This window comes from Pseudomonas sp. AG1028, assembly GCF_007993955.1.
Taxonomy (GTDB): Bacteria; Pseudomonadota; Gammaproteobacteria; order Pseudomonadales; family Pseudomonadaceae; genus Aquipseudomonas; species Aquipseudomonas straminea.
The window spans coordinates 1-55667 of sequence record NZ_VIVP01000015.1 but is presented as its reverse complement, the minus strand read 5'-3'; the positions used below and the strand labels follow the sequence as shown (position 1 = coordinate 55667).

58 protein-coding genes (1 of these 58 running past the window's edge) are annotated in these 55667 nt (G+C 64.3%); 38 read left to right on the top strand and 20 right to left on the bottom strand.

The genetic code is table 11. The features are described from left to right. The 3 genes from FB481_RS22175 to FB481_RS22165 form a co-directional block, all read right to left on the bottom strand. On the bottom strand, nt 1–324 hold the 5' portion of the coding sequence (locus FB481_RS22175; protein WP_013789313.1) for a thiazole synthase. Its footprint begins 471 nt before the window's first position; only the first 324 of its 795 coding nucleotides appear in the window; its start codon is at nt 322–324; its stop codon lies off the left edge, out of view. A 42-nt stretch (nt 325–366) separates the two neighbouring features. After that, nucleotides 367–567: a sulfur carrier protein ThiS gene (gene thiS / locus FB481_RS22170; protein WP_093506726.1), complete on the bottom strand. Its 201-nt coding sequence runs from the start codon at nt 565–567 to the stop codon at nt 367–369. A gap of 82 nt (nt 568–649) precedes the next feature. Continuing rightward, on the bottom strand, nt 650–1021 hold the full coding sequence (locus FB481_RS22165; protein WP_147177876.1) for a DUF423 domain-containing protein: 372 nt from the start codon (nt 1019–1021) through the stop codon (nt 650–652). A 151-nt stretch (nt 1022–1172) separates the two neighbouring features. On the opposite strand from FB481_RS22165, the gene mtgA reads away from it, so the two are divergent. Further along, complete coding sequence (mtgA, locus tag FB481_RS22160; protein ID WP_147177875.1) at nt 1173–1895, top strand: monofunctional biosynthetic peptidoglycan transglycosylase; 723 nt, start codon at nt 1173–1175, stop codon at nt 1893–1895. A 217-nt stretch (nt 1896–2112) separates the two neighbouring features. Here the strand turns inward: mtgA and rpoH are convergent, their stop codons facing one another. The 4 genes from rpoH to ftsY all read right to left on the bottom strand — a co-directional run bounded on the left by rpoH (nt 2113) and on the right by ftsY (nt 6220). Further along, nucleotides 2113–2967 (bottom strand): RNA polymerase sigma factor RpoH, encoded by an 855-nt coding sequence (gene rpoH, locus FB481_RS22155; protein ID WP_093506721.1) that lies wholly within the window; start codon nt 2965–2967, stop codon nt 2113–2115. Nucleotides 2968–3099: 132 nt separating this feature from the next. Further along, nucleotides 3100–4116 (bottom strand): permease-like cell division protein FtsX, encoded by a 1017-nt coding sequence (gene ftsX / locus FB481_RS22150; RefSeq protein WP_147177873.1) that lies wholly within the window; start codon nt 4114–4116, stop codon nt 3100–3102. Beyond that, nucleotides 4113–4784, bottom strand: coding sequence for a cell division ATP-binding protein FtsE (gene ftsE, locus FB481_RS22145; protein WP_093506717.1), 672 nt, complete (start codon nt 4782–4784; stop codon nt 4113–4115). Before ftsE ends, ftsX begins: the two co-directional genes overlap by 4 nt. Beyond that, the gene (gene ftsY, locus FB481_RS22140) at nt 4784–6220 is read right to left on the bottom strand and encodes a signal recognition particle-docking protein FtsY (protein ID WP_147177871.1); all 1437 of its coding nucleotides are present in this window, start codon (nt 6218–6220) and stop codon (nt 4784–4786) included. The genes ftsE and ftsY overlap by 1 nt, the downstream gene beginning before the upstream one ends. Nucleotides 6221–6478: 258 nt before the next feature. Between ftsY and FB481_RS22135 the strand changes: the two genes are divergently transcribed. The 9 genes from FB481_RS22135 to ggt all read left to right on the top strand — a co-directional run bounded on the left by FB481_RS22135 (nt 6479) and on the right by ggt (nt 15744). Continuing rightward, entirely contained in the window at nt 6479–7837 is a 1359-nt protein-coding gene (locus FB481_RS22135; protein WP_147177869.1) for a pitrilysin family protein, read from the top strand. Next, nucleotides 7830–9338: a pitrilysin family protein gene (locus FB481_RS22130; RefSeq protein WP_147177867.1), complete on the top strand. Its 1509-nt coding sequence runs from the start codon at nt 7830–7832 to the stop codon at nt 9336–9338. The genes FB481_RS22135 and FB481_RS22130 overlap by 8 nt, the downstream gene beginning before the upstream one ends. Next, complete coding sequence (gene rsmD, locus FB481_RS22125) at nt 9338–9943, top strand: 16S rRNA (guanine(966)-N(2))-methyltransferase RsmD (RefSeq protein WP_093506709.1); 606 nt, start codon at nt 9338–9340, stop codon at nt 9941–9943. Before FB481_RS22130 ends, rsmD begins: the two co-directional genes overlap by 1 nt. Nucleotides 9944–9981: 38 nt before the next feature. Continuing rightward, nucleotides 9982–10968, top strand: a complete 987-nt coding sequence (locus tag FB481_RS22120; RefSeq protein WP_093506782.1) for a hydrolase — start codon at nt 9982–9984, stop codon at nt 10966–10968. 197 nt (nt 10969–11165) lie between these two features. Continuing rightward, on the top strand, nt 11166–11549 hold the full coding sequence (locus tag FB481_RS22115; RefSeq protein ID WP_147177866.1) for a phosphopantetheine adenylyltransferase: 384 nt from the start codon (nt 11166–11168) through the stop codon (nt 11547–11549). A 113-nt stretch (nt 11550–11662) separates the two neighbouring features. Beyond that, the gene (locus tag FB481_RS22110; protein WP_147177864.1) at nt 11663–13084 is read left to right on the top strand and encodes a coniferyl aldehyde dehydrogenase; all 1422 of its coding nucleotides are present in this window, start codon (nt 11663–11665) and stop codon (nt 13082–13084) included. Nucleotides 13085–13197: 113 nt separating this feature from the next. Next, the gene (coaD, locus tag FB481_RS22105) at nt 13198–13680 is read left to right on the top strand and encodes a pantetheine-phosphate adenylyltransferase (RefSeq protein ID WP_147177862.1); all 483 of its coding nucleotides are present in this window, start codon (nt 13198–13200) and stop codon (nt 13678–13680) included. A 115-nt stretch (nt 13681–13795) separates the two neighbouring features. Then, on the top strand, nt 13796–14047 hold the full coding sequence (locus tag FB481_RS22100; protein WP_013789298.1) for a YfhL family 4Fe-4S dicluster ferredoxin: 252 nt from the start codon (nt 13796–13798) through the stop codon (nt 14045–14047). Nucleotides 14048–14049: 2 nt separating this feature from the next. Next, the gene (gene ggt / locus FB481_RS22095) at nt 14050–15744 is read left to right on the top strand and encodes a gamma-glutamyltransferase (protein ID WP_147177860.1); all 1695 of its coding nucleotides are present in this window, start codon (nt 14050–14052) and stop codon (nt 15742–15744) included. Nucleotides 15745–15804: 60 nt separating this feature from the next. On the opposite strand, the gene FB481_RS22090 is transcribed toward ggt, so the two are convergent. The 3 genes from FB481_RS22090 to FB481_RS22080 form a co-directional block, all read right to left on the bottom strand. After that, complete coding sequence (locus FB481_RS22090; RefSeq protein ID WP_013789296.1) at nt 15805–16146, bottom strand: hypothetical protein; 342 nt, start codon at nt 16144–16146, stop codon at nt 15805–15807. Between the two features lie 117 nt (nt 16147–16263). After that, complete coding sequence (gene mutM, locus FB481_RS22085) at nt 16264–17076, bottom strand: bifunctional DNA-formamidopyrimidine glycosylase/DNA-(apurinic or apyrimidinic site) lyase (protein ID WP_147177858.1); 813 nt, start codon at nt 17074–17076, stop codon at nt 16264–16266. Between the two features lie 32 nt (nt 17077–17108). Next, the gene (locus FB481_RS22080) at nt 17109–17921 is read right to left on the bottom strand and encodes an HDOD domain-containing protein (RefSeq protein WP_167363179.1); all 813 of its coding nucleotides are present in this window, start codon (nt 17919–17921) and stop codon (nt 17109–17111) included. Nucleotides 17922–18142: 221 nt separating this feature from the next. Here FB481_RS22080 and FB481_RS22075 point away from each other — a divergent pair, with 221 nt between their 5' ends. The 18 genes from FB481_RS22075 to gloA all read left to right on the top strand — a co-directional run bounded on the left by FB481_RS22075 (nt 18143) and on the right by gloA (nt 36096). Beyond that, entirely contained in the window at nt 18143–18682 is a 540-nt protein-coding gene (locus tag FB481_RS22075) for a type 1 glutamine amidotransferase domain-containing protein (protein WP_093506695.1), read from the top strand. A gap of 113 nt (nt 18683–18795) precedes the next feature. Beyond that, nucleotides 18796–19992 carry a class I SAM-dependent rRNA methyltransferase gene (locus tag FB481_RS22070; RefSeq protein ID WP_093506693.1) on the top strand — a complete coding sequence of 399 codons (1197 nt, stop codon included), beginning with the start codon at nt 18796–18798 and terminating at the stop codon, nt 19990–19992. Between the two features lie 357 nt (nt 19993–20349). After that, nucleotides 20350–20715 carry a hypothetical protein gene (locus FB481_RS22065; protein WP_143103628.1) on the top strand — a complete coding sequence of 122 codons (366 nt, stop codon included), beginning with the start codon at nt 20350–20352 and terminating at the stop codon, nt 20713–20715. Nucleotides 20716–20725: 10 nt separating this feature from the next. Further along, nucleotides 20726–21364, top strand: a complete 639-nt coding sequence (locus tag FB481_RS22060) for a response regulator transcription factor (protein ID WP_147177855.1) — start codon at nt 20726–20728, stop codon at nt 21362–21364. An 81-nt stretch (nt 21365–21445) separates the two neighbouring features. Continuing rightward, a complete protein-coding gene (locus FB481_RS22055; protein WP_372239584.1) occupies nt 21446–22702 on the top strand; it encodes a methyl-accepting chemotaxis protein in 1257 nt (418 codons plus the stop codon). 8 nt (nt 22703–22710) lie between these two features. After that, nucleotides 22711–23079 carry a response regulator gene (locus FB481_RS22050; protein WP_093506688.1) on the top strand — a complete coding sequence of 123 codons (369 nt, stop codon included), beginning with the start codon at nt 22711–22713 and terminating at the stop codon, nt 23077–23079. Further along, complete coding sequence (locus FB481_RS22045; protein WP_027903167.1) at nt 23076–23396, top strand: STAS domain-containing protein; 321 nt, start codon at nt 23076–23078, stop codon at nt 23394–23396. Before FB481_RS22050 ends, FB481_RS22045 begins: the two co-directional genes overlap by 4 nt. 5 nt (nt 23397–23401) lie before the next feature. After that, nucleotides 23402–25573, top strand: coding sequence for a chemotaxis protein CheA (locus tag FB481_RS22040; RefSeq protein ID WP_147177850.1), 2172 nt, complete (start codon nt 23402–23404; stop codon nt 25571–25573). Next, on the top strand, nt 25570–26067 hold the full coding sequence (locus FB481_RS22035) for a chemotaxis protein CheW (protein ID WP_147177848.1): 498 nt from the start codon (nt 25570–25572) through the stop codon (nt 26065–26067). Before FB481_RS22040 ends, FB481_RS22035 begins: the two co-directional genes overlap by 4 nt. Nucleotides 26068–26117: 50 nt before the next feature. After that, entirely contained in the window at nt 26118–27767 is a 1650-nt protein-coding gene (locus tag FB481_RS22030; protein WP_147177847.1) for a methyl-accepting chemotaxis protein, read from the top strand. A 3-nt stretch (nt 27768–27770) separates the two neighbouring features. Next, on the top strand, nt 27771–28289 hold the full coding sequence (locus tag FB481_RS22025; protein ID WP_027903163.1) for a chemotaxis protein CheW: 519 nt from the start codon (nt 27771–27773) through the stop codon (nt 28287–28289). Further along, nucleotides 28289–29110 carry a protein-glutamate O-methyltransferase CheR gene (locus FB481_RS22020; protein WP_147177845.1) on the top strand — a complete coding sequence of 274 codons (822 nt, stop codon included), beginning with the start codon at nt 28289–28291 and terminating at the stop codon, nt 29108–29110. The genes FB481_RS22025 and FB481_RS22020 overlap by 1 nt, the downstream gene beginning before the upstream one ends. Continuing rightward, nucleotides 29103–29621 carry a chemotaxis protein CheD gene (locus FB481_RS22015; RefSeq protein WP_147177843.1) on the top strand — a complete coding sequence of 173 codons (519 nt, stop codon included), beginning with the start codon at nt 29103–29105 and terminating at the stop codon, nt 29619–29621. Before FB481_RS22020 ends, FB481_RS22015 begins: the two co-directional genes overlap by 8 nt. After that, entirely contained in the window at nt 29618–30679 is a 1062-nt protein-coding gene (locus FB481_RS22010; protein WP_147177842.1) for a chemotaxis response regulator protein-glutamate methylesterase, read from the top strand. Before FB481_RS22015 ends, FB481_RS22010 begins: the two co-directional genes overlap by 4 nt. A 112-nt stretch (nt 30680–30791) precedes the next feature. Then, nucleotides 30792–32711 carry a rhomboid family intramembrane serine protease gene (locus tag FB481_RS22005; RefSeq protein WP_147177840.1) on the top strand — a complete coding sequence of 640 codons (1920 nt, stop codon included), beginning with the start codon at nt 30792–30794 and terminating at the stop codon, nt 32709–32711. A gap of 237 nt (nt 32712–32948) precedes the next feature. Continuing rightward, nucleotides 32949–34787 (top strand): dihydroxy-acid dehydratase, encoded by a 1839-nt coding sequence (gene ilvD, locus FB481_RS22000; RefSeq protein ID WP_147177838.1) that lies wholly within the window; start codon nt 32949–32951, stop codon nt 34785–34787. Nucleotides 34788–34937: 150 nt separating this feature from the next. Continuing rightward, nucleotides 34938–35396 (top strand): metallophosphoesterase family protein, encoded by a 459-nt coding sequence (locus FB481_RS21995; RefSeq protein ID WP_147177836.1) that lies wholly within the window; start codon nt 34938–34940, stop codon nt 35394–35396. A gap of 172 nt (nt 35397–35568) precedes the next feature. Beyond that, nucleotides 35569–36096, top strand: a complete 528-nt coding sequence (gene gloA, locus FB481_RS21990) for a lactoylglutathione lyase (protein WP_147177834.1) — start codon at nt 35569–35571, stop codon at nt 36094–36096. 33 nt (nt 36097–36129) lie between these two features. Here the strand turns inward: gloA and FB481_RS21985 are convergent, their stop codons facing one another. The 3 genes from FB481_RS21985 to FB481_RS21975 all read right to left on the bottom strand — a co-directional run bounded on the left by FB481_RS21985 (nt 36130) and on the right by FB481_RS21975 (nt 38288). Continuing rightward, nucleotides 36130–36630: a DUF3060 domain-containing protein gene (locus FB481_RS21985; protein WP_147177832.1), complete on the bottom strand. Its 501-nt coding sequence runs from the start codon at nt 36628–36630 to the stop codon at nt 36130–36132. Nucleotides 36631–36724: 94 nt separating this feature from the next. Continuing rightward, nucleotides 36725–37618 (bottom strand): LysR family transcriptional regulator, encoded by an 894-nt coding sequence (locus tag FB481_RS21980; RefSeq protein ID WP_093506665.1) that lies wholly within the window; start codon nt 37616–37618, stop codon nt 36725–36727. 1 nt (nt 37619) lies between these two features. Next, nucleotides 37620–38288 carry a DUF3592 domain-containing protein gene (locus tag FB481_RS21975; protein ID WP_147177830.1) on the bottom strand — a complete coding sequence of 223 codons (669 nt, stop codon included), beginning with the start codon at nt 38286–38288 and terminating at the stop codon, nt 37620–37622. Nucleotides 38289–38562: 274 nt separating this feature from the next. On the opposite strand from FB481_RS21975, the gene trpB reads away from it, so the two are divergent. The 3 genes from trpB (at nt 38563) to FB481_RS21960 (ending at nt 41221) form a co-directional block, all read left to right on the top strand. After that, a complete protein-coding gene (gene trpB, locus FB481_RS21970; RefSeq protein WP_147177828.1) occupies nt 38563–39774 on the top strand; it encodes a tryptophan synthase subunit beta in 1212 nt (403 codons plus the stop codon). Then, nucleotides 39771–40583 (top strand): tryptophan synthase subunit alpha, encoded by an 813-nt coding sequence (gene trpA, locus FB481_RS21965; RefSeq protein WP_093506659.1) that lies wholly within the window; start codon nt 39771–39773, stop codon nt 40581–40583. The genes trpB and trpA overlap by 4 nt, the downstream gene beginning before the upstream one ends. A gap of 182 nt (nt 40584–40765) precedes the next feature. Then, on the top strand, nt 40766–41221 hold the full coding sequence (locus FB481_RS21960; RefSeq protein WP_093506657.1) for a GNAT family N-acetyltransferase: 456 nt from the start codon (nt 40766–40768) through the stop codon (nt 41219–41221). 48 nt (nt 41222–41269) lie between these two features. On the opposite strand, the gene FB481_RS21955 is transcribed toward FB481_RS21960, so the two are convergent. Then, complete coding sequence (locus FB481_RS21955) at nt 41270–41881, bottom strand: NAD(P)-dependent oxidoreductase (protein WP_093506655.1); 612 nt, start codon at nt 41879–41881, stop codon at nt 41270–41272. A 139-nt stretch (nt 41882–42020) separates the two neighbouring features. Here FB481_RS21955 and FB481_RS21950 point away from each other — a divergent pair, with 139 nt between their 5' ends. Continuing rightward, nucleotides 42021–42923, top strand: coding sequence for a LysR family transcriptional regulator (locus FB481_RS21950; RefSeq protein WP_147177826.1), 903 nt, complete (start codon nt 42021–42023; stop codon nt 42921–42923). Between the two features lie 3 nt (nt 42924–42926). On the opposite strand, the gene pbpG is transcribed toward FB481_RS21950, so the two are convergent. From pbpG to FB481_RS21930, 4 genes are all read right to left on the bottom strand, one after another. Then, on the bottom strand, nt 42927–43835 hold the full coding sequence (gene pbpG / locus FB481_RS21945; protein WP_147177824.1) for a D-alanyl-D-alanine endopeptidase: 909 nt from the start codon (nt 43833–43835) through the stop codon (nt 42927–42929). A 221-nt stretch (nt 43836–44056) separates the two neighbouring features. Beyond that, on the bottom strand, nt 44057–44920 hold the full coding sequence (locus FB481_RS21940) for a carboxylate/amino acid/amine transporter (protein WP_147177822.1): 864 nt from the start codon (nt 44918–44920) through the stop codon (nt 44057–44059). A 54-nt stretch (nt 44921–44974) separates the two neighbouring features. Continuing rightward, nucleotides 44975–45334 carry a DOPA 4,5-dioxygenase family protein gene (locus FB481_RS21935; protein ID WP_093506649.1) on the bottom strand — a complete coding sequence of 120 codons (360 nt, stop codon included), beginning with the start codon at nt 45332–45334 and terminating at the stop codon, nt 44975–44977. Continuing rightward, a complete protein-coding gene (locus FB481_RS21930; RefSeq protein WP_147177820.1) occupies nt 45331–46284 on the bottom strand; it encodes a LysR substrate-binding domain-containing protein in 954 nt (317 codons plus the stop codon). Before FB481_RS21930 ends, FB481_RS21935 begins: the two co-directional genes overlap by 4 nt. A gap of 110 nt (nt 46285–46394) precedes the next feature. Between FB481_RS21930 and betC the strand changes: the two genes are divergently transcribed. The 3 genes from betC (at nt 46395) to FB481_RS21915 (ending at nt 50857) form a co-directional block, all read left to right on the top strand. Beyond that, the gene (betC, locus tag FB481_RS21925; protein ID WP_147177818.1) at nt 46395–47903 is read left to right on the top strand and encodes a choline-sulfatase; all 1509 of its coding nucleotides are present in this window, start codon (nt 46395–46397) and stop codon (nt 47901–47903) included. A gap of 97 nt (nt 47904–48000) precedes the next feature. Beyond that, nucleotides 48001–48930 carry a choline ABC transporter substrate-binding protein gene (choX, locus tag FB481_RS21920; RefSeq protein ID WP_178109920.1) on the top strand — a complete coding sequence of 310 codons (930 nt, stop codon included), beginning with the start codon at nt 48001–48003 and terminating at the stop codon, nt 48928–48930. Nucleotides 48931–49291: 361 nt separating this feature from the next. Continuing rightward, complete coding sequence (locus tag FB481_RS21915) at nt 49292–50857, top strand: SulP family inorganic anion transporter (protein WP_147177816.1); 1566 nt, start codon at nt 49292–49294, stop codon at nt 50855–50857. An 85-nt stretch (nt 50858–50942) separates the two neighbouring features. Here the strand turns inward: FB481_RS21915 and FB481_RS21910 are convergent, their stop codons facing one another. Continuing rightward, a complete protein-coding gene (locus FB481_RS21910) occupies nt 50943–52193 on the bottom strand; it encodes an MFS transporter (protein WP_147177814.1) in 1251 nt (416 codons plus the stop codon). 207 nt (nt 52194–52400) lie between these two features. On the opposite strand from FB481_RS21910, the gene FB481_RS21905 reads away from it, so the two are divergent. Next, nucleotides 52401–53303: an alpha/beta hydrolase gene (locus FB481_RS21905; protein ID WP_093506639.1), complete on the top strand. Its 903-nt coding sequence runs from the start codon at nt 52401–52403 to the stop codon at nt 53301–53303. A gap of 6 nt (nt 53304–53309) precedes the next feature. Beyond that, a complete protein-coding gene (locus tag FB481_RS21900) occupies nt 53310–53609 on the top strand; it encodes a hypothetical protein (RefSeq protein WP_093506638.1) in 300 nt (99 codons plus the stop codon). Here the strand turns inward: FB481_RS21900 and FB481_RS21895 are convergent. Next, nucleotides 53606–54148, bottom strand: a complete 543-nt coding sequence (locus FB481_RS21895; protein WP_093506636.1) for a YcxB family protein — start codon at nt 54146–54148, stop codon at nt 53606–53608. The two genes, FB481_RS21900 and FB481_RS21895, sit on opposite strands and share 4 nt — an antisense overlap. A 248-nt stretch (nt 54149–54396) precedes the next feature. On the opposite strand from FB481_RS21895, the gene FB481_RS21890 reads away from it, so the two are divergent. After that, a complete protein-coding gene (locus FB481_RS21890) occupies nt 54397–55545 on the top strand; it encodes an aldose epimerase family protein (protein WP_093506634.1) in 1149 nt (382 codons plus the stop codon). Nucleotides 55546–55667 lie beyond the last annotated feature (122 nt).

Below are 55667 nucleotides of genomic sequence, written 5' to 3'. Positions count from 1 at the left end.
TTCCAGCTTGACCAGCTTGTGGCCGTCGAGCAGCTCACGGGCCAGGCGGCAGGTACGCACGGCCTCGACGGCGTCGTAGCAGCCAGCGGTGTTCGGCAGGATGGTGTAGCGATCCGGCGAAATCACATCGAGCAGATTCGGCTCGCCCGGGTTCTGACCGATGTTGGTACGGCGCACCGCCACGGTCACGATCTCCGCGCCCGAGGCCTCGATGGCGTCGCGGGTCTCGTCGAGATCCTTGTATTTACCGGTGCCGACCAGCAGGCGCGACTGATAGGTGCGGCCAGCCAGGGTAAAAGGCTTGTCGTTGACTGCGTGGCTCATGGTGATTCCTCTGCAGAAAGTTGGAAGGGCGCGGCGCCGAGTTCAACCGCCGCCGATTGCATGGACCACTTCGAGGCGGTCGCCGTCGGCCAGCGCTGTGCTGGCGTACTGGCTGCGCGGGACGATATCGAGGTTAAGTTCGACCGCCACACGGCGCCCGGTCAGTTCCAGACGTTCGATCAGATCGGCAACGCTGGCGCCCTCGGGCAGCTCGAGGGTTTCACCGTTCAACTGGATATGCATGGCGACCCGTCATGACAGGAGAAAAGCTCGGCATTCTAGCCCGATCCCCGGCGATGACCAAGGCGCAGGCCCGCCATTGGTCTCAGGCCATACGCCAGGCAAGCAGCCCCAGGCAGGCCCAGCCGGCCAGAAAGGCCAAGCCGCCGAACGGCGTGATGATGCCCAGCTTGGCGATGCCGCTGAGGGTCAGCGCGTACAGGCTACCCGAAAACAGCAGGATGCCGATGGCGAAGCAGGCACCGGTCAGGTTGACCAGACGCCCCGGCGCGACCAGCGCCAGAATGGCCACGCCCAGCAGGGCCAATGCGTGGATCAGCTGGTAATGGGTGCCGGTCTGAAACACGGCCAGGTACTCGGCGCTCAACCTGCTCTTCAAACCATGGGCCGCGAACGCGCCCAACGCGACCCCGGAAAAGCCGGAGAAAGCCGACAGCAACAACCACAAGCGAACCATAGCGCTCTCACCGATTGCCAATACAAAGACGCAGTTTACGCCGCCACACGCCTCGGCGCGCCTCCCCAATTGCCGCAGCGGGCCGCTGCATTGCCCGCAACGGCGCCAGGCACCTTATACTAAGCGGCCAATCAAGCCCGGCTCCCTGCCCATGCTCCGATCCCTTCGCCGCCTCCTGCTGAAGTCGCTGCTCTGGTTCATCGCCGGCTCCTTCCTGCTGGTGCTCGCCCTGCGCTGGGTGCCACCACCGGGCACGGCGCTGATGGTCGAGCGCAAGATCGAGTCCTGGGTCGACGGCAAGCCTATCGACCTGCAGCGCACCTGGCGCTCTTGGGACCAGTTACCGGATGACCTGAAGATCGCGGTCATCGCCAGCGAAGACCAGAAATTCGCCTATCACTGGGGCTTCGATGTGGAGGCGATCAAGGCGGCGCTGTCGCACAACCAACAGGGCGGCTCGGTGCGCGGCGCCAGCACGTTGAGCCAGCAGGTAGCCAAGAACCTGTTCCTGTGGTCCGGCCGCAGCTGGCTGCGCAAGGGCATCGAAGTGTGGTTTACCGGACTGATCGAACTGCTGTGGCCCAAGGAGCGCATCCTTGAGGTTTACCTCAACAGCGCGGAATGGGCAGACGGCGTGTTCGGCGCGGAAGCAGCCGCCCGGCACCACTTCAATATCGGTGCGCCCTACCTGTCGGCCCGACAGGCGAGCCTGCTCGCCGCAGTGCTGCCCAACCCGCGACAGTTCGATGCCGGCCGCCCGAGCGGCTACGTCAATCAGCGCGCCAACTGGATTCGTCGCCAGATGCGTCAGCTGGGCGGCAGCCATTACCTGAGCCAGCTGCAAGCGCCACGGCCGGCTTGGTGGGCGAAATAAGCAGCTTGAAAAGCTAAAGAAGCCAGCGCTCTGCCGTCTGTGGGTGCGGAACATGCCCGCGAACTTCACCTGCTGGCAAACCCTTTTCGCGGGCATGAACTAGGCGCCCCCGCCCACTCCCACGATCCTCACAATAGTTAAAGTCCGCAGTAGATCTGAATCGCCCAAACAAAAACGCCCCGAACAAGTCGGGGCGTTTTGGGTGTTGCTGACCGGATCAGGCGGCGATGGAGCCCTTGAGCTTGTTCATCGCATTCTTCTCCAGCTGACGGATACGCTCCGCGGAGACGTTGTACTTGGCTGCCAGCTCATGCAGCGTGGCCTTCTCTTCGGCCAACCAGCGCTGCTGCAGAATATCGCGGCTACGCTCGTCGAGCGCCTCGAGGGCTTCGTGCAGGTTGGCGCTGGAGGTATCGCTCCAGTCCTCGTCTTCCATCTGCCGGGCCGGATCGTAGCGATGATCTTCCAGGTACTGAGCGGGCGACTGGAACGCGCTGTCGTCATCAGCATCGGCGGCCGGGTCGAAGGCCATGTCCTGACCGGTCAGACGGCTTTCCATCTCGCGCACTTCGCGGGCTTCGACACCCAGGCTTTCGGCCACGGCGTTGACTTCATCGTTGCTCAGCCAAGCCAGACGCTTCTTCTGGCTGCGCAGGTTGAAGAACAGCTTGCGCTGGGCCTTGGTGGTCGCGACCTTGACGATGCGCCAGTTCTTGAGAATGAACTCGTGGATTTCGGCACGAATCCAATGCACGGCGAACGACACCAGACGCACACCCATCTCCGGGTTGAAACGCTTGACCGCCTTCATCAGGCCGACGTTGCCTTCCTGGATCAGATCGGCCTGAGCCAGACCGTAGCCGGAATAACTGCGCGCGATGTGCACGACGAAACGCAGGTGGGCAAGAACCATCTGGCGGGCCGCTTCGAGGTCTTGCTTGTAGAAGAGATTACCAGCCAGTTCACGCTCCTGCTCGGGCGTCAGCAGCGGGATGCTGTTGACGGCATGCACGTAAGCTTCCAGGTTGGCGCCTGGAACCAGAGCATGAACAGGTTGCAAAGAAGTGGACATTTGAATCCTCCGATTCACGAAACGTACGCAGTGTAGCACTGCGCAATATGACCGGAAGCCACCATCCTGGTTCCCCGGTCAATAGTCAATATCAACCAAATCAATGTGTTAGCGAAGCGTCAAACTAGCGCCTTAGCGGGGAGCAAGTTCTCTCAGATGTCGCGCCACCGCCAGCCACGCACCGATATACCCCAACAGCACCGCTCCCAGCAATAGGGAGAAGCCGTCGCCAGCGGGTACGCCGGCCAGGGCGAAATCACTGCCATACAATCCCGACAGGCGCACCACGGCATCGTTCAACCAGTTCAACCCAAAGGCCAGCACCAGCCAGGACAGCACACCTGCGCCCAACCCATACAGCGCACCCATATAAAGGAACGGGCGGCGCACATAGCTATCGGTACCGCCGACCAGCTTAATTACCTCGATCTCGGTGCGGCGGTTCTCAATATGCAGGCGAATGGTATTGCCGATCACCAGCAGCAGCGCCATGACCAACAGCACGGTCAGGCCGAACACGAAGCGATCGCCCAGCGATAGGATCGCGCTCAGGCGCTCGACCCACAGCAGATCGAGTTGGGCCTGCTCCACGTGAGGCAGATCGGCCAGACGCTGGCGCAGCGCCTCCAGCGTGGCCTTGTCGACTTCCTTGGGCGTGACCAGCACCGCACCGGGCAGCGGGTTATTCGGCAGCTCCTTGAGCGCCTGACCAAGGCCGGACTGCTGCTGGAACTCGTCCAGCGCCTGCTCGCGGCTGACCCATTCGGCCTCGGCCACATCGTCCATGCCGGCGATCTCTTCGCGCAGGGCCTGGCCCTGGCTATCGCTGGCGTCGATCTTGAGAAACACCGAGATCTGCGCAGCACGCTCCCAGGTGCCGCCAAGACGCTCGACGTTACCCAGCAGCAGCGAAAGGCCCATGGGCAGGCTCAGGGCCACGGCCATCACCAGGCAGGTGAAGAAGCTGCCGATCGGCTGCTTGCCCAGACGGCGCAGGCTGTCGACCAGGCTGGCGCGGTGGCTTTCCAGCCAGGCGCGGGTCAGGGTGCGAAAATCCGGTTCGTTGTCCGGGCCCTGAGGCTCGGCGTTTTTGGGTGCTGCGCCGACGCGTTGGGACGGCTGCGGTGGCGGGATGCGGGAAGCGCTCATTCGCCCGCCTCCCCGTCGCCGATCAGGCGGCCACGTTGCAGGGTGAGCATGCGGTGGCGCATGCGCGCGATCAACGCCAGGTCGTGACTGGCGATCAGCACGCTAGTGCCGAGGCGGTTGATGTCTTCGAATACGCCCATGATTTCCGCCGCCAGACGCGGGTCGAGGTTACCGGTGGGTTCATCGGCCAGCAGCAGGGCCGGACGATGGACGATGGCGCGGGCGATGCCGACGCGCTGTTGCTGGCCGGTGGACAGGTCCCCGGGGTACAGCTCGGCCTTGTCGCTCAGGGAAACCCGTTCCAGCGCCGAACCGACGCGGCGGCCGATATCGCTCTTGGACAGACCGAGGATCTGCAGCGGCAGGGCCACGTTGTCATACACGCTACGGTCGAACAGCAGTTGGTGGTTCTGGAACACCACGCCGATCTGCCGGCGCAGGAAGGGAATCTGCGCGTTGCTGATCTGCCCCAGGTCCTGCCCGGCCAGCAGCAGCTTGCCCGAGGTCGGGCGCTCCATGGCCAGTAGCAGGCGCAGCAGGGTGCTCTTGCCGGCGCCGGAGTGGCCGGTGACGAACAGGAACTCGCCGCGCCGCACGCGGAAACTCAACTCATGCAACCCGACATGACCGTTGGGGTAACGCTTGCCGACCTGCTCGAATCGGATCATCACTGCTCCCGCTGCTGGAAAAGCGCCTGAACGAAGGGTTCGGCCTCGAAGGTGCGCAGATCATCGATCCCCTCACCCACGCCGATATAGCGAATCGGCAGGCCGAACTGCTTGGCCAGGGCGAAGATCACGCCGCCCTTGGCCGTACCATCCAGCTTGGTCAGGGCCAGGCCGGTCAAGTTCACCGTCTGGTTGAATTGTTTGGCCTGGTTGATGGCGTTCTGGCCGGTGCCGGCATCCAGCACCAGCAGCACTTCGTGAGGCGCGCTGTCGTCGAGCTTGCCGATCACCCGGCGAACCTTCTTGAGCTCCTCCATCAGGTTGTCCTTGGTGTGCAGGCGGCCGGCGGTATCGGCGATCAGTACGTCCATGCCACGGGCCTTGGCGGCCTGCACGGCATCAAAGATCACCGAGGCCGAATCGGCGCCGGTGTGCTGGGCGATCACCGGGATCTTGTTGCGCTCACCCCACACCTGCAGCTGTTCAACGGCGGCGGCGCGGAAGGTGTCGCCAGCGGCGAGCATGACCTTCTTGCCCTCGCCCTGCAGCTTCTTGGCCAGCTTGCCGATGGTGGTGGTCTTGCCGGCACCATTCACGCCGACCACCAGAATCACGTAGGGGCGCTTGGCGCTGTCGATCTTCAGCGGCTGCTCGACCGGGCGCAGCATGGCGGCCAGCTCTTCCTGCAGCGCCTTGAACAGCGCGTCGCTGTCGGTCAGCTGCTTGCGCGCGACCTTCTGGGTCAGGCTGCCGATGATCGCCGTGGTGGCTTCAACGCCCACGTCGGCAGTGAGCAGACGGGTCTCGATCTCGTCGAGCAGGTCGTCGTCGATGGTCTTCTTGCCAAGGAACAGGCTGGCCATGCCTTCGCCGATACTGGCGCTGGTCTTGGACAGGCCCTGGCGTAGGCGGGCGAACCAGCCACCCTTGTTGTCAGACGGTTTGTTCTGCTCGACCACTGGCTCGGCGACCACTTCGGCCGGGGTGGTCAGCACCGCGGCTGGCGTGGCAGGCACGGCATGCTGCACGTCGCTGCCGGAGGCCAGCTCAGGCGAATGCTCAGGCTGCGCCGCCGGCTGTTCGGCAACCGGCTCAGGCATGGTTTCAGGGCCATGACGGGTGGCGTCGTCCACCACGGGCTCGGCGGTGACGGCCGGTTCGCTGAGCGCAGGCGCCTCGACCGGGTCACGGCTGACCGGGTCGCCATCGACGGTAGCGCTCTGCAAAACCTGAGGGACCTCAGCCGGCTGCGCTTTTGGCGACAGCTCTGGCTGGCTCTGCGCCGCTACCTCAGGCGCATCGGCCTGGGGCTCCGGAACGGCGGGAGTGGGCTCGGCTGGCTTCTTGCGCAGCCAGCCGAACAGGCCACGCTTCTCGGCTTTCTCGGCGCCCTGTTCGGGGGCCGGAGTCTTGTTGTCGTCTTTTGAACCAAACATGGAGGACGGCTATCTCACTGGGGCGAACGCCATGGCGCCTGGGCACGAGGGGCTGAGGGCTTGCAGTTGGGCAGCTGATTAGTTGCAAACTGCCATTGCCAGACGTGGTCGCCGTTAAAACGGATGCGTATCCTAGCACCTCCGCAGCCACCACGGCTAAGCCACGCGACCGCTCTGACGGCCTGCCTCGGCGACGCTGCACCGCGCTCACACCCGACCGCAATCCCACGCCCGGCGTGGTTCAACGAGGAGAGAGGTTTGTCCACTTCACTTGCCCGCCATCTCGCCGGCCTGCTACTGGCCGTCTGCGCCCTGCCATTCGGCGCGCACGCCGCGGCACCGCAACCGACCCATGAATTCACCCTCGACAACGGCCTCAAGGTCATCGTCCGCGAAGACCACCGTGCCCCCGTGGTGGTCTCGCAGATCTGGTACAAGGTCGGCTCCAGCTACGAGACCGCCGGCCAGACCGGCCTGTCCCACGCCCTGGAACACATGATGTTCAAGGGCAGCCGCAAGCTCGGCCCCGGCGAAGCCTCGCGGGTGCTGCGTGACCTGGGCGCTGAAGAGAACGCGTTCACCAGCGACGACTACACCGCCTATTACCAGGTGCTGGCCGCCGACCGCTTGGGCGTGGCCTTCGAGCTGGAGGCCGACCGCCTGGCCAGCCTGCGCCTGCCGCCGGAAGAGTTCGCCCGGGAGATCGAGGTGATCAAGGAAGAGCGCCGCCTACGCACCGACGACAAACCTTCGGGCTTGGCTTACGAGCGCTTCAAGGCCATGGCCTACCCGGCCAGCGGCTACAGCATCCCGACCATCGGCTGGATGGCCGACCTGGACCGCATGAGCGTGCAGGAGCTGCGTCACTGGTACGAAACCTGGTACGTGCCCAACAACGCCACCCTGGTGGTGGTCGGCGACGTAACCGCCGATGGCGTCAAAGCCCTGGCCCAGCGCTACTTCGGCGCGATCCCCAAGCGTGAAGTGCCGGCCGCGAAGATTCCCCTGGAGCTGGCCGAGCCCGGCGAGCGGCAGATCACCCTTCATCTGAAGACCCAGCTGCCCACCCTGATGATGGGCTTCAACGTGCCGGGCCTGGCCACCGCCAGGAACCCGCGTGATGTGCACGCCCTGCGCCTGATCGCCGCCCTGCTCGACGGCGGCTACAGCGCGCGCCTGGCCGGCCGCCTGGAGCGCGGCGAGGAATTGGTGTCCGGCGCCAGCGCCTGGTACAACGGCTACACACGCGGCGACAGCCTGTTCACGATCTCCGCGACGCCCAACGTGCAGACCGGCAAGACTCTGGAGCAAACCAAGGCCGGCATCTGGCGCGAGCTTGAGGACCTGCAGCACAAAGCGCCGTCGGCCGAGGAACTGGCCCGCGTACGCGCCCAGCTGATCGCCGAACTGGTTTACGACCGCGACTCGATCAGCAGCCAGGCCACCGCCATCGGCCAGCTCGAGACCGTCGGCCTGTCCTGGAAGCTGATCGACCAGGAACTCGCCGAGCTGGAGGCCGTGACCCCGGCCGACATCCAGAACGCCGCCAAGACCTACTTCATCCGCGATCGCCTCAGCGTCGCCCACGTTCTGCCCGAGGAGAAGCGCGATGAGTAAGCGCAACGGCCCGCGCTACGCCCTGCTGGGGCTGTTCCTGATCGCCCTGCTGGCGGCCCTGGCCTTCACCGTCAAACGCGCACCGGACGCTGCCGAGCCCACTGCCCAGTCCGCACAAGCCGCACAAGCCGCACAAGCCGACGACAGCAAACTGCAGTCACTGGCCGAGCTGGACGGCAAGGAGCCCGAGCGCCGCAAACTGGATATCCAGAGCTGGCAGACCGCCGAAGGCGCCAAGGTGCTGTTCGTCGAAGCCCGCGAGTTGCCGATGTTCGACCTGCGCCTGACCTACGCCGGCGGCAGCAGCCAGGACGGCGACGTGCCCGGCCTGGCGCTGCTGACCAACGCCATGCTCAACGAAGGCGTGCCCGGCAAGGACGTCGGCGCCATCGCCGCCGGCTTCGAGAGCCTGGGCGCCGAGTTCGGCAATGGTGCCTACCGCGACATGGCGGTCACCAGCCTGCGCAGCCTCAGCACCGCCGAGCAGCGCGAGCCAGCCCTGAAGCTGTTCGAGCAGGTGATCGGCAAACCGACCTTCCCGGCCGATTCCCTGGCGCGCATCAAGAACCAGATTCTCGCCGGCTTCGAATTCCAGAAGCAGAACCCCGGTAAGCTGGCCAGCCTGGAGCTGTTCGAGCGCCTGTATGGCAAGCATCCGTACGGACACCCGAGCGAAGGCACAGCGCAGTCGGTGCCCGACATCAGCCGCGCACAGCTGAAGGCCTTCCACGCCAAGGCCTATGCCGCCGGCAACGCGGTGATTGCCCTGGTCGGTGACCTGTCTCGCGAGGAAGCCGAAGCCATCGCAGCCGAGGTTTCCGCATCGCTGCCCAAAGGCCCGGCCCTGACCAAGACCGTGGAGCCCGAGGCGCCCAAGCCCGGCCTGACCCATATCGACTTCCCTTCCAACCAGACTCACCTGCTGATCGCCCAGCTGGGTATCACCCGTGAGGACCCTGACTATGCTGCCCTTTACCTGGGCAACCAGGTGTTCGGCGGCGGCGGTTTCGGTACCCGGCTGATGACCGAAGTGCGCGAGAAGCGCGGCCTGACCTACGGCGTGTACTCCGGCTTCACCGCCATGCAGGCCCGCGGCCCGTTCATGATCAACCTGCAGACCCGCGCCGAGCTCAGCGACGGCACCCTGCAGCTGGTCAAGGATCTGCTGCGCGACTTCATCGCGGCCGGCCCGACCCAGGAAGAACTGGACGCCGCCAAGCGCGAGATGGCCGGCAGCTTCCCGCTGTCCACCGCCAGCAACGCGGCCATCGTCGGCCAGCTCGGTGCCATCGGTTTCTACGACCTGCCGCTCACCTACCTGGAAGATTTCATGGCCCAGGTGCAGGCGCTCAGCGTCGAGCAGGTGAAGACCGCCATGGCCAAGCATCTCGACCCCGAAGCACTGGTGATCGTCACCGCCGGACCGAAGGTCGAGCAGAAAGAGCTGCCGCCGCCCACCGACAAGCCGGCAGAGATGCCCGCTGCCGTACCGGAGCACTGATGGCCAGACGACCGACCACCGGCAAAGCACCCGTCGCCCACGGTGGCGACGGGCAACTGCGCATCATTGCCGGGCAATGGCGCAGCCGCCAGTTCGCTTTCCCCATGGCTCACGGCCTGCGCCCCACGCCCAACCGCGTGCGCGAGACCCTGTTCAACTGGCTGGCGCCCTACGTGGAAGCTGCCCGGGTGCTCGACCCGTTCGCCGGCAGCGGCGCGCTGTTTCTCGAAGCGCTGTCACGCGGTGCCGGCAGCGCCCTGGCGTTGGACCTCAACCCGGCGGCAGTGACCAGCCTGCGCGGCCACCTGGCCACCCTGCGCTGCGACAACGGCCAGGTGCTGCAGAGCGATGCCCTCGCCTACCTGCAGAGCCAGCCGGCCACACCGTTCGACCTGGTGTTCCTCGACCCGCCCTTCAGCCAGGATCTGCTGCTGCCCGCCTGCACGCTGCTGGAAGAACGGGGTTGGCTGGCCGACGATGCCTGGGTCTACACCGAGAGCGAGCAGGTGCCATCGAGCCTCGGCATGCCCGGAAACTGGCGCCTGCACCGTGAGCAGAAGGCTGGCCAGGTGCATTACGCACTATGGGAGCGCCGTTCGGCGTAAGTGCCGACGGCGGCCTGAAGATGGGCGAGCGCATGCCGATGACGAGCAGCTTCCAGCCCGCCTGGTGGCTGCCCGGGCCGCACCTGCAAACCCTGTGGGGCTCGCTGTGCCGCCGCCCGCCGGAACTGGAACGCCAACGTGAACGCCTGTGGCTGGAAGACGGCGACTTTCTCGACCTCGACTGGCACGGGCCCCATGAAGCCCACGCGCCTCTGGTGCTGGTGCTGCACGGCCTGACCGGCTCCTCCGGCTCCCACTACGTGCTCGGCCTGCAACGCCAACTGGCGACCCAGGGCTGGGCCAGCGTGGCGCTCAACTGGCGCGGCTGCTCGGGCGAGCCCAACCTGCTGCCACGCGGCTATCATTCCGGCGCCAGCGAAGACCTGGCCGAAACCATCCGCCATCTGCAGGCCAAGCATCCCCTGGCGCCGCTGTATGCCGTGGGCTATTCGCTGGGCGGCAACGTGCTGCTCAAGTACCTGGGGGAAACTGGCGCCGCCAGCGGCCTGCAAGGCGCAGCCGCGGTGTCGGTGCCGTTTCGCCTGGACCAGTGCGCCGACCGTATCGGCGTTGGCTTTTCGCGGGTCTACCAGGCGCATTTCATGCGCGCCATGGTCGCCTACGTGAAGGATAAGCAGCGCCTGTTCGCCCACCAGGGCCAGGCCGATCGGCTGTCGATCCTGGAAAAGCTCGGCCCGCTGGACGGCATGCGTACCTTCTGGGATTTCGACGGCCGCATCACCGCGCCGCTGCACGGCTTCGAGAATGCCGACGACTATTACCGACGCGCCTCGAGCCGCTATTTCCTGGGCCGTATCCAGACGCCGACGCTGATGATCCAGTCCAGCGACGACCCGTTCGTCTATCCGCACAGCCTGCCCGAAGCCAATGAGCTGGCCGATTGCATCCGTTTCGAGCTGCACGCCAAGGGCGGCCATGTCGGCTTCGTCGACGGCTCTCCGAGCCGGCCCGGCTATTACCTGGAAAGACGTATCCCGGCGTGGCTGGCAAGCCTGAAGACCTGAGCCCAACCCATCTGCGGCATGCCTGATCGGCGGTAATCACAAGCGGCTGCGTCGTAGCCTGTTTGACGCATTGCGATGCTTATCCTAGAACTCCAGCTGCGCCATTCTCGTGCTGCCCGCTGGAGCTTGAGGAAGACCCCGATGATTATCGAATCCCGCCGGGCCGAATCGCCTGGAGCCTTAGTGGAGCATTGGAGATGAGCAAGCTGATCGGTTTTCTGCTGCTGGTCGTTGGCATCATCCACCTGCTCCCGCTAGCCGGAGTACTCGGTGGTGAGCGACTGAACGCACTCTACGGTCTGAATTTCGACGAACCCAACCTGCATATCCTCATGCGTCATCGCGCCGTGCTCTTCGGCCTGCTCGGCGCATTACTGGTGGCCGCGGCCTTCCTGCCCGGCCTGCGCGGCATTGCCCTGATCGGTGGCCTGGTCAGCGTGTTGTCCTTTCTCCTGTTGGCCTGGAGCGAGCCCGCTTACAACGAGGCTTTGCGGCGCGTGGTGATTGCCGACTGGATCGCCCTGGCGTGTCTGCTGGCCGGGCTCATCCTGCATCTACGTATAGGCACTGCCACGGCCTGAACGGATCTACCACTTCGGAACAACGGCTACCACTTGGAACGCCGCGTGCCCAATGGCTACAGGCCATCGAACGTGGTACACAGCAGCTCCAGTGAGTGGATAAGGACACCGGCATGGTCACCCTTTTCGGCCCGGTCGAGCAGGCTATTGCCGAGTTGCAGCAGTGTTTCCAGGTCCAACGCGAGGCCTTCATGGCCAATCCCATGCCCTCGGCAGACCAGCGCATCGCCTGGCTCGACAGCCTCAAGTCCGCCCTGCTCGCCGATCAGGACGCGCTGATCCGCTGCATCAGCGAGGACTTCGGCAATCGCAGCGCCGATGAAACCCTGCTCGCCGAGATGCTGCCCACCGTGCAGGGCATCCGCTATACGCGCAAACGCCTGCGCCGCTGGATGAAACCATCGCGGCGCCATGTGGGCCTGGCATTCATGCCCGCCTCGGCACGAGTGATTTATCAGCCGCTGGGCGTGGTCGGCATCATCGTGCCGTGGAACTACCCACTGTTCCTCGCCATCGCCCCGCTGGTCGGCGCACTGGCCGCCGGCAACCGGGTGATGCTCAAACTCAGCGAAGCCACGCCGCAGACCTCGCAGTACCTCAAGGAACTGCTGGCCAGCATCTTCCCCGAGGACCTGGTGAGCGTGGTGCTCGGCGAGGCCGAGATCGGCATGGCCTTCGCCAAGCTGCCGTTCGATCACCTGCTGTTCACCGGCGCCACCAGCATCGGCCGCCATGTGATGCGTGCGGCGGCCGACAACCTGACGCCGGTGACCCTGGAGCTTGGCGGAAAATCCCCGGCCATCATCTCGGCGGACGTGCCGCTGGAACACGCCGCCGAACGTATCGCCTTTGGCAAGACCCTGAACGCCGGTCAGACCTGTGTAGCCCCGGACTACGTGCTGGTACCGCGCCAGCGGGTCAACGGCTTCGTCGATGCCTACCGCCGTGTGATGCAGCGCTTTTATCCACAGATCGAGGGCAATCCGGACTACACCAGCATCATCAACACGCGCCAGCAGCAGCGCCTTCAAGGCTATCTGGACGACGCCCGCCACAAGGGTGCCGAGGTGATCGCTCTTACCGCTGAAGCAACGGAGCGGCGCATGCCGCAGACCCTGCTGCTGAACGTCGACGACAGCATGCTGGTGATGCAGGACGAAATCTTCGGACCGCTGCTGCCCGTGGTGCCTTATGACCGTCTCGACGATGCCCTGGCCTATATCGCTGCGCGCCCGAGTCCGCTGGCTATCTACTATTTTGGCTACGACCGCGGCGAACAGCAGCACGTGCTGCACCACAGCCACTCCGGCGGTGTGTGCCTGAACGATACCCTGATGCATGTGGCGCAGGACGACATGCCCTTCGGCGGCATCGGTGCTTCGGGCATGGGCCATTATCACGGCCACGAGGGTTTTCTGACCTTCAGCAAGGCCAAGGGCGTGCTGATCAAGCAGCGCCTCAACCTCGCGCGGCTGATCTATCCACCCTACGGCAAAGCCTTGCAGAAGCTGGTCTACAAGCTGTTCATCCGCTGAGCGGCAGCGCGATTAACGCCCACAACCGCCACCGCCTGCCGGGCCGCGACTTGGCCCGTGCCGGTTTGCTGCGCTACCATCCGACTCCCTAACGCGCCTGCCAGGACGTCACGATGAATCGAGTGTTATACCCAGGCACCTTCGACCCCATTACCAAGGGGCATGGCGATCTGGTCGAGCGCGCCGCGCGCCTGTTCGACAGCGTGGTCATCGCGGTCGCTGCCAGCCCGAAGAAGAACCCGCTGTTCTCCCTTGAGCAGCGCGTAGAGCTGGCCCGGGAAGTCACCAAGCACCTGCCCAACGTCGAAGTGATCGGCTTTTCCACGCTGCTCGCCTCGTTCGCCAAGGAACAGGGCGCCAACGTGCTGCTGCGCGGCCTGCGCGCAGTGTCGGACTTCGAGTACGAATTTCAGCTGGCCAACATGAACCGCCAACTGGCGCCGGACCTGGAAAGCCTGTTCCTCACACCGTCGGAAAAGTATTCCTTCATCTCTTCCACCCTGGTGCGCGAGATCGCCAACCTGGGCGGCGATATCAGCAAGTTCGTGCACCCGGCCGTCGCCGATGCGCTGACCGAACGCTTCAAGAACCGCTGATCCGCAACACTGGCATGTCTGCGCGCCATATGGCGCACAGGCGTGCGCTGGCGACCACAATGCGGCACAATCGCGGCTATCCGTTCGATTGTGGCCCGGCAGGAGCTCGCCTTTCATGTCCCTGATCATTACCGACGATTGCATCAACTGCGACGTCTGCGAACCTGAGTGCCCGAACGCGGCGATTTCCCAGGGCGAGGAGATCTACGTGATCGACCCCAACCTGTGCACCGAATGCGTCGGCCACTACGACGAGCCGCAGTGCCAGCAGGTCTGCCCGGTAGACTGCATTCCCCTCGACGAGAACAACGTCGAGAGCAAGGAGCAGTTGATGGCCAAGTACAAAGCCCTTACCGGCAAGGCCTGAGGGTGCGCCGCTCCCTTCGCGGCTTCCACTCCCTGCGCGCCCTCTCCGGCGCGCTGCTTCTGCTGCTCAGCCTCGGCCTGCAGGCCGCCGAGCGTCCCGGCAGCAGCGCCATCGCCACCGCCCACCCCGCTGCCACGGTCGCTGGCAAGGAAACCCTGGCCCTCGGCGGCAATGCCTTCGACGCCGCCGTCGCCATCAGCGCTGCGCTCGCCGTGGTCGAACCCTACGGCTCGGGCCTGGGCGGCGGTGGTTTCTTCCTGCTGCGCAGCGCCGACGCCCGCTACGACTTTCTCGATGCCCGCGAACGCGCACCTGGCGCTGCCCACGCCGATCTCTATCGCCGCGATGGCCAGGTGCAGGCGGCGCTGTCCCGCGATGGTGCGCTGGCCGCCGCCATTCCTGGCCTACCCGCCGCGCTGGTCGAGTTGGCCGAGCAGCGCGGCAAACTGCCCTTGCGCGACAGCCTGGCGCCGGCCATACGCCTGGCGCGTGAGGGTTTTCCGGTCGACCGCGTGTACCGCGATCGCGCCACCATGCGCCTAGCCGCGATGCGTGACGATGCGGAGACCGCGCGGCTGTTCCTAAGCGGTGGCGAGGTGCCCGCTGAAGGCGCGCTGCTGCGCCAGCCGGAGTTGGCCGACACCCTGTTGAAGCTGGCCAATCACGGCCGCGACGGCTTCTACTCCGGCCCCGTGGCCGAGCGTCTGGTCGCCGGGGTGCGCGCTGCGGGCGGTATCTGGACGCTGCAGGATCTGGCCGACTATCGCACCGTGAATCGCCAGCCGATTCGCGTACCGCTGGCCGAAGGCCGCGAGTTGATCAGCGCGCCGCCACCCTCGGCCGGCGGTGTGGCACTGGCGCAAAGCCTGCTGATGCTGCAGCAGCTGCCCTGGCGCGAGGCCGAGCCGGTGCAGCGCACCCATCTGGTGGTGGAAACCCTGCGCCGCGCCTACCGCGACCGCGGCCAACTGGGCGACCCGGACTTCGTCGACAATCCCGCAGCCGCCCTGCTCAACCCGGACTACCTGAAAAGCCTGAGTGCCAGCATCGATCTGCAGCACGCTACGCCGAGCAGCGAGCTGCCGCCAGCCAAGCCCTGGAAGGAGGGCGACCACACCACTCACTTCACCGTGCTGGACGCCGATGGCAACGCGGTGAGTGCCACCCTGTCGATCAATCTACCGTTCGGTGCGGCCTTCACGGTGCCGGGCACGGGCGTGGTACTCAATGACGAGATGGACGATTTTGCCGCCGACCTTGCCGGCGCCAACGCCTATGGCCTCGCCGGCAGCCAGGCCAATGCCATCGCCGCCGGCAAACGCCCGCTGTCGAGCATGAGCCCGACCTTCATCGACAGCCCGAGCGACTTCACCAGTTTCGGCACACCGGGCGGCAGCCGCATTCCCAGCATGGTGCTGCTGTCGATCCTGCAGTACTTGGACGGTCAGCCCATCGCCAGTTGGCCAGCCGTGCCGCGCTACCACCATCAGTACCTGCCGGACGTCATCGAGCACGAGCCACAGGCCTTCAGCGCTGCCCAGGCCGCCGAGCTGCAGGCACGTGGCTATCAGCTCAAGAATGTCGAGCGCGAGTACGGCAACGGGCAGGTGCTGCGCTGGAACAAGGCCAGCGGCCAGGTCGAAGCCGCCAGCGATCCGCGCGGTATCGGCAGCAGCGCGGTGCAGACCATGCGCTGAAAGATGTCAGGCAATAAAAAGCCCCTCTATGAGGGGCTTTTTATTGCAAGAAATCCGCGATCACTGGCGCTGGTTGTAACCGTCACCGGTGCAACCCAGGCAGCGTACGAAAGCCGCCTTGCCCGGCTCGACCACCAGCGCACGGCCAGTAGCACCGATGCCACCGCCCATGGCCGAGAACGGCAAGGCGACGACGAAAGCGGCCGCGCCGATGGCAGTGGCGCCGATCAGCAGCGGGCGAGCGATCAGCAGGTCGCCGATCATGGCGAAACCATCCGGGGCATTGACGGTGTAGAGCGGGTCACCGCTGGCGTTCTGCTGCACTTCTTGCGCATGGGCGGTGTGCGCCAGCGAGGCAGCAGTCAGCGCCAGAACAGCAGCGCAAGAGCGAAACAGTTTCATGGGGCGATCCTTCAAAAGTATACGGGACGATGCCGGTAACTATAACAGCGCGCCGGCAATTGTCGCGTGATGGCCGTCAATCGCTGAACAAGTGGTCACGTTATCGGACAAAGCGACTCAGCGCTGGCACTTCGGGCAGTAAACGCTGGCCCGCTGGCCCAGCTTCACCTCGCGCAGGGTATTGCCGCACACCTTGCAGAATTCACCGCCGCGACCGTAGGCGTACAACTCCTGCTGGAAGTAACCGGGCTGGCCGTCGCCGCCGATGAAATCGCGCAGGGTGGTGCCACCGCGCTCGATGGCGTGGGCCAGCACGCGCTTGATCTCCTGAGCCAGGCGCACGTAGCGCGCCCGCGACACCGTACCAGCCGCGCGGCGCGGGTCGATGCCAGCGGCGAACAGCGCCTCGGTGGCGTAGATGTTGCCCACGCCGACCACCACCGCGTTGTCCATGATGAACGGTTTGACCGCCACCGCCTTGCCGCGCGACAGCTGATACAGACGCTCGCCATCGAACAGCTCGGTCAGCGGTTCAGGCCCCAGGCGCACCAGCAGCTCGTGCTCCAGCGGCAGCTCGCTCCACAGCAGCGCGCCGAAGCGGCGAGGGTCGGTGTAGCGCAGCGCCAGGCCGGATTCCAGCTCGATATCCACATGTTCGTGCTTGGCCGCCGGCAGCCCGGCCTCGACCAGGCGCAGGTTACCCGACATGCCCAGATGACTGATCAATGTGCCGACCTCGGCCTTGATCAGCAGGTACTTGGCACGTCGATCCACGGCTTCGATGCGCTGACCGGACAGGCGCACGTCGAGGTCTTCGGGGATCGGCCAGCGCAGGCGCCGTTCACGAACAATAACCCGGCTGACGCGCTGGCCGATCAGATGGGGGGCGATACCACGGCGCGTGGTTTCGACTTCAGGCAATTCAGGCATGACGGACTCGAAACGGATTCAGGGACGGCGCCTCAGGCAGCGCCCAGGTCGCGGATGCTCTCACGCAGGTTCTCGAAGTCATAGCCAGAGAGCCCCACGTAATCAAGGATCAGCGCCTCGATGCTCTGCCACTCGTGATCCTCATCCTGGTTACCCAGCACCTGATAGCTGCGGCAGATGTGCTCGGCCATCTTGAGGATCGCCAGCAGGTTCTTGAGTTGGGCGTCGTTGTCGTTGTCTTCGGCGAAGATGGCCAGCACGTTGTGGTGGTTGGCGATGGCCTGGCACAGGTGCAGCGGCAGGTTCCACGACTTGGCGGTGTAGTAGCCGACCACCGCGTGGTTGGTATTGAGCAGGCGGTTCTCGGTGTCGACCACGCGCCGCTCGGCACTGGCGCTGGCGTAGGACTCCTCGAGCACGCTCATGTAATCCGGAAAGCGCTTGAGCATCAGCGGAATACCGCAGTTGTGGAACAGGCCGAGGGTGTAGGCCTCGTCCACGGACTCGTAACCGATACGTTTGGCCAGGGTCAGGCTGGTCATGGCCACGTCCTGGGCGGTATCCCAGAAGCGGTTGAGGGTGACGATGGTCTCATCGGTCATCTCGCCACGGATCGACAGGGCGTTGACCATGTTGATGACCGAGCGGCTACCCAGCAGATTGACCGCATGCTGAATGGAACCGATGCGGTTGGCCAAGCCGAAATACGGCGAGTTGACGATTTTCAGCAAGGCGCCGGACAGCCCCGGATCCTGGCTGATCAGCCGCGCAATGGCCTTCAGGTCCGGGTTGGGCATGTACTGCTCGAACTGCAGATCGACCATGATCTGCGGTTGTGGCGGCACGCTGATGCCTTGCAGAAACGCTTGTATCTGCTCGGCCGAAAGTTCTTTGTCCATGGAGGCGGCGAAGTGAAGATGATGGAGTACTCAGTCTACCCTGAGCGTGGCGACTTTTGCGTCAGCGGTTACAGAACAAAATTGCAGGTCGTCGCCTGACCTGAACTAAGCAGCCCGACACATCCCCGAATATTGCTCACTCAGCACATTTCAGAGAGGTGTTTTCGATGAGCAAGTCCCTGACAGGCAAACGTATCGCTCTGCTGGTTACCGACGGTTTCGAGCAGGTCGAACTGACCGGCCCCAAACAGGCACTCGAAGAACTTGGTGCCACCGCTGAGATCCTGTCCAGCAAATCCGGCAAGGTCACTGGCTGGAACCACACCACGCCAGCCGATGCGTTCACCGTCGACAAGACCTTCGATACCGCGAAGATCGACGATTACGATGCCATCGTGCTGCCCGGCGGCGTAGTCAACGCCGACACCATCCGCCTCGACGAGATGGCAGTGGAATTGGTCAAGGACGCCGCCAAGGCTAACAAGCCGATCGCGGTGATCTGCCATGGCGCCTGGATTCTCGCCAGTGCCGATCTGCTCAAGGGCAAGACCCTGACCAGCTACCCTTCGCTGACCGACGACCTGAAGAACGCTGGGGCCAATTGGGTGGACAAGGAAGTGGTGGTCGACGGCAAGCTGATCAGCAGTCGCACGCCGGACGACCTGCCTGCCTTCAACGAGAAGCTGATCGCCGCGCTCGCCGCCTGAGCCGCGGCCGTGGACGCCGCGGTGATGCAGCCGCGCGTCCACGCGTTGCAACTGCGGCAAGCAGCTACCGGGCTCCTCGTTTAGAATGCGCGTTTTTTGCGACGGAGCCCACCATGTCCCTGCCTAGCCTGCGCCTGAAAGCCAATGCCGACCGACGCCTGCGCGCCGGCCACCTGTGGGTCTACAGCAACGAGATCGACGTTGCCGTCACGCCGCTCAATGCCTTCGAAGCCGGTGACCAGGCGATCCTCGAAGCTGCCGGCGGCAAACCCCTGGGCATCGTTGCCCTGAGCCCCAACAACCTGATCTGCGCGCGCCTGCTGTCGCGTGACGTCAAGCATGTGCTCGACAAGTCCCTGCTGGTACACCGTCTCAACGTCGCCCTGAGCCTGCGCGAGCGGCTGTTCGACCAGCCCTGCTACCGCCTGGTGTACGGCGATTCCGACCTGCTGCCTGGCCTGGTGGTCGACCGTTTCTTCGACATTCTGGTCGTGCAATTGGCCTCGGCCACCATGGAGCGCAACAAGGACGACGTGCTCGCTGCCCTGATCCAGGTGCTCAAGCCCAGCGGCATCCTGCTCAAGAACGATTCCGCCGCCCGTGATGCCGAAGGTCTGGAGCGCTATGTCGATACCGCCTTCGGCATGGTGCCGGAGTGGGTCGCCCTGGAAGAGAACGGCGTGAAGTTCGAGGCGCCGGTGATCGAAGGCCAGAAGACCGGCTGGTTCTATGACCACCGCATGAACCGCGCGCGCCTGGCGCCCTACGTCAAGGGCAAGCGCGTGCTCGACCTGTTCAGCTACATCGGCGGCTGGGGCGTGCAGGCTGCGGCCTTCGGCGCCAGCGAAGTGTTCTGCGTGGATGCCTCGGCCTTTGCCCTTGACGGCGTGGAGCGCAACGCCACGCTCAACGGTTTCGCCGAGAAGGTCACCTGCGTGGAAGGCGACGTATTCGCCGCCCTGCGTGAACTGAAGGCGGCCGAAGAGCGCTTCGACGTGGTGATCGCCGACCCACCCGCCTTCATCAAGCGCAAGAAGGACATCAAGAACGGCGAGGCCGCCTATCGCCGCCTCAACGAAACCGCCATGCGCCTGCTCAACAAGGACGGCATTCTGGTCAGCGCCAGCTGCTCCATGCATCTGGACGAGGACAACCTGCAGAACATCCTGCTGACCAGCGCACGCCACTTGGACCGCAACATCCAGCTGCTCGAGCGCGGCGCCCAGGGCCCGGATCACCCGGTGCACCCAGCCATCGCCGAAACCCGTTACATCAAGAGCCTGACCTGCCGCCTGCTGCCCAATAGCTGACGGCGGCGCCTGCCACGCCTCGCGGCAGGCCCACTCCAGCAGAGCGGTACCTGGTGACCCCAGGCCCGCTCAGCTGATGCGCCCCTAGGCGCAGTGTCGTGATCCCGCACCTCGCCGCTACCGATCGCCCGAACAATGGGTCGATTCCCCTGCCTCGAAAAATCCCACTCGCGCGTATTGCAGTTCTGACATCAGCTGCCGACATATAGGCATGACGCTTGCTGTCTGTTTCAGCGGCGTCAACGCAGTCGCGTCAGGCGTCACTGGTTGCAGGGTCTACGCTTAAGAAAGCGGCAGATTCTGCGCAGGCCCAGAGCACGCCGTTCAACCGCCGCATAGGAAGCGAGAAGAGTTCAGGTGAAACACGCGACGACACTCTCCCACCTGCGCCATCCGAAACCCGCGTCAGATAACGCGGCAGCGGACATCCTGCGCCACCGCAGGCGCAGCGCAAAAAACCACACGACAGTCCGCGACCGGCAGCGCAAGCGTACCTCTTGCTTGCGTTTCAAAAGCTTGATGGCTTCGCAGTTCGGCAGCCCTGTCAGCCGTGCGCAAGGCGGCCTGAAAACAACCTCGCTTCGCCTGTTCGACGACTTACAACGAATCAGCGCGCTCCCCCGTGACATTCATCTGCCGCCGCAACCGACAAGCCCGCGCACCACCAGCGACGCGGCGAGCCGACAAGACTTTTCAGCCCCATGCGCTACACAGCGTTTTTAAGGATTTTCTGATGATCAAGCTGCTGATCGCCGACGACCATGCGCTGATGCGCGCCGGCCTCAAGCGTCTGTTCGAATTCTACGATGACATCCGCGTCGTCGCGGAGGCTGCCGATGGCGCCCAGGCGCTGGAAAAGCTGCGCAGTACCCTGGCAGATCTGCTCCTGCTCGACTTCAGCATGCCGGGCCTTAGCGGCGAAGCACTGATCACCCGCATCAGCCATCAATACCCCAAGACTCCCATACTGGTGTTGAGCATGCACCACGATCCCCAACTGGCCCTGCGCGCGCTGCGCAGCGGCGCGGCGGGCTATCTGACCAAAGGCCAGTCTCCGGAAGTGTTGGTGGATGCAATCAGAAAAGTGGGTACCGGCAATCGTTTCATCGATCCAGAACTGGTCGAGCCGATTGCCTTGAGCAGCTTGAAACCTGCCAACAGGAGCGGACTGGACAGTTTGACCAACCGGGAGTTCCAGATCATGCGCCTACTGGCGGCCGGCTTGAGCGTTAATCACATAGCCAAACAATTGACGATCAGTAACAAGACAGTCAGCACCCATAAGATAAATCTGATGGAAAAGATGCACTTTGCAACGAATGCAGACCTGATTCGTTTTGCTTCTAACCAAATGAATTCCGATACAGCCTAAGGAAATCCCTAGGTCTTTACGGCACCTAAACCCAGAGAAATATCAGTCAACACCGATGCACCCCAAGAAGATGCTTGATGCATGCTGCCGATATCCAAAGGAATGCTTGGTCACTGCGCTGGAGCCCAGCCCACCCCTTGCCGGTTCCGTGGAGTCTGCGCCCAGTCCGCCACGGAGCCTCACATGCGTGACCTTTCCACCCCTCTGCTAGCCCCCCTATTGATCGTCATTGCAGGCATCGCCGCTGTGATTCTGGTTGGCCAACACGTGCTCGACACCTTGCCGGCCCTGGCCATTCTGCTGGTCGCCAGCGCCGTCATCGTTTTTGCCCTGCGCCGCCGGAGCGCTGGTTCGACATCCTCGGAGCAGCTGCACAGCCACGAGCCCCAGCCTAATCAGGACGAAAGCGTCGAACAGCTGTGCGAGCAGGTGCTGCCGCTGTGGTCGCAGCAAATCGAGAACGCCCGCAGCCATACCGAAGAATCCATCAGCTCCCTGAGCGAGCGCTTCGCCCAATTGGCCACGCGGATCCAGAGCAGCCTGGGTGGCAGCACCGAGCGCGACGCCGGCAAGCGTCTGGTGGCACTGCTGTCGAGCAGCGAATACGAGCTGGACATGATCATCGTCGCCCTGCGCGACGCTCTGGCCAGCAAGGAGTCGCTGCTCAAGGAGATCACCCAACTCTCCAGCTTCACCGACCAGCTGCAGGACATGGCCCAGGATGTGGCCAACATCGCCAAGCAGACCAACTTGCTGGCCCTCAACGCCGCCATCGAAGCCGCCCGCGCTGGCGAGAGTGGCCGCGGCTTCGCGGTGGTTGCCGATGAAGTGCGCAAGCTGTCCTCGATGTCCGGGGATACCGGCCAGCGCATCGGCGAGACCGTGGTAATCGTCAACGATGCGATCCACAAGACCCTGGACATTTCCCAGGAGTATACCAAGACCGACACCGCCACCCTGAACAAGGCCAGCGAAGTAATCGCCGGGGTGATCAGTCGCTTCAAGCAAAACGCCAGCGACATCGTTCAACACAACGAAACCATGCGCACGCAGAGCGAATCGGTCGCCCAGGACATCTCCGAAGTGCTGGTCTCGCTGCAGTTCCAGGACCGCATCAGCCAGACACTCGGCCATATCGCCGCCGACCAGGACAAGCTGCACGCCCACATCCAGAACCGCAGCGCGCAGCGCCAGCAGAATCTCGCGCCCCCCGCGCTAGACGCCGACCGCTGGCTCGCTGAGCTGTCTCAGACCTACACCACCCCCGAGCAGCACCAGATTCATCGGGGTGAAAAAAGCAGCGCCAAAAGCAACGACTCCGACATCACGTTTTTTTGAGGTTTCCCATGAGCAAGACCGTACTCATCGTCGACGACTCCGCCTCCATCCGCCAGGTCGTCAGCATTACGCTCAAGGGGGCCGGTTATCAGGTCATCGAAGGCTGCGACGGCAAGGATGCGCTGAGCAAACTCGACGGCCGCAAGGTGCACCTGATCATCAGTGACGTGAACATGCCCAATATGGACGGCATCACCTTCGTCAAGAACGTCAAGCAGATGCCCGCCTACAAGTTCACCCCGGTGATCATGCTGACCACCGAAGCCGGCGAAGCCAAGAAGGAAGAAGGCCGCGCTGCGGGCGCCAAGGCCTGGGTGGTCAAACCCTTCCAGCCGGCGCAGATGCTCACCGCCGTTTCCAAGCTGATCCTGCCATGACCGACGCGCCGGCGGAGAATCTCTACCGCATCCTGCCACTGGAAGGCGGCCTGACCATTTACAGCGCCACCGAGCACATGCAGCTGCTGACGCAGGCGCTGGCCAGCGATGTGGAAGTGGAGCTCGACCTCGGCGCCGTCGACGAGCTGGACTGCGCCGGCCTTCAACTGCTGATCCTGGCCAAGCAGGAAGCGGCGCGCATGAACTGCGACCTGCGCCTGACCAACCACAGCCCGGCGGTGATCGAGGCGTTCGAGTTGAGCGGGCTGGGCACCTTCTTCGGCGATCCCATCCTGATCAAGCCGGCGAGCGAGTAATCACCATGAACATGGACGAAGTGCTGCAGGTCTTCATCGCCGAAAGCCAGGAACTGCTGCAGCAGATGGAAGAAGCCCTGTTGCAGCTGGAAAACGATCCCGACGACGCCGACACCATCAATGCGGTTTTCCGCGCCGCCCACACCATCAAGGGCTCGGCCGGCCTGTTCGGCCTCGACGTGATCGTCGTGTTCACCCATATCGCCGAAAGCGTGCTGGACCGCGTGCGCAACGGCGAGCTGCGCTTCGACAAGGACATGACCGCGCTGTTTCTGCAGGTCGGCGACCACCTGGCGCGCCTGGTAGCTCTGGTCGACAACGGCGCCGATCTGGAGACGCTGGAGGAGGACACGCAGATCGTCCACCAGCAACTGGCCGAACAGCTGTCCGGTTATCTGGATCCCGCACCGGCCGCCGAGCCGATGCCGGCCACCGCTACCCGTATCGAGCGCGGCCATGGTGAGGGTGTCGGCGCCGACCACTGGCACCTGTCCCTACGTTTCGGCCCAGATACCTTGCGCAATGGCATGGACCCGCTGGGCCTGTTCCGCTACCTGAGCACCTTTGGCAAGATCGTCAGCATTGTGCCGCTGCTCGACCGCATTCCGGTCGCCGCCGAAATGGACCCGGAAACCTGCTACCTGGGTTTTGAAATGGCCTTCGTCAGCGACGCCGACAAGGCCACCATCGAAGGCGCCTTCGAATTCGTGCGCGAAGACAGCCTGATCCGCATCCTGCCGCCCAACAGCAAGTCCGACCAATATCTTGAATTGATCCGCGCGCTGCCGGAAGAAGACATGCGCCTGGGCGAGATCCTCATGCGCTGCGGCACCCTGACCGCCAACGAGCTGCAGGAAGTGCTGCACGCCCAGGTGCAGGGTCAGGAGCGCGACGAGCCACGCCCGATCGGCCGTGTGCTGGTCGAGGAAAGCCTGGTGCAACCGCCCGTAGTGGCCGCCGCGCTGCAGAAGCAGCAACAGATCAAGGAAAACCGCAGCAACGAGAACAGCCTGATCCGCGTCGATGCCGGCAAGCTGGACAAGCTCATCGACCTGGTCGGCGAGCTGATTATCGCCGGTGCCGGCGCGCGAATGACCGCCCAGAACTGCGGCCACCCGGAAATGCTCGAAGCCACCGAGCTGCTCTCGCGGCTGGTCGAGGAAGTCCGCGACTCGGCGCTGCCGCTGCGCATGGTGCAGATCGGCAGCACCTTCAACCGCTTCCAGCGGGTGGTGCGTGACGTAGCAGGCGAGATTGGCAAGGACATCGCCCTGTCCATCAGCGGCGGCGAAACCGAGCTCGACAAGACCGTGGTCGAGCGGATCACCGACCCACTCACGCATCTGGTGCGCAACGCCATGGACCATGGCATCGAGTCGGTGGAAACCCGCCTGGCGCGCGGCAAGCCGGCACAGGGCAAGGTATCGCTGAATGCCTACCACGACGCCGGCAGCATCGTGCTGGAAGTCAGTGACGACGGCGGCGGCCTGGATGCTCAGCGAATTATCGCCAAGGCCCGCGAGCGCGGCCTGATCGGCGAAGGCCAGACGCTATCGGAAAAGGAAACTTTCGCACTGATTTTCGAGCCAGGTTTCTCCACCGCCGAGCAGGTGAGCAACCTGTCCGGCCGCGGCGTCGGCATGGACGTGGTCAAGCGCAACATCGCCGCTCTGCGCGGCACCATCGACCTGGACAGCACCCTCGGCCAGGGCACGCGCATTCGCATCCGCCTGCCACTGACCCTGGCGATCATCGACGGTTTCCTGGTCAGTGTCGGCCAGGCCGGCTACGTGATTCCCCTGGAACTGGTAGAAGAATGCATCGAGCTGCCCGCCGACACCTCGTTCAAGCGCGGCCACCTGGAGCTGCGCGGGCAGATGCTGCCCATCGTGCGCCTGCGTGACCTGTTCGAGGACGAAAGCCAGCCGCCGCGCCGAGAAAGCGTGGTGATCGTCAGGCAGGCGGGCCTGCGAGCGGGCCTGATCGTAGACCAGCTGGCCGGCGAATTTCAGACTGTTATAAAACCGCTGGGTAAGGTCTTCGAGACCTGCCAGGGCCTTGGCGGCTTCACAATTTTGGGTGACGGCAACGTTGCGCTGATCCTCGACATCCCCAGTCTACTCGTCCAACTGACCAGTTCAGCAGACATCGCCCGCGCAGAGAGGCTCGAAGCATGAACGCGCTCGTCCTCGCTAACGAGGAAACCACACAGCAATACCTGACCTTCGTGTTGGGAGACGAGCATTATGCCGTCGATACCCAGTACGTCAGGGAGATTCTCGAATGTACCCGTTTTACCCGGGTACCCCGTATGCCATCTGCGGTCAGGGGAGCAACCAACCTGCGCGGCTCGGTGGTGCCGGTGATAGACCTGCTAGCGCGCTTCAATGGCCAGCTCACCCCGCTGGGTAAGCGCACCTGCATTGTAATTCTCGATGTACCGGCCGAAGAGCGCCCACAGCCCATCGGTGTGCTGGTGGACGCTGTCAGTGCGGTAAGAGAAATCCACTCGAAAGAGATTCAACCGGCGCCGTCGTTCGGCAGCCATCTGCGAAGCGAATTCATCACAGGTGTCGTGCGTCTGGAGGACCGCTTCGTCACCTTGCTAGCACTCGCCCAGGTACTCGATCTAGAAGCACTCGGCAGCCCGCCGAACAGAGACAGCGACTGAGCCGACGGGCTTGACCTCATTAGCGACTTCCACTCGAAAGGATTTGCACCATGCTCAGTAACTTCAAGATCGGTACCAGGCTCATAGTCGCCTTCGTCCTAGTCGCCGGCATCAGCGCCATTGTTGGCGTGTTCGGCCTTTCCAACACCTCGACCATGAATGACCTTGCAGACAAGATGTATTCCAGGGAGCTGATGGGCCTCTCCAAGATCAAGGATGCCAACATCAACCTGATCTACATTGGTCGGGCCCGGGCGAACTACCTGCTCGCCACCACCCAACAGGATCGTGACCGGATCCGCAACGACATCGCTCACTACAGTGAAACTGCACGTAGCCTAATAGACGAAGCACGCAAACAGTTCGCCAGCGAGCGCTCCATGGACCTCTTCCGCGAGGCGGACTCAGTCTGGAAAGACTATCAGGACAGCCTGGCCCAAACCCTGCGAACAGCCGCCGACCAGGACTTGTACAACAGCACCCCGGAACTGCAGCTTCTTTTGACTGAAACACGTGCCCACGGCGACAAGATAGACGCTATCTTTTCCGAGCTCTCCAAGATTAAGGAGAGCAATGCCAGTGATGCCAACGACCAGACCACCGAAATCTACAATTCCAGTCGTACCGTCATGATCGCCGTGATCATAGCTGGCGTATTATTCGGCATCGCCCTCGGTTTCCTCATCAGCCGCAGTATCACCCGCCCGCTGAGCCGCGCCGTGGACGCCGCCAACCTGCTGGCCGAAGGTGACCTGCGCGTCAATCTGGATAGCAAAGCACGCGACGAAACTGGCCAGTTGCTCAATGCCATGAGCAACATGAGCGCCAAGCTGGCGCAGATCATCGCCGAGGTGCGTGGCTCCGCAGACTCGCTGTCCAGCGCCTCGGAAGAGATTTCCTCCACCGCCCAGAGTATGAGCCAGGCAGCCTCCGAGCAGGCTGCCTCGGTGGAAGAAACCAGCGCGTCGATGGAACAGATGTCGGCGTCCATTGCGCAGAACACCGAGAATGCCCGGGTTACCGACGGCATGGCCAGCAAGGCCGCCAATGAAGCCGGCGAAGGTGGCCAGGCAGTGAAGGATACCGTGCGAGCCATGAAGACCATCGCCGACAAGATCGGCATCGTCGACGACATCGCCTACCAGACCAACCTGCTGGCTCTGAACGCCGCCATCGAAGCGGCCCGCGCCGGCGAGCACGGCAAGGGCTTCGCGGTGGTCGCCGCTGAAGTACGCAAGCTGGCCGAACGCAGCCAGGTGGCCGCTCAGGAAATCGGCGAAGTGGCGAAGAACAGCGTGGCCCTGGCCGAACGCGCCGGCACCCTGCTCGACGAGATCGTGCCGTCCATCGCCAAGACTTCCGATCTGGTGCAGGAAATCGCGGCGGCCTCCGACGAGCAGAGCAGCGGCGTCGGCCAGATCAGCACGGCGATGAACCAGCTCAGCGAGCTGACCCAGCAGAACGCTTCGGCCTCCGAGGAGCTGGCGGCCACCGCCGAGGAAATGAGCGGCCAGGCCGAGCAGCTGCAACAGCTGATGGACTTCTTCCGCCTCAACGGCACCGGCGAGCGCATCACCGTCGCCAACCCGCCGCGCAACCGTCAGCAACCGGCCCGCGGCAACGGCCCGACGCGCCAGCCGCGTGACGACGACGGCCACAGCGGCGGTCTGCCGGCCGGCTACGTGCGCTTTCAGGAGTAAGCCATGAGTTCCGAGCCACGGCTGCTCGACAACGCCACGGCGGGGTCGGGCCAGTACCTGACCTTCACATTGGCGCAGGAGCTGTTCGCCGTCGAGATCCGCGCGGTGCGCGAGATCATCGGCTACGGCCGGCTGACCACGGTGCCGATGATGCCGCCAAGCATCCTCGGCGTGATCAACCTGCGCGGCGCCGTGGTGCCGGTGGTGGACCTTGGCCAGCGCTTTGGCGGCCAACCTACCCGCATCGGCCCGCGCACCTGCATCGTGATTCTGGAAATCGCCGGCCCTGAACACACCCAGGTGATCGGCATCGTGGTCGATGCGGTCAACGAAGTGCGCGAGCTGGGCGCCGAGCACATCGAGCCGACACCGGCCTTCGGAGGCAGTATCCGCGCCGACTTCATCCGCGGCATGGGCAAACTCGATGATCGCCTGGTGGTGATGCTCGACATCGGCCGGGTGATCTCGGCCGAGGAGTACGTCGCGCTGAGCCAGGCACAGCAACAGGGTGCCGGCAACTGATGCGCGACTCGAGCCAGGCCACCCTCTCCGATATCGAGTTCCACCAGTTCCGCCAGCTGATCCACGACATCGCCGGCATTCACCTGTCTGACGCCAAGAAACCGCTGGTCGCCGGGCGCCTCAACAAGCGCCTGCGCTCCCTTGGCATGGCTACCTATGGCGAGTACTTCCGTCTGGTCGGCAAGGACAAGACGGAGCTGCAGACCTGCGTGGATCTGCTGACCACCAACGAAACCTACTTCTTCCGCGAGCCCAAGCACTTCGACTTCCTGCGCGAGCTGTTGCAAAAGCCCGGTGCGATTCCCAGCGGTCGTCCGCTGCGGATCTGGAGCGGCGCCTGCTCCAGTGGCGAGGAGCCCTACACCCTGGCCCTGCTGCTGGCCGAACGTCTCGGTGAAAGGCCGTGGGAGATCCTCGCCTCGGACATCAGCCAGCGCATTCTCGACCAGGCACGCAGTGGCGTGTACGAGCTCGCCGACAGCGAAAATATCCCTCGCCATTTGCTGGTCAAGCACTGCCTACGCGGCGTCGACGAGAACCAGGGGCGGATGATGATTACGCCATCGCTGCGCCAGCGCGTGCGCTTCACCCAGATCAACCTCAACAACACGCTGCCGGATGTGGGCCTGTTCGACGTGATCTTCCTGCGCAACGTGATGATCTACTTCAACGCCGATACCAAGCGTCAGGTGGTAGATCGTCTGATAAAACATCTGCGCCCGGGCGGGCACTTCATCATCAGCCATTCGGAAAGCCTGAACGGCGTCAACGATACGCTCAAGGTCGTCAAGCCCTCGATCTATCGCAAGCCAGATGCCTAATCGCCCTTCCATCGCCGAGGTCTATCTCAACCCCGGCGACTACCACTTCGGCGGGCCTTACACCCGCGTGCGCACGCTGCTGGGCTCCTGCGTGTCGATCGTGCTCTGGCATCCCCATGCGCGCCTGGGCGGCATATGCCATTTCATGCTGCCCACCCGCGGCCGCCCGGCCAAGCAACGGGACGGCCGTTACGCCGATGAAGTGATGAGCCTGCTATGCGAGGCCATTGCCCAGAGTGGCACCAAGCTGGCCGAATACCAGGCGCGCATCTTTGGCGGCGGCCACATGTTTCCTGGGCTGGCGAAAGCCCGTCGCCATTATGTCGGCCAGCATAACATCGACGCCGCGCGTCGCCTGCTCGCCGAGAAGAAAATCGGCTGCCACGGCGAACATGTAGGCGGCTTCGGCCACCGCAATCTAATCTTCGATATCTGGAGCGGCCAGATCGCGCTGAAGCAGACTCAGCCCCTCGCCGCCCAAGAATCTCCTGCCGGAAAGCGACCGCAATGAAAAGCATCAAAGTGATGATCGTCGACGACTCCGCCGTGGTGCGCCAGGTGCTCTCCCAGGTGCTGGCAGCCGACCCGGCGATCGAGGTCATCGGCACCGCCGCCGATCCGCTGTTCGCCCTCGAAAAGATGCAGCGTCAGTGGCCGGACGTGATCGTGCTCGACGTCGAGATGCCGCGCATGGACGGCATCACCTTCCTGCGCAAGCTGATGGCCGAACACCCGACGCCGGTGGTGATCTGCTCGACACTGACCGAAAAGGGCGCCACCACTACCATGCAGGCGCTGTCGGCCGGCGCGGTTAGCATCGTCACCAAGCCTCAGGCCAGCCTGAGCAAATTCCTGGTCAACGCCAGCGATGACCTGGTCAACGCGGTCAAGGCCGCCGCCCGTGCCAACGTCAAACGGCTGAGCAACAAGGCGGCTGCGCCCGCGCCCCAGGCCAAACTCAGCGCCGACGCCATCCTGCCGCCTGCCAGCAGTGCCATGGCGCGCACTACCGAGCGCATCGTCGCCATCGGCACCTCCACCGGAGGTACCCAGGCGCTGGAATACATCCTCACCCGCCTACCACGAGTCTGCCCGGCGATCGTCATCGTCCAGCACATGCCCGAGCGCTTCACAGCCGCCTTTGCCGAGCGCCTCAACGCGCTGTGCGAACTGGAGATTCTCGAAGCCCGCAATGGCGACCGCGTGGTGCCCGGCCGTGCACTGATCGCCCCGGGCGGTCGCCACCTGCTGCTCAAACGCAGCGGCGCCCAATATGTGGTCGACGTAGTCGACGGCCCACCGGTCAGCCGCCACAAGCCCTCGGTGGACGTACTGTTCCGCTCCACCGCCCGCGCCGCCGGCGCCAACGCCATGGGCATCATCATGACCGGCATGGGCGACGACGGCGCCCGCGGCCTGCGCGAGATGTACGAAGCCGGCGCCCTGACCCTCGGCCAGGACGAAGCCAGCTGCGTGGTCTACGGCATGCCCAAGGAAGCCATGAAACTCGGTGCGGTCAGCAAGGAAATTCCCCTGGAGCAGATTCCGGCAGCCATCCTGCGCGGTTAGCGCCGGGCCTCGCGAGACCCCGCCGAAACGCCGGACATCCAGATGACGTTTCCCACGGGAATCGGCACAATCGCGCGGCGTTCGCCGACCTCGCACAGGAACTGCATCGTCCATGGAATCCCTCAAGCGCTGGCGCCTCCCCTGGCTGACCCTGAGTCTGATCCTCGTCACTATCGCCGCGTACCTCTGGCAGGCGCGCCAGCTCGGCGGCTACGGCCCGTTCGGGGAAGACCAGTTGATGTCTCTGGGCTCCAACATCGCCATCCTGACGTTAACGGGCGAATACGGGCGCCTGCTGAGCAACCTGTTCCTGCACGCCTCGCTGGCGCACCTGGGGCAGAACATGCTCGCCCTGCTGCTGATCGGCGTCACCCTGGAAAGCCTGCTGGCGCGCTGGCAATGGCTGCTGCTGTACCTGCTCGGCGGCGTATTCGCCAGCCTGGCCTCGGCGGCAGTGCACGTCGACCAGCAGCAGGTCTCGTTCTTCGGCCAGGTCACCCAGGTGATCTTCGTCAGCGTCGGCGCCTCTGGGGCGATCATGAGCCTGGCCGGCGCCGAGCTGGCCATCGCCCTGAGCGTCAAGCTGCGCGGCACCGGCGAGGCGGGCGACAGCCTGCTGCGTAACGCCCTGCTGGTGCCGCTGCTGGCACTGGTTTACGGCCTGATCGACCAGGGCACCGACAACGCCGCCCACCTTGGCGGTTTCCTGTTCGGCCTGCTGGCCACCCTGCCGCTGTGCCTGGGCACCAGCCTGCCGGCGCGCCTCGGTATTGCCGTTGGCGCCCTGCTGGCACTGGCGCTGGGTACCTTTAACCTGCTCAACCCGGTGTTCGACAACCCGCGCGTGGACGAACTGCGTCAGATGGCGCTGCATGAAGTTCAGGAAACCCGGCGCATCGACACCCTCAAGGCACACATCGAAGCGGAGCGTCAGGCACCCCGCACCTGGGTCGATGGCGAACAGGCCCAGGGGTTCGCCATCGACCTGCCAGTGGTCGCGCGGATCGTGCCGAGCAGCGATCCCTCGCGGGTCTACCTGCTGAAGAACGACGCCGATATGCAAATCATCGAGTACGACCTGACGACCCAGCAGCCCCTGCGTGCCCTGCTGACCCAACCTTACGCACGCGGCCAGCTGTGGGGCTGCCCGGGCCCGGAGTGCGTGGGTGTAGGGGTGACCGATATGGCCCTCGACGAGCCGGCCGGCAAGGCTTACGTGCTTGGCCCGAGCAAAGGCGCCGTGAGCCGTATCGACCTGGCCAGTGGTGCGATCGAATACAGCGTGCCGGTCAGCGACGAGCCCGCACGGTTTCCCAGTCGTGTGCTGCTGCACGAGGGGCGTCTGTACGTGATGGATCGCGCCGACAACAGCCTGACGATTCTCGAGGCGGCCAGCGGCAAGCGCCTCGAACGCCTGCAACTGCCCGCAGCGGGCTACGAGAACACCTACATACCGACAGGCGAAACCCTGCTGCTGTCCAGCCAGGGCGATGCCCTCTACCTGCTGCCGAGCTCGTCGCAGCCGATGCGCCTGGACCTGGACAGCCAGCAACTCAGCGAGATCGGTGAGGACGGCGCGCAGCAGATGGGCCGCGATGCCCAGGGGCGTATCTGGCTGCTCTACGAGGACGGCGTGCTCTACCCGCAGGAACAGGGGCAGCGCGAGCGCGTCCCGTTCCACCTGCCCGCGGCCGGGATGCCAGGCTGGATGGCCCTCATCGACCCTGACGGCCATAGCCCGCTGATCCTGCACCTGAGCGAGGGGTTCATCCTCGCCAGCTCGGCGCAGACCGGCCAGGTGCTGCGTGCCTATCCGCTGAACGTGCCGCCGAGTGACATCTTTGCGCTGCAATACCTGGCCGGTGGCCGCTTCTACCTGAGCACTCGCCAGGGTCTGCAGATCTTCGACGTAGACCAAGCCCTGGATGGCCGGGAAGTGGCCGCCGAGTACCAGCAGCTCCTTGAAGAAAGCACCGCGTGGCAGTTGCGCCTGGAGCGCCAGCCGCTCGAACAGCCGGCCAACGACTGGTAACCGCCGGGGCTCCGCTTGGCGGAGCCCCGGGCTTTGGGCCGGCGCCAGCCTTTCCCTTGGCGACTGGGGCGGCGTAGAATCAGGGCATTTCCCGCCAGCCACCCTTCGGCGGGCTGTGAGCCCGGGCAGGCAGACGGAGATCCCGTCGTGCGCCATGCCACCTTGCTTCGCGGTCACCTGCCGCTGATCCGCTCACCCACCTATCAATGCCTACCTGATTAGCCGCAGGAATCCGTCATGCCTGATTACCGCTCGAAGACCTCCACCCACGGCCGCAACATGGCCGGCGCCCGCGCCCTGTGGCGCGCCACCGGGATGAAGGACGAAGACTTCAAGAAACCGATCATCGCCATCGCCAACTCCTTCACCCAGTTCGTGCCCGGCCACGTGCACTTGAAGGACCTGGGCCAGCTGGTCGCCCGCGAGATCGAGAAAGCCGGCGGCGTGGCCAAGGAATTCAACACCATCGCCGTCGACGACGGCATCGCCATGGGCCACGACGGCATGCTTTATTCGCTGCCGAGCCGCGAGATCATCGCCGACTCCGTGGAGTACATGGTCAACGCCCACTGCGCCGACGCCATCGTCTGCATCTCCAACTGCGACAAGATCACCCCCGGCATGCTGATGGCCGCCCTGCGCCTGAACATCCCGGTGATCTTCGTCTCCGGCGGTCCGATGGAAGCCGGCAAGACCAAGCTGGCCAGCCACGGCCTGGACCTGGTCGACGCCATGGTGATCGCTGCCGACAGCACCGCCTCGGACGAGAAAGTCGCCGAATACGAGCGCAGCGCCTGTCCGACCTGCGGTTCGTGCTCCGGCATGTTCACCGCCAACTCGATGAACTGCCTGACCGAAGCGCTGGGCCTGGCCCTGCCGGGCAACGGCTCGACCCTGGCCACCCACAGCGACCGTGAGCAGCTGTTCCTGCAGGCTGGCCGCACCATCGTCGAGCTGTGCAAACGTTACTACGGCGAAGGCGACGACTCGGTGCTGCCGCGCAACATCGCCAACTTCAAGGCGTTCGAAAACGCCATGATGCTCGACATCGCCATGGGCGGTTCGACCAACACCATCCTGCACCTGCTGGCCGCGGCCCAGGAAGCCGAGGTGGACTTCGACCTGCGCGATATCGATCGTCTGTCGCGTCTGGTGCCGCAGCTGTGCAAGGTGGCGCCGAACATCCAGAAGTACCACATGGAAGACGTGCACCGCGCCGGCGGCATCTTCTCCATCCTCGGTTCGCTGGCCCGTGGCGGCCTGCTGCACACGGATCTGCCGACCGTGCACAGCAAATCCATGGCCGAAGCCATCGCCCAGTGGGACATCACCCAGACCGATGACGAAGCCGTGCACCACTTCTTCAAGGCCGGTCCGGCGGGCATCCCGACCCAGACCGCGTTCAGCCAGTCGACCCGCTGGGAAACCCTCGACGACGACCGCGAGAACGGCTGCATCCGCAGCTTCGAGCATGCCTACTCGAAAGAAGGCGGCCTGGCCGTGCTGTACGGCAACATCGCCCTGGACGGCTGCGTGGTGAAGACCGCCGGCGTCGACGAGTCGATCCACGTGTTCGAGGGCAACGCCAAGATCTTCGAAAGCCAGGACAGCGCTGTGCGCGGCATCCTCAATGACGAAGTGAAGGAAGGCGACATCGTCATCATCCGCTACGAAGGCCCGAAAGGCGGCCCGGGCATGCAGGAAATGCTCTACCCGACCTCGTACCTGAAATCCAAGGGCCTGGGCAAAGCCTGCGCCCTGCTCACCGACGGCCGTTTCTCCGGCGGCACCTCGGGTCTGTCCATCGGCCACGCCTCGCCGGAAGCGGCTGCCGGCGGCGCCATCGGCCTGGTGAAGGATGGCGACAAGGTGCTGATCGACATCCCCAACCGCTCGATCAACCTGCTGGTCAGCGATGAAGAGCTGGCGCACCGTCGCATCGAGCAGGACAAGAAGGGCTGGAAGCCGGCCGAGCAGCGTCCGCGCAAGGTAACCACCGCCCTGAAAGCCTACGCCCTGCTCGCCACCAGCGCCGACAAAGGCGCGGTACGCAACAAGGCGATGCTGGACGACTGATCCCTGTCGCGCTGTAAATGGAAACCCGGCCTTGTGCCGGGTTTTCTGTTTCTGGGGCAGCCCCGGGTGTCGCTTCGCTCGACCCGGGCTACGGTTTACGGAACGCATCGCGGGCGGGGCTGCTCCTAGAAAGACCATGCAGGAGAACCCATGAAGATTGGCCTGATCGCCGACACCCACGGCCTGTTGCGGCCCCAGGCGCTGGCGGCGCTTGAGGGCGTCGACCACCTGATTCACGCCGGCGACATCGGCGGGCCGCAGATCCTTGCCGAGCTCGAGCGCATCGCGCCACTGTCGGTGGTGCGTGGCAACAATGATGGCGACGCCTGGGCTGACGGCATCCCCGAGTGCCTGACGCTGCGCTTTGGTGCGATCAGTCTTTATGTACTGCACGACCTCAAGCAGCTGGCCATCGACCCCAAGGCCGAAGGCATCGATGTGGTGATCGCCGGGCACTCGCACAAGCCGTTGCATGACGTGCGCGATGGCGTGCTCTACGTCAACCCCGGCAGCGCCGGACCGCAGCGGTTCAAGTTGCCGATTGGGGTGGCCCTGCTGCATATCGATGAGGACGGGGTGCGGGCTGAACTGATTACTTTGGAGGTTTGATGCAGTACCTGTGGGAGCGGGCCATGCCCGCGAAAGGAATCGCGGGCATGGCCCGCTCCCACAAGGTAATCCAAACAGTTGCTCTAGCCACCACCTTGAAAAACACACCCCACGAGGCCATCTACTGACCTCATGACTTCTTGAATCGTCCACTCACCTGATGGAGACGCCCATGACCCTCGACGAACTCAACAAACTGCCCGGCGTGACCGGCAAGCCCGACGTCGCCACCGCGGACTTCGTCTACAACCACACCATGATCCGCGTGAAGGATCTCGAGAAGTCCCTGGACTTCTACACCCGCGTGCTGGGCTTCACGCTGCTGGAGAAGAGTGATTTCCCGGATGCCGAATTCAGCCTCTACTTTCTGGCACTGATTGCCGACAAGTCGCAGATTCCGGCCGACCCGAAAGCCCGTCACGAGTGGCGCAAATCCATTCCCGGCGTGCTGGAGCTGACCTACAACTATGGCACCGAGAAGGATCCGGAGTTTTCCTACCACAGCGGCAACAGCGAGCCGCGCGGCTTTGGTCACCTGTGCGTGGCGGTGCCGGATATCAAGGCTGCCTGCCAGCGCTTCGAAGACCTCGGTGTGGACTTCCAGAAGCGCCTCACCGACGGCCGCATGCGCAACATCGCCTTTATCAAGGACCCGGACGGCTACTGGGTGGAAATCATCCAGTTCACCGACGTGGAGTAAATACCGCGGCGCCCCTCTCCGGGGCGCCCGTTTCTATTGGCGCTCGACCTTGTTGTCGGCGCCCGATAGCTGCACCTGCGGCTCATCGCCACTCCAGCGCACCTGCTGTTCGATCCCACTGACGTCCAGTCTGGTCTCGCCCTCGAGGCGCAGATCCAGCTTTTGCCCAGTACCCGCAACCGTTATCGGTGTCGACTGCTCACCCGCGACGACCGCGGTACGCACCTGATTGTTAAGGGTATCGACACTCAGCGCATTGACGCGCTCGGCCACCACTTCATGCTCGGCACCAGAAACGCTGAGGGACTTGGCCGTGCCCAGCGTCACTTTGTGTTCCGAGCCGGAAACCTCCACCGCGCCGCAATCGCCCTTGAGGTGAATTACGTTGGCGTTGCCGGAGATGTTCACGTCCTGGCCTTTGCAGGAGATATCGCGCGACAGGCCAATTCCCTCGATATTCAGTGGCTCGGCCTGCGCCAGCGCAGTTAACGCCATACCGGCCAGCAGGCCGCCCAGCTTTTGCATACGGTTCATCGACAAATCCCTCTCTCGGTCATGGCCCGAAGCAGATCGCGGGGCCGACGTTATGACCGATGCCGATCAGCGAAGGTTCTCGCCAGCCTGAGGCTCACTGCGCGATTTGCAACTCACTTCGCAACCAGTCGGCCAGCCGCTCGGCGCGCCCGCCGCTACGTCGCTCGGGCACCCATAGCGCCAGGCGCGCGTCAGTCTCGACGAAGCCCCAGGGTGCCACCAGCCGCCGCGCCTTGAGGTCATCGGCCACCAGCTGCAGCGGCGCGATGGCCACGCCGAGGCCGGCGCTCGCCGCTTCGAGCAGATAGTAGAGGTGCTCGAAGCCCTGGCCGAGGCGCATCGCCGCTGGGTCGAGGTGCATCGCGGCCAGCCACTGCGGCCAGGCCTGGGGCCGCGAGGTGGTATGCAACAGGGCTTCATTCAGCAAGGCGCCCGGCGCTGCCGCGCTCAGCTCGGTAAAGCGCGGGTGTTGCGGGCTGAGCACCGGGCCGATGGACTCGCGCGCCAGCTCGAACACTTGCATGTCCGCCGGCCAGGGCGGCTCTGCGTACAGCAGCGTGGCGTCGACCTGAGGGCTGCGCGGGTCCAGCTCGCCCTGGCTGGTGGACAGCTGCAAATGCAGATCCGGCAGCGCGCTGTTGAGGCGGTCCAGGCGCGGAATGAACCAGCGCGCCAGCAGGCTGCCCGGGCAACCGAGCACGAAGGGCATGTCCGCCTCGCGCTGGCGCAGCTCGCCGCAGACCTGGCGCAGCCGGGCGAAGGTCTCGCCGCTCACGTCCCGCAGGCGCAAGCCCGCCTCGGTCAGCTTCAGCCCGCGCCCGTCCTTGGCGAAAAGCGACACGCCAAGCTGCTCCTCCAGGGTGCGGATCTGCCGGCTTACCGCGCCGTGGGTGACGTGCAGTTCGAGCGCCGCACGGCTGACGCTGCCCAGCCGCGCCGCTGCCTCGAAGGCGTGCAGGGCATTGAGTGACGGCAGGTCCTGGGCCACGTCAGTCCGCCAACTCGGGCAGAAAACGCGTGTCCATGCTGTAGCGCTTGGGGTTTTGCGGATCGATCATCACCGTGACCAGCGATTCGCTGATATAGGGGCCCGGATCGAACCACAGGTTTTCACTGCGAAACACATGCAGCTTGTTGGTCTGCGGGTTCAGCCACTGGGCGACGATGCGGTACGGGTTACGGCCATTGATGCTCAGTCCGCCATTGAGTTCGACATCCACCACCTCGGCCTGAACCGGTGTACCGGTGACCAGCAATTCGGCAGCGCGGCGCTTGCCAAGCAGCGGCGGCAACACGAACAGCAGGCCAAGCGCCAGAAATACCACGCCGATACCGCCGAGGATCAGGCTGCCAATCCAGTTCTGCTCGAAGCTGTCGATCCGCGCCCGCTCGAGGTTCTGCGGGTCGTAATACACCGTCACCCGCTCGCCGATATCGAACGACGGCGGCGTGCTGCAAGTGCCACTGTGGTGCTCGCCCAGGGTGCCATCGAGGCTGGTGAACGACACCGTCGGGCAACCGCCCTCGATATCCACCACCGAACCCTCGGCGCGCGTCATCTGCGCCTGATCGCTGAAGCGCGCCACCTGAATGCCGACCGCCCCAGCCAGCATCAGCGCGCCGATCCCGGGAAATATCCACAACCAAGCTGTTTTCATGGGCGTTCTCTACCTGTGCGTAAAAATCATGATTGAGGGATTATCGGCCAACCCGCTGAGAACGCCAATGGCCAGGCCTTATAGCCTCGATAATTGCGACACCCCGCACAGCTGATCATCAACAACAGAACCATAGATATGTGATATTTACTCACCTATCCATTAAAACTAATCGCTTTTCCGAGCAGCGCGGCAGCGTTAGTCTGGCCACCATCGACGCCAAGCCATCTGGCTGGCAGGCCGACCACGGCCGCTGAATTCACAGGAGACTCCCATGACTTCACTTCGCAACGGCCCCGACGCTACCGGCCTGTTCGGCAGCTTCGGCGGACAATACGTCGCCGAGACGCTGATGCCGCTGATCCACGACCTGGCCGCCGAGTACGAAAAGGCCAAGGCCGATCCCGAGTTCGCCAAGGAGCTGGCCTACTTCCAGCGCGACTACGTGGGCCGCCCAAGCCCGCTGTACTTCGCCGAGCGGCTGACCGAGTTCTGCGGCGGCGCGAAGATCTACCTGAAGCGTGAGGAGCTCAATCACACCGGCGCGCACAAGATCAACAACTGCATCGGCCAGATCCTGCTGGCCAAGCGCATGGGCAAGCAGCGCATCATCGCCGAGACCGGCGCCGGCATGCATGGCGTGGCCACCGCCACCGTCGCCGCGCGCTTCGGCCTGCAGTGCGTGATCTACATGGGCACCACCGATATCGATCGCCAGCAGGCCAACGTCTTCCGCATGAAGCTGCTCGGCGCCGAGGTGATTCCGGTCACCGCCGGCACCGGCACCCTGAAGGACGCGATGAACGAAGCCCTGCGCGACTGGGTGACCAACGTCGACAGCACCTTCTACATCATCGGCACCGTGGCCGGCCCGCACCCGTATCCAGCGATGGTGCGCGACTTCCAGGCTGTGATCGGCAAGGAAACCCGCGACCAGTTGCAGGAGCAGGAAGGCCGCCTGCCGGATTCGCTGGTCGCCTGTATCGGTGGTGGTTCCAATGCCATGGGCCTGTTCCACCCGTTCCTCGACGACAAGTCGGTGCAGATCATCGGCGTCGAGGCGGCCGGCCACGGCGTGGAAACCGGCAAGCATGCCGCCAGCCTGAACGGCGGGGTACCGGGCGTGCTGCACGGCAACCGCACCTTCCTGCTACAGGACGACGACGGCCAGATCATCGACGCCCACTCGATTTCCGCCGGCCTCGACTATCCCGGCATTGGTCCTGAGCACGCCTGGTTGTTCGACATCGGCCGCGTCGAGTACACCTCGATCACCGACAAGGAGGCGCTCGCCGCCTTCCACCAGTGCTGCCGCCTGGAAGGCATCATCCCGGCGCTGGAGTCGTCCCACGCCCTGGCTGAAGTCTTCAAGCGCGCCCCGACCCTGCCCAAGGATCACCTGATGGTGCTCAACCTCTCGGGCCGCGGCGACAAGGACATGCAGACCGTCATGCACCACTTCGACGAACAGGAAGAACACATATGAGCCGCCTGCAGACGCGCTTCGCCGAGCTGAAAGAACAGAACCGCGCCGCCCTGGTGACCTTCGTCACCGCTGGCGACCCGAACTACGACGCCTCGCTGAAGATCCTCAAGGGTCTGCCGAAAGCCGGTGCCGACGTGATCGAGCTGGGCATGCCGTTCACCGACCCGATGGCCGATGGCCCGGCGATCCAGCTGGCCAACATCCGCGCCCTGGCCGCCAAGCAGAACCTGGCCAAGACGCTGCAGATGGTCCGTGAGTTCCGCCAGGACGACAGCACCACGCCGTTGGTGCTGATGGGTTACTTCAACCCGATCCACAAGTACGGCGTCGAGGGCTTCATCGCCGATGCCCAGGAGGCCGGCGTCGACGGCCTGATCGTGGTCGACCTGCCGCCGGAGCATAACCGTGACCTGTGCGACCCGGCCCAGGCCGCGGGTATCGACTTCATCCGCCTGACCACCCCGACCACCGACGACAAGCGCCTGCCGACCGTACTCGCCGGCAGCTCGGGCTTCGTCTACTACGTGTCGGTGGCGGGTGTTACCGGCGCAGGTTCGGCAACCGTGGAACACGTGCAGGAAGCGGTCACCCGTCTGCGCCGCCACACCGACCTGCCGATCAGCATCGGCTTCGGCATCCGCACCCCGGAACACGCGGCGACCATCGCCCGCCTGGCCGACGGTGTGGTGGTCGGCTCGGCGCTGATCGACCAGATCGCCAAGGCGGCCGGCAATGATCAGCAGGCCATCGACGGCGTGCTCGAGCTGTGCAGCCAACTGGCCGAAGGTGTGCGCAGCGCCCGCCGCTAAGCACCCTGCGCCAAAACAAAAAACCGCTGCCCCGAGTCGGGTGCAGCGGTTTTTTATTATCTGCACGTAAGGTGGACCGGCGGTCCCGCCCAAGCAACGGTTCTAAATCTGCCTCTCCTGACGTATGTTCGATGGTCGTGGCGTTAAGTGCCGGTCATTTCACCAACACCAAGGAATGGTCTATGCCCATACGAAAGATCGAACGCGATGATCTGGAGTTCGTCAGTGCGATTTGCCTCAGAGCATTCAGTGAAGCGGTCGCGCCCGGGTTATCAGAGCAAGGCGTAGAGACCTTCACCAACGTTGCTGCAGCGGACAGCTTCGCCAGCCGTATGCATGGCGACAATCTGATGCTGGTATTTACCGACGCAGCCGCGATACAGGGCGTAATCGAACTCAAGGAAGGCCGCCATGTTGCCATGCTGTTCATCGAACCCGCCTGCCAGCGGCGTGGTATTGGCAGGCAATTACTGAGCACAGCGCTTGAATATGCAAGAAGCGATGTTATTACGGTCAGGGCATCGCTTTCTTCGGTAACGGCTTATGAACGCTTTGGTTTCATATGCAGTGGCGCGGTAGGCGAATTCGCGGGGCTGGTTTACCAGCCAATGGAGAAGCACCTGAATAGCTCAGGTTGAGGTAAACGCGCGGCTTGGTCCAAGCCGCGCATTGACGACAATTGGCCTTCAATAACCGACGGTAAAGCGCTTGCGCGAATGCTTGGCCTGTTCCAGCTCATCGACCAGGGCGATGGCGTAATCCTCCATGGAGATCGCGCTGTTGCCGTCGGCATCGACCAGCAGGCTGTCGCTGCCGAGGCGGAAACGCCCGGTGCGCTGGCCCGGCTCGAACAGTGCCGAGGGCGACAGGAAGGTCCAGTCCAGCGCCTGCTCGCCACGCAGCACGTTGAGGAAATCCCGCCCCGCGCTCGCTTCCTCCTTGTAGGCCGCCGGAAATTGCGGCGTGTCGATCAGCGCGACACCAGGCGCCACTTCCAAGCTGCCCGCGCCGCCAACCACCAGCAGACGCGGTACGCCAGCGGCCTTCACCGCAGCGATCAGGCTCGAGGCATCGCTGCCAACGAAGCGTGTGGTACTGACCACCGCATCGTGCCCCTTGAGTAACGGCACCAGGCGCTCGACATCGGCCACATCGGCGCTGGCCAGGGTAAGACCGGATTGGGCCGGCACGTTGCTTACGTCGCGGGCGATCCCGATAACCTGATGACCACGCTGCAGCAGTTCATGACTCAGCCGCGAGCCGACGCGACCACTGATACCCAGAATGACGACTTTCATGTGAGGCTCCACTGTGACGGGCAAGGAGGCATCGGCAGGCACTGCAGCGCACCGATGGACGAGGCATGAGCTTACCCGCGTGCAACGCCTCAAAAAGCCGCATAATCGCCGCTACACCGTTGCATGAAACGAGCAAATCATGGACAGACTCACGGCAACCCGCGTCTTCGTCGAGGTGGTGGATCGCGGCAGCCAGACGGCCGCTGCCGAGCATCTGGACCTGTCGCGGGCGATGGTCTCGCGCTACCTGGCCGAATTGGAAGGCTGGGTCGGCGCACGCCTTTTGCACCGCACCACGCGCAAGCTGAGCCTCACCCAAGTCGGTCACGAGCTGCTGCCGCACTGCCGGGAAATGCTGCATACCGCCGAGATGATGCAGGCCACCGGCCTCAAGGCTAGCGACGGGCCAAGCGGCAACTTGCGCATCGCCACCAGCCAGTCGTTTGCGCAAACCTGGCTGAGCCCGGTGCTGGTGGATTATCTGGCGCGCTACCCGAAGACCTCGGTGGATGTGCTGATCGGCAGCCAGGCGGTGAACCTGGTCGAGGAACGCATCGACCTGGCGCTGCGCATCACCAATCAGCTGGAACCCAACCAGATCGCCCGTCATCTGGGCGACTGCCATTCGGTGGTGTGCGCGGCGCCGAGCTACCTTGCGCGTGCCGGTACACCGCGCCAGCCGGAAGAACTGACCGCGCACAATTGCCTGACCTACAGCTATTTCGGTCGCAACCTGTGGCACTTCACGGGGGAGCAAAGGGAAATGCAGGTGCCGGTGACGGGCAACCTGAGTAGCAACGACACGGCGGTGCTGCTGGAGGCGGCGGTAAGCGGCGGCGGCATCTGCATGCAGCCACTGTATGCCGCGGCGCCGCTACTGGAAGCAGGGCGATTGCTGCGTGTGCTGCCAGGCTGGCAGCCGCAGTCCCTGGGTATTCACGCCATCTACGCATCGCGCCGGCAAATGCTGCCGGCGCTGCGTACGCTGCTGGATTTCATCGCCGAGCGGCTGGCAGCCGATCCGCTTTGGCAGGCGCGTTAGCGCTTACTGCGACGCCTGCAGCTGGCGCTGCGAAGCGCGTTGCTGTTTGTAGGCCAGGGCGGCGGGCGCCACTGGAGTGACCTTGCCGGTTTCCACCCACTTGCGCAGGCGGGTGGCGTCGGCCATGTGGGTGTACTTGCCGAAGGCGTCGAGCACCACGAAGGCCACCGGTTTGCCGGCCATGGTGGTGCGCATCACCAGGCAGTGGCCGGCGCTGTTGGTGAAGCCGGTCTTGGTCAGCTGCACGTCCCAGCCTTGCTTGCGGGTCAACCCGTTGGTGTTGCGGAAACCCAGGGTGTAGTTGGGTTTATGGAAGGCCACAGTCTTTTCCGGGGTGGAGCTGAGCTCGCCGATCAGCGGGTAGCTGCGTGTCGCCTTGAGCAGCTTCACCAGATCGTTGGCGGTGGAAACGTTGTGCTCGGACAGGCCGGTCGGCTCCACATAGCGGGTATGGGTCATGCCCAGGGCGCGGGCCTTGGCGTTCATGGCCGCGACGAAGGCAGTGACGCCGCCCGGGTAGTGATGGGCCAGGCTGGAGGCCGCGCGGTTCTCGGACGACATCAGGGTCAGCAGGAGCATCTCGCGGCGGCTGATCTCGCTGCCGATGCGCACCCGGGAATACACACCGCGCATCTCGTGCACGTCACGAATGATCACCGGCAGTTCTTCGTTGAGCGGCAGCTTGGCATCCAGGGTGACCATGGCGGTCATCAGCTTGGTGACCGAAGCGATGGGCACCATCATGTCCGGGTTGCTGGAATACAAGACCTTGTTGGTATTCAGGTCGACCAGCAGGGCGCTGCCGGAGGCGAGCTCCTGCTTGGCAGGCGCGGTGGCGGCGGTGGCCACCAGCGGGGAAACGATGAACAGGCAGGCCAGGGCCAGGCTGGCGAAGGGGCGTCGAATATTCACGATGGATTCACTGGGCAAGAGATGGCTGAAAAGGCGCTCCGTGCCGGTGAAGGAACTTCGTCCATGACCCTTGAGCCTCGATAAAAGCACCGCGCAGACCTCGCTCGGCAACGCTCATATGAGCCCCAGAAATAGGGTTTGAAAAACAGCTAATTGCATCGGCAATTGAAGGTGCGATGTTAGCACCCGTCAAGGCCGGTTCCTATCGTCCGATAAATGGATCAGGCGGTCGCCAGGTGCCGCCTGCCAAGGCGGTTGAGCCACAGCGAGGCGAGGATGATCGCGCCGCCCAGAGCCAGGCGCGGCAGGTCGGCGTCGCGGTTCCAGATCAGCAGGTTCACCACCAGGCCGGCCGGCACGTGCAGCTCGTTCATCACCGCCAGGGTGCCGGCATCCACCTTGACGCTGCCCTTGACCCACCAGAACAGCCCCAGTGCCGTGGCGAACAGCCCCATCCACAGCAGGATGCCCCACTGCAGCGCGGTGCTTGGCAGTTTGTCCGGGTTGCCGAACAGCAGGAACGACGGCACCACCAGCACCAGTGCACCGAGGAAGAAATGCCCGAAGAAGCGGTGCAACGGCTGCTCGGTCGGGTAGCGCAGGAGCAACTGACGGCACAGCACCTGGCCCGCGGCGAAGGTCAGGTTGGCGAGTTGCAGCAGCAGGAAGCCGATCAGGTACTCGCCTTCCAGGCGCTCGAAGCGGATCACCACGCCGCCGCCGACCGCCACCAGCGCGGCCACCAGTGCCCAGGGGCTGAAGCGCCGCGCCAGGGCATCGTCGAGCAGGGTCACGTAGATCGGCGTTAGCACGGTGAACAGCAGTACCTCGGGCACCGTCAGCACCTGGAAGCTGCGGTACAGGCACAGGTAGGTGACACCGAATTGCAGCGCTCCGGCCAGCCAGAAGCCGCCCAGCAAACGCCGCGGCAAACCGCGCCACAGGGTGAACGGCAGAAACACCAGCGCCGCCACCGCCACCCGCGCCAGCACGGCGAAGTCGCTGTCCACCCGGCCAGCCAGGTATTCGCCGATCAGGCTGAAGGAAAACGCCCAGAGTACGGTGACGGCGAGCAGGTAAGGCATGGCGCGGGCTCTCGGAAAATCAGCCGCGGATCATACCTTGCCTTGCTTTGCGCGTCAGAGCTCGAAGGTCAGCGGCCCACCCGACAAGGTCGACAGATCCAGTGGCTGAGGGGCCCCCAGCCAGAAAGCATGGTCGCGGTGGTCGACCAGATCGTTGCCGGTAATCGGGTGAACCAGCACCACCAGCGCGCCGCGGTGGAGCATCAGCCAGGGAATCACCTCGCCGAACAGCTCGGCGCGCATCGCCAGTTGGCAACTCCACTGCGGGTGCGGGCCGACGCGTTTTTCGTGCATGCGCCCCATCTTCAGCGCGAAACGTGCGGCCGCCGCTTCGCACAGCACCCGAGCCTGCGCGATGCTGCTGGCGTCGAAATACACATGGGCGTGGTAGCCGCGAATTCTGGTTTCGCTCATAGGGCAAGTCCTTTGGGGTCGATACCACCCGGCCGAGCCGGCAGGGGTTCGCGTTGCAGCTCATCCTGCAGCCAGGCGACGAAATGTTCCACCAGGCGAATGCGCCGTTTGCGCGCGGGCAGCACCACGTAATAGCCGAAGCGTGAGGTGGCCGAGCGCGAGTCGAGCCGCACCAGCAGGCCTTGGTCGATCAACTCGTCGACCAGGTGCCGCCAGCCGATGGCCACACCGCGGCCGGCGATGGCCGCCTGGATCAGCAGCGTGTAATTGTCGAAACGCAGGCTGCCGGGGCTGGGCATCTCGGCGATGCCCAGGGCGCGGAACAGGCCGCTCCAGTCGAACCAGCGCGAACGGCTTTCCGGGCGCAGGTGCAGCAAGGGCAGGCGCGCCAGCAGCTCACCCGCAGAGGGCTCGATATCCTTGAGCAGCAGCGGGCTGCAGACGGCGAACACTTCCTCGCTGAACAGCAGGTGCTGCTCGCCGTGCTTAAAGCGCCCGTCACCAAAGGAGATGGCCACGTCGATTTCCGCCGGCAGGCTGGCCAGGTCGCGCTCGCTGGTGATCAGGCTGACGTCGACCTCCGGGTAGCGCAAATGAAAACGCTGCAGGCGTGGCATCAGCCAGTAGGCGGCAAAGGCGAAATCGGTCGCCACCTGCAGCACCTCATGCTGCTGACGACCGATGACTGTCGCCAGCCCGGCGTCCATAGCCGCCAGGCCCTCCTGCACCGGCGCCAGCAACGCTTCGCCGGCATCGGTCAGCACGATGCCGCGGTACACGCGGTCGAACAGGCGGGTCGCCAGCTGCGCTTCGAGCCGTTTGATCTGCTGGCTGATTGCCGGCTGGGTGCTGCCGAGCTCGGCTGCAGCGGCAGTAAAACTCAGGTGCCGCGCCGCCGACTCGAACACCCGCAGCGTGTCGAGCGATATGCCTTCGAGCGCTTCAAACATAAGCGTTGCTTATCCGAGCCATGTGCTGCATCCGGGTTTACCCCTGTTTATCTCGCCTTGATCATCGGTTGATCAATTTCGCATAAAACACCGATATGGAATACGCCGCCATGAAACGCCCCAACATTCTCTTCATCATGGCCGACCAGATGGCCGCGCCGCTGCTGCCGCTGCACGACGCCAATTCACCGATCAAGGTGCCGAACCTGCAGCGCCTGGCCGCCGAGGGCGTGTTGTTCGACTCCGCCTACTGCAACAGCCCGCTGTGCGCGCCGTCGCGCTTCACCCTGGTCAGCGGCCAACTGCCCAGCCAGATCGGCGCCTACGACAACGCCGCCGACTTCCCCGCCGACGTGCCGACCTACGCCCATTACCTGCGTCGCCTCGGCTACCGCACGGCGCTGTCCGGCAAGATGCACTTCTGCGGCCCGGACCAGTTGCACGGCTACGAGGAACGCCTGACCAGCGACATCTATCCCGCCGACTACGGCTGGGCGGTGAACTGGGACGAGCCCGAGGTGCGTGCCAGTTGGTACCACAACATGTCCTCGGTGCTGCAGGCCGGCCCCTGCGTGCGCACCAACCAGCTCGACTTCGACGAAGAGGTGGTGTTCAAGGCCCAGCAGTACCTTTACGACCACGTGCGGGTGACGCCCGACCAGCCGTTCTGCCTGACCGTGTCGATGACCCACCCGCACGACCCCTACACCATCCCCGAGGAATACTGGGATCGCTACAGCGAAGAAGACATTCCGCTGCCGCAGCAGGTGATCGACCAGGCCGAGCAGGACCCGCACTCGCAGCGCCTGCTCAAGGTCATCGACCTGTGGGACAAGCCGCTGCCCGAACACAAGATCCGCGATGCGCGGCGCGCCTACTTCGGCGCCTGCAGCTACATCGACGACAACATCGGCAAGCTGCTCAAGACGCTCAAGGACTGCAAGCTGGCCGACGACACCATCATCGTGTTCTCCGGCGACCACGGCGACATGCTTGGCGAGCGCGGCCTCTGGTACAAGATGCACTGGTTCGAGATGGCCGCCCGCGTGCCGCTGCTGGTGCATGCGCCAGCGCGTTTCGCGGCACATCGGGTCAGCCAGTCGGTGTCCACCGTCGACCTAATGCCGACGCTGGTGGAGCTAGCCGGCGGCCAGGTCGAGCCGGGCCTGGCGCTCGATGGCCGCTCGCTGCTACCGCACCTGCAGGGCAACGGCGGCCACGATGAAGTGCTCGGCGAATACATGGCCGAAGGCACCACCAGCCCGCTGATGATGATTCGCCGTGGCGAGTGGAAATTCGTCTACAGCGAAGAGGACCCGCTGCTGCTGTTCAACGTCGCCAACGACCCACAGGAGCGCGAGAACCTCGCCGCCTCGCCGGATCACCGCGAGCAGGTCAGCGCCTTTCTAGCCGAGGCGCGCAGCCGCTGGGACATGCCCGCCATCCACGCCGCCACCCTGGCCAGCCAGCGCCGGCGCCGCCTGGTCGCCGAGGCGCTGACCAGAGGCAAATTGAAGAGCTGGGATCACCAGCCGATGGTAGATGCCAGCGAGCAATACATGCGCAACCACATCGACCTCGACGACCTGGAGCGCCGCGCCCGCTTTCCCCAACCGTGACGTCGCACGCCGGGTGACCCGCCAGAAAGCGGGAACCCGGTGCGCTCGCTTGCGTCGCATGGCCTGCCCAACAGAAAACCAACATAAGGAAATAGGCATGAAGACTCTCAAAAAAGCCGTCGCAGGCAGCCTGCTCCTGGCCGCCACCCTGGCCAACCAGGCCCACGCCGAAGACGCCAGTTGCGCCACCGTCACCCTCGGCGATCCCGGCTGGAGCGACATCGCCGTGACCAACGGCATCGCCAACCTGCTGCTCGATGGCCTGGGCTACGAGGTGAAAACCCAGACCCTGGGCGTGCCGATCATCTTCGCCGGCCTGCAGAAGGGTCAGGTGGACGTGTTCCTCGGCAACTGGATGCCGGCGCAGCAGGCCAACTACGACAAATTCGTCGCCAGCGGCGCTGTGGATAAGGTCGCCGAGAACCTCAGTGGCACCGAGTACACCCTGGCCGTGCCGACCTACGCCTACGACGCCGGTGTGAAGACCTTCGCCGACCTGAACAAACACGCCGACAAGTTCGGCCACAAGATCTACGGCATCGCCTCAGGCGCACCGGCCAACGAGTCGATCAAGGAAATCATCGCCGCCAACGAGTTCCGGCTGAAGGACTGGAAACTGGTCGAGTCCAGCGAGCAGGCCATGCTGGTGCAGGTCGGCCGCGCGGTGAAGCGCGACGAGTTCGTGGTGTTCCTCGGCTGGACGCCGCACCCGATGAACGTGCAGTACGACATGAAGTACCTCAAGGGCGGCGAGAAGTACTTTGGCGACAGCGGCAGCGTCAACACCCTGGCCCGCAAGGGCTACGCGGCGCAGTGCCCGAACGTCGGTAAGCTGCTCGGCAACCTCAAGTTCACCCAGGACATGGAGAACGCCATCATGGACCAGGTGCTGAGCAAACAGGCTAGCAACGACCAGGCCGTGAAGGACTGGCTCAAGGACAACCCCGAAGTGATTGACGGCTGGCTTAAGGGCGTCACCACCCGTGAAGGCGGCGATGCGCTGGCGGCGGTGAAGGCCAAGCTGTAGGGCCTGTTAGGGGTCGATAGCTTGTAGGATGGGTGAAACCCATCGGCCATTGATGGGTTTCACCCATCCTACGAACTACAAATTGATCGCCCTGTAGGGTGGATGGCGCTTTTTTCATCCACCGTTGCGATTGCAGAGCGGTGGACGCCGGCCGCGTAGGTGCTGGTCGCGATCTCGTGGGAGTGGCTTTAGCCGCGATTGTGCCTGTCTAGGTGTAAAGAGCTCGCGGCTAAAGCGGATCGCCGCCCGGCCCCTTCCACAAGTTATGCAACTGCCAGTTCCTGACTTTCTCAAGCCGCAGACGTGATGACCAACACCTCTGCTACCCTGCCCACCAGCCGACCCACTCAACGAAAACCGCATGCGCTTACCCAGCCGTTACAGCCTGTTCCCCTTCCTGCTCTGGTGGCCGGCCGTCACCCGGCGCACGCTGGGCACGGATCTGCTGGTCGGGCTGAGCGGCGCTATCCTCGCCCTGCCGCAATCGATCGCCTACGCGCTGATCGCTGGTCTGCCGGCCGAGTACGGGCTCTATGCGGCCATCGTGCCGGTGATCATCGCCTGCCTGTGGGGCTCGTCGTGGCACCTGATCGGCGGGCCGACGGCAGCCATTTCCATCGTGCTATTCACCAGCGTCAGCCCCATGGCCAGGCCAGGTAGCGACGAGTTCGTCGCCCTGGTGCTGGTGCTGACCTTCCTCGCCGGGCTGTTCCAGTGGTTGCTGGGGCTGCTGCGCTTCGGCAACCTGGTCAACTTCGTCTCGCCATCGGTGATCCTCGGCTTCACCCTGGGCGCCGCGCTGGTGATCGCCCTCGGCCAGTTGCCCAACCTGCTGGGCCTGGAACTGGAAAGCCAGCGCACCGCCGTGGCGACTCTGCTCGACCTCGGCCAGCATCTGGGCCAGGCCGACTGGCACGCCATGCTGGTGGCGGCCTCCACCCTGGCGGTCAGCCTGCTCTGCCGGCGCCTGTGGCCGCGCCTGCCAGCGCTGCTGATCGGTGTGGTCGCCGGCAGCCTGCTGGTTGCCGCCCTGCCCGGCTTCTTCGCCGGCATCCGCCTGGTCGATGCCTTCGAGGGTTCGCTGCCGCCACTCATCCTGCTGCACTTCGAGGTCAACAGCCTGCTTGGCCTGCTGCCCGCCGCCATCGCCTGCGGCATGCTCGGGCTGGTCACCAGCCTGTCCATCGCCCGCTCGCTGGCAGCGAAATCCCAGCAGTTGCTGGACGCCAATCAGGAAGTGCGCGCCCAGGGCCTTTCCAATATGCTCGGCCCGTGGTTCTCCGGCTCGCTGTCGGCCGGCTCCTTCACCCGCTCGGCGCTGAACCTGCAGAGCGGCGCCACCTCGCCAATGGCCGGGGTGTTCTCGGCGCTGCTGGTGGCGGCCTTCGCGCTGTTCTGCGCGCCTTTGATCGCCCATATCGCCCTGCCCAGCATGGGCGCGGCGATCCTGCTGATCTGCTGGGGCCTGGTGGATATCGAAGGCGTGCGCGCGTTGTTGCGGGTCAGCCGCGCGGAGTTCGTGGTGATGCTGCTGACCCTGCTCGCCACCCTGGTGCTGGAGTTGCAAACAGCGATCTACGCCGGCGTGCTGGCTTCGCTGTTCTTCTACCTCAAGCGCACCTCGCAGCCGCGCTTCAAATACACCCGCGACGGCGACGACGAACTGCTGCGCCTGGAAGGCTCGATCTTCTTTGGTGCCTGCCACTACGTGCAGCAGATCCTGCAACTGAGTCACGGCGAACGGGTGGTGGTCGACGCCCGGCACATCAACTTCATCGATTACGCCGGCGTAGAGATGCTTCATCTGGAGGCGCGCCGCCTGATGGCGCAGAACCGCCAGTTAGTGTTGCGCCACGCCCGCCCCCATGTGATCGAGGAAATCCAGAAACTCGAAGGCGCCACCTGCCCGGTGCAGTTCGAGGATTGAGCCCGTAGCCTGGCGTTGAGCGCAGCGATACCCAGGAATCCCCGGGTGTCGCTACGCTCGACCCGGACCACGAACGATCCGCAGGCTACCGCCAACCGTGTCGACGAAAGTAGCGAGCCACCAGCAGCAATGCCGCCAGCCCGAGTACTCCGGCACAGACGAACAACCCGTCATAGCCCAGCGCCTTGGCCAGCACACCGCTGGCCGCACCGATGAAGCCGCCGAGCAGAATCTGCGTGGAAGCCTGCAGGGTAAAGTCCGCCCCTTCGTGGCCCGGGCGGCACTGGCGCATCATCGCGGCGAACAGCGCGACAGTGGATAAGCCGTCGGCGGCCTGCTCACTCAGGGTCAGCGCGTAGACAAGAATCGTATCGCCGCCACGACTGACCAGCAGCGCCAACGCGGCCAGGCTCAGCGCCTGCAAGGTGCCAAAGATCAGCAGCGCGCGCAGCACACCCAGGCGCGCATACAACAGGCCGCCCAGCAACGCCCCGCCGATACCGACCAGGCTGCTGATCAACGTCAGCTGGCCCAGCTCGGCGTTGCTCCAGCCCTGGTCGACCAGCATCGGCTTGATCATCGGCGAGCCGAGGGCGTCGCCGAGCTTGAAGGTCAGCACCACCGCCAGCCAGAGCCCCATGCCCGGCAGCGCCAGCAGGCCGCGGTAATGACGCCATAGCAGGCCAACGCCCATTGGCTCGGCCGGCGCGCTGGCTGGCGGCAATTGCTGCGTTTCGGCAAAGCGCCAGACCGGCAGCAGCATCAGAGCCACCAGCAGGGTCAGCGCCAGCAGCGACAGGTTCCAGCCGAAACGGTCGATCACCAGCAACAGGCCGCTACCACTGACGATCATCCCGACCTTATAGCCGCCGACCTGCAGGCTGTTACCCAGCCCGCGCCAGCGCTCGGGCAACAGGCGCACGGTCAGGCCGTCGGTGGCGATGTCCTGGGTCGCCGCTGCCAGGTTGACCAGCACCAGCAGGCCAAGCAACAGCGGCAGATGGGTGCCGAACAGCGCATCCGGCGAGAGCAGCGCCAGGATCAGCAGGATCACCACTACCGCGCCCTGCAGCGGCAGAATCCAGCCGCGGTGATGGCCCAGACGCCGCGATGACAGGCGATCCACCCACGGCGCCCACAGCACTTTGAGCAGCCAGGGCAGCGCCAGCAGCTTGAGCAGCCCGATCACCGCCAGGTCCACGCCATGCTGGCGCAGCAGCACCGGCAACGCATGGGCGATCAGCCCGGACGGCAAACCCTGGGCGCAATACAGCGAGGCCAGCAGCACCAGGGTGGAGCCGGCCGGGCGGCGCAAATCGGCGGGAGTGAGCGACATGGCAATGTCCGCGAAAATACAGCGGCGTAGCATAGCGCAGGCTTGAAAGCGCCAGCATGCGGCGGTTACAACTCGATACCCGAAAGCACCAGCGCAGACGAACGCAGCCGCAGCGTTTCGGTCTATTCGCCTATCACCTCCCACGCCCCTGCGCCGCCCTTGAGCGAAGCGCGGCGCGCGTTACGTTTGCAACCTCCGTGGAGAACCATGGCCACCACACTTATCCACACCCTGCGCCGTCGCTGGCTGAGCATCGGCTTGCTCGCACTCCTGGCCGTCGGCCTGCCGGTCGGCTGCGCCCAGCTCGAGCAAAAGGAACGCGAACTGGTGTTTCGCATCGAGCCGGGCACCGCCAGCTGGTTCCACGGCCTGCCGGCCGGCGTGAAAGACATGACCCTCAGCGTGCCGGAGTTCGGCGACAGTCAGAGCATCCATGCCTGGTGGTGGCCGGCCCGCAAGGCGAACGCACCGACCCTCCTGTACCTGCACGGCTCGCGCTGGAACCTCACCGGCCAGCTGTTTCGCATCGAGCAACTACACGCCATGGGCTTCGCGGTACTGGCCATCGACTACCGCGGCTTCGGCGAGAGCCGCGGCGACCTGCCTTCCGAACGCACCCTCTACGAAGACGCCGAAATCGCCTGGCAACGCCTGACCGAGCTGCAGCCGGATCCTGCCAAACGCTTTATCTACGGGCATTCCCTTGGCGGCGCGGTGGCGGTCAACCTCGCCGACTCTCTGGGCCGTGATCGCCATACGCCGCCGCTGGCCGGGCTAATCATCGAATCGACCTTTACCAACCTGGCCGATGCCGCCACCGCCGTGGCCGCCGAGTACACCTCGCTGCCGGTGCGCTGGCTGCTGTCGCAGAAATTCGATTCCCTGAGCAAGATCGGCGACATCAAGGTGCCGGTGCTGATCGCCCACGGCACCGGCGACCGCTACGTGCCGGCGCGCTTCAGCGAAAGCCTTTACCAGGCGGCCAACCAGCCCAAACGCCTGCTGCTGATCGACGGCGGCAACCACAACAACAGCATGCGCACCGGCAGCCGCGAGTACCGCGAGGCGATCCGCACGCTGTTTTCCCAGCAGACGATCGGCAAGGGCTGACGGGCCATGAAAGTCATCGACCACCAACCCCACGCCTGGCTCCTGCTCGAAGACGACAGCGGCCTGCTGCTCGACGTGGAGTGCCACCACGGCGCCGTGAGCTGCAGCGTGCTGATCCGCCTGAATGACGAGGAGCTGGCCGAGTATCGAGAAAACGGCTACGCCTATCTGAATCGCCTGGCCGAAGCCATCCACTACAGCGCACCGATCCTGGCAATCAGCGACTCACCGTACAAGGCGCGCAAACTGCACGGCTATCAGGATCAGGTGTTAGAAGCGATCCGCCAGTGGCAGGCGCAGCCCTAGCCCGGCGGGACGGCCCCTAGACAGGACTTAATATCGGCCAGCTGCGTGGCCGATAAGCAACGCTTGGGGATCAGCCGATACAGGCGGTCGGACTCATAGAGCAGAATCACCCGCTGATCCTCGCGCGCCTTGCGAAGGTCCGCCCAGGGTATGCGAGCATCGCCATACGCGCTCTGCATCACCACTCCCTGCTCGTTCCAGGTCAACTTGGCAGGTTTATGTAAGGTTTTTTGCTGCCTGAAGGTTCGGCGTGCCGCGACCCCGCCCAGCAGATGGGTGATCAGGTACGGAAAGGCCAGCACCGCGACCGGCGCGATGAGGGCGAAGATCACAACCGGCATCACGGCCTTGTCTCCCATCAGCCGCAGCAGGCCGGCAAAGACCGCTGTGGCCACAACCCAGACAATAGCCAAGCGAATCAGCCCGCCACGGCTGCGCACGTGCTGCCAGAAGTGCAGGCGCTGGGCCAGGGCCAGATCCTCGGGCTGCAGCTGGATTACCACCGTCCGTGGCCCGGTTTCCAATGCACTGTCGCTCATGACTCAATCTTCTCCCTGTCTGCAGCAATGCCAGTCTCAGCGCCTGACATGATTTCCCCTTAGTGCCGCGCTCGGCGGGTTAGTTCGCGCTGAACCAGCTATCTGATCGGCCATGCCGGGACGAACGGACTAGCTGGTTGTCAGATAACAGCTAACCTGTTTTTCGTATCAAGATTATTCCGGCTTGCCTCTCAGCGAAGGCCGCTTGCGTTAGAACGATTCCCACAACAATAAAAGGAAGTTCGACCATGACCCAACCTCATCACCTGCTGTCCGGCCTGGCCCTCTCCCTGGCGATCGCCAGCACCGGCGCCAACGCGGCAGGGCTGACCAGTGAACACAAGCCATTCGGCAAGACCCGCGATGGCACGCCCGTCGAGCAGTACCAGTTGCGCAACAGCCATGGCATGCAGGCCACCATCATCACCTACGGGGGCGTGCTGCAGGCCCTGGAAGTGCCGGACAAGAACGGCAAGGTCGAAGACGTGGTGCTGGGTTTCGATGACGTGCAGGGCTACGAAGGCGGCACTGCATTCTTCGGCGCCACCATCGGCCGTTTCGGCAATCGCCTGGCCGGCGGCGCCTTCGAGCTCGATGGCAAGCGCTTCCAGGTTCCGCTCAACGACGGGCCGAACGCCCTGCATGGCGGTGCCGAGGGCTTCGACAAGAAGGTCTGGGAAGCCAAGCCGGTGAAGGACAAGGATTCGGTCGGCGTGACCCTCACCTACCTGTCCAAGGACGGCGAGATGGGCTTTCCCGGCGACCTGAAAACCGAAGTCACCTACCGCCTCACCGACAACAACGAACTGCACATCGACTACAAGGCCACCACCGACAAGCCCACCGTGGTCAACCTCACCAACCACAGCTACTTCAACCTCGCCGGTGCCGGCAACGGCGACATCCTCAAGCAGGTCGCCACCCTGCACGCCAGCCACTACACGCCGGTCAACAAGACGCTGATCCCCACCGGCGACTTGGCCCCGGTCAAAGGCACGCCGATGGACTTCAGCAAACCGACGCCCATCGGCCAGCACATCAAGGCTGACCACGAGCAGCTCAAATTCGCCGAGGCCAAACAGGGCGGCTTCGACTTCAACTGGGCACTGGATACCAAAGGCGACATCAAGCAACTCGCCGCGGAAGTCCACGACCCCGCCTCCGGCCGCTTCTTACAGCTCTACACTACCGAGCCAGGCGTGCAGTTCTACACCAGCAACTTCCTGGACGGCTCGGTAAAAGGCAAAGCCGGCAAGACCTACGCCCACTGGAGCGCCTTCACCCTGGAAACCCAACACTTCCCGGATGCACCGAACCAGCCGAAGTTCGCCTCAACACGGCTGGATCCGGGGCAGACTTATACGCAGAACACGGTGTTCAAGTTTTCGGTGAAGTGAGGGCAGGCTTTTATGACAAGAAAGAGGCACCCATTAGCCGGCCCTGCGTCAAGACTCAAAGCCACCCGCTCTGCTTTTTAAGAGCAGAGTTTTCCAGCGTCGAACCTGATGGGTTGATCCGG

Coding starts and splice junctions, on each gene's coding strand:
- ftsY (WP_147177871.1), bottom strand. CDS start 6,220: ATGTTTGGTTCAAAAGACGACAACAAGACTCCGGCCCCCGAACAGGGC.
- FB481_RS22045 (WP_027903167.1), top strand. CDS start 23,076: ATGACCGACGCGCCGGCGGAGAATCTCTACCGCATCCTGCCACTGGAA.
- FB481_RS21910 (WP_147177814.1), bottom strand. CDS start 52,193: ATGTCGCTCACTCCCGCCGATTTGCGCCGCCCGGCCGGCTCCACCCTG.
- FB481_RS22090 (WP_013789296.1), bottom strand. CDS start 16,146: ATGAAACTGTTTCGCTCTTGCGCTGCTGTTCTGGCGCTGACTGCTGCC.
- FB481_RS21960 (WP_093506657.1), top strand. CDS start 40,766: ATGCCCATACGAAAGATCGAACGCGATGATCTGGAGTTCGTCAGTGCG.
- FB481_RS21940 (WP_147177822.1), bottom strand. CDS start 44,920: ATGCCTTACCTGCTCGCCGTCACCGTACTCTGGGCGTTTTCCTTCAGC.
- mtgA (WP_147177875.1), top strand. CDS start 1,173: ATGCTCCGATCCCTTCGCCGCCTCCTGCTGAAGTCGCTGCTCTGGTTC.
- FB481_RS21950 (WP_147177826.1), top strand. CDS start 42,021: ATGGACAGACTCACGGCAACCCGCGTCTTCGTCGAGGTGGTGGATCGC.
- choX (WP_178109920.1), top strand. CDS start 48,001: ATGAAGACTCTCAAAAAAGCCGTCGCAGGCAGCCTGCTCCTGGCCGCC.
- FB481_RS22040 (WP_147177850.1), top strand. CDS start 23,402: ATGAACATGGACGAAGTGCTGCAGGTCTTCATCGCCGAAAGCCAGGAA.
- betC (WP_147177818.1), top strand. CDS start 46,395: ATGAAACGCCCCAACATTCTCTTCATCATGGCCGACCAGATGGCCGCG.
- FB481_RS22110 (WP_147177864.1), top strand. CDS start 11,663: ATGGTCACCCTTTTCGGCCCGGTCGAGCAGGCTATTGCCGAGTTGCAG.
- FB481_RS22025 (WP_027903163.1), top strand. CDS start 27,771: ATGAGTTCCGAGCCACGGCTGCTCGACAACGCCACGGCGGGGTCGGGC.
- FB481_RS22115 (WP_147177866.1), top strand. CDS start 11,166: ATGAGCAAGCTGATCGGTTTTCTGCTGCTGGTCGTTGGCATCATCCAC.
- FB481_RS22060 (WP_147177855.1), top strand. CDS start 20,726: ATGATCAAGCTGCTGATCGCCGACGACCATGCGCTGATGCGCGCCGGC.
- mutM (WP_147177858.1), bottom strand. CDS start 17,076: ATGCCTGAATTGCCTGAAGTCGAAACCACGCGCCGTGGTATCGCCCCC.
- FB481_RS22165 (WP_147177876.1), bottom strand. CDS start 1,021: ATGGTTCGCTTGTGGTTGTTGCTGTCGGCTTTCTCCGGCTTTTCCGGG.
- FB481_RS22015 (WP_147177843.1), top strand. CDS start 29,103: ATGCCTAATCGCCCTTCCATCGCCGAGGTCTATCTCAACCCCGGCGAC.
- FB481_RS21915 (WP_147177816.1), top strand. CDS start 49,292: ATGCGCTTACCCAGCCGTTACAGCCTGTTCCCCTTCCTGCTCTGGTGG.
- FB481_RS22130 (WP_147177867.1), top strand. CDS start 7,830: ATGAGTAAGCGCAACGGCCCGCGCTACGCCCTGCTGGGGCTGTTCCTG.
- ftsE (WP_093506717.1), bottom strand. CDS start 4,784: ATGATCCGATTCGAGCAGGTCGGCAAGCGTTACCCCAACGGTCATGTC.
- ftsX (WP_147177873.1), bottom strand. CDS start 4,116: ATGAGCGCTTCCCGCATCCCGCCACCGCAGCCGTCCCAACGCGTCGGC.
- ilvD (WP_147177838.1), top strand. CDS start 32,949: ATGCCTGATTACCGCTCGAAGACCTCCACCCACGGCCGCAACATGGCC.
- FB481_RS21975 (WP_147177830.1), bottom strand. CDS start 38,288: ATGAAAACAGCTTGGTTGTGGATATTTCCCGGGATCGGCGCGCTGATG.
- FB481_RS21985 (WP_147177832.1), bottom strand. CDS start 36,630: ATGAACCGTATGCAAAAGCTGGGCGGCCTGCTGGCCGGTATGGCGTTA.
- FB481_RS22055 (WP_372239584.1), top strand. CDS start 21,446: ATGCTGCCGATATCCAAAGGAATGCTTGGTCACTGCGCTGGAGCCCAG.
- FB481_RS22075 (WP_093506695.1), top strand. CDS start 18,143: ATGAGCAAGTCCCTGACAGGCAAACGTATCGCTCTGCTGGTTACCGAC.
- trpB (WP_147177828.1), top strand. CDS start 38,563: ATGACTTCACTTCGCAACGGCCCCGACGCTACCGGCCTGTTCGGCAGC.
- trpA (WP_093506659.1), top strand. CDS start 39,771: ATGAGCCGCCTGCAGACGCGCTTCGCCGAGCTGAAAGAACAGAACCGC.
- FB481_RS21895 (WP_093506636.1), bottom strand. CDS start 54,148: ATGAGCGACAGTGCATTGGAAACCGGGCCACGGACGGTGGTAATCCAG.
- FB481_RS22120 (WP_093506782.1), top strand. CDS start 9,982: ATGACGAGCAGCTTCCAGCCCGCCTGGTGGCTGCCCGGGCCGCACCTG.
- FB481_RS21900 (WP_093506638.1), top strand. CDS start 53,310: ATGAAAGTCATCGACCACCAACCCCACGCCTGGCTCCTGCTCGAAGAC.
- FB481_RS22010 (WP_147177842.1), top strand. CDS start 29,618: ATGAAAAGCATCAAAGTGATGATCGTCGACGACTCCGCCGTGGTGCGC.
- FB481_RS21890 (WP_093506634.1), top strand. CDS start 54,397: ATGACCCAACCTCATCACCTGCTGTCCGGCCTGGCCCTCTCCCTGGCG.
- FB481_RS22020 (WP_147177845.1), top strand. CDS start 28,289: ATGCGCGACTCGAGCCAGGCCACCCTCTCCGATATCGAGTTCCACCAG.
- FB481_RS21995 (WP_147177836.1), top strand. CDS start 34,938: ATGAAGATTGGCCTGATCGCCGACACCCACGGCCTGTTGCGGCCCCAG.
- thiS (WP_093506726.1), bottom strand. CDS start 567: ATGCATATCCAGTTGAACGGTGAAACCCTCGAGCTGCCCGAGGGCGCC.
- FB481_RS22005 (WP_147177840.1), top strand. CDS start 30,792: ATGGAATCCCTCAAGCGCTGGCGCCTCCCCTGGCTGACCCTGAGTCTG.
- FB481_RS22050 (WP_093506688.1), top strand. CDS start 22,711: ATGAGCAAGACCGTACTCATCGTCGACGACTCCGCCTCCATCCGCCAG.
- FB481_RS21935 (WP_093506649.1), bottom strand. CDS start 45,334: ATGAGCGAAACCAGAATTCGCGGCTACCACGCCCATGTGTATTTCGAC.
- FB481_RS22070 (WP_093506693.1), top strand. CDS start 18,796: ATGTCCCTGCCTAGCCTGCGCCTGAAAGCCAATGCCGACCGACGCCTG.
- FB481_RS21930 (WP_147177820.1), bottom strand. CDS start 46,284: ATGTTTGAAGCGCTCGAAGGCATATCGCTCGACACGCTGCGGGTGTTC.
- FB481_RS22100 (WP_013789298.1), top strand. CDS start 13,796: ATGTCCCTGATCATTACCGACGATTGCATCAACTGCGACGTCTGCGAA.
- rpoH (WP_093506721.1), bottom strand. CDS start 2,967: ATGTCCACTTCTTTGCAACCTGTTCATGCTCTGGTTCCAGGCGCCAAC.
- gloA (WP_147177834.1), top strand. CDS start 35,569: ATGACCCTCGACGAACTCAACAAACTGCCCGGCGTGACCGGCAAGCCC.
- FB481_RS21905 (WP_093506639.1), top strand. CDS start 52,401: ATGGCCACCACACTTATCCACACCCTGCGCCGTCGCTGGCTGAGCATC.
- coaD (WP_147177862.1), top strand. CDS start 13,198: ATGAATCGAGTGTTATACCCAGGCACCTTCGACCCCATTACCAAGGGG.
- FB481_RS22035 (WP_147177848.1), top strand. CDS start 25,570: ATGAACGCGCTCGTCCTCGCTAACGAGGAAACCACACAGCAATACCTG.
- FB481_RS21955 (WP_093506655.1), bottom strand. CDS start 41,881: ATGAAAGTCGTCATTCTGGGTATCAGTGGTCGCGTCGGCTCGCGGCTG.
- rsmD (WP_093506709.1), top strand. CDS start 9,338: ATGGCCAGACGACCGACCACCGGCAAAGCACCCGTCGCCCACGGTGGC.
- FB481_RS22030 (WP_147177847.1), top strand. CDS start 26,118: ATGCTCAGTAACTTCAAGATCGGTACCAGGCTCATAGTCGCCTTCGTC.